This is a genomic window from Piscinibacter defluvii, from assembly GCF_004011805.1.
In the GTDB taxonomy this organism is placed as follows: Bacteria; Pseudomonadota; Gammaproteobacteria; order Burkholderiales; family Burkholderiaceae_C; genus Piscinibacter; species Piscinibacter defluvii.
In genome coordinates, this window is record NZ_RCHJ01000004.1 from 562,055 (window position 1) to 617,142 (window position 55,088).

Here is a 55,088-nt window from a genome sequence, read left to right on the forward strand (position 1 = left end):
AATCGCTGGCCTGCGAGCCGCCGCCGCCCCCGCCACCGCCCTTGGGCCGGGCGATGCGGTCGCCGCGCATGTAGTCCTGGTTGCCCGGGTGCACCATCTCGCGCTTGCCGCCCTGGCCATGGCCGAACACGGGCTCGGAGATGTCGCGCCTGGGGATGCGGATGTCCTCGCCCTTCTCGATGTCGCGGATGCCGCGCCCGTCGACCGCGCGCTTGACCGCCTCGCGGATCTGCTCCTTGTGCCGGCGCAGGAACCGCTCGCGGTTGCCGATGGACTTGTTCTTGCCCGCCAGCCGCCGGTCGATGATCGATTGGATGGTCATGACACCTCTGGGCCGCAACTACCGCGTCATGAAGACTTGCGCACACGCAGGTACCACTCGCACAGCAGGCGCACCTGCTTCTGCGTGTAGCCCTTGGCCACCATGCGGGTCACGAAGTCCTCGTGCTTCTTGGCCTCGTCGGCGCTCGCCTTGGCGTTGAAGCTGATGACCGGCAGCAGCTCCTCGGTGTTGGAGAACATCTTCTTCTCGATCACCGTGCGCAGCTTCTCGTAGCTGGTCCACAGCGGGTTCTTGCCCGCGTTGTTGGCCCGCGCGCGCAGCACGAAGTTGACGATCTCGTTGCGGAAGTCCTTCGGGTTGGCGATGCCGGCCGGCTTCTCGATCTTCTCCAGCTCGGAGTTCAGGCTGGCACGGTCGAACACCTCGCCGGTGTCGGTGTCGCGGTACTCGTGGTCCTGGATCCAGTAGTCGGCGTAGGTGACGTAGCGGTCGAAGATGTTCTGCCCGTACTCGCTGTAGCTCTCCAGGTAGGCGGTCTGGATTTCCTTGCCGATGAACTCGGCATAGCGCGTGGACAGGTGCTCCTTGATGAAGGCGAGGTACTTCTGCTCGGTCTCGGCCGGGAACTGCTCGCGCTCGATCTGCTGCTCGAGCACGTACATCAGGTGCACCGGGTTGGCGGCCACCTCGGTCGAGTCGAAGTTGAACACCTTGGAGATGATCTTGAACGCGAAGCGCGTCGAGATCCCGCTCATGCCCTCGTCGACGCCGGCATAGTCGCGGTACTCCTGGATGGACTTGGCGCGCGGGTCGGTGTCCTTCAGGTTCTCGCCGTCGTACACCAGCATCTTGCTGAAGATGCTCGAGTTCTCCGGCTCCTTCAGGCGCGTGAGCACCGAGAACTGGGCCATCATCTTAAGCGTACCCGGCGCGCAGATCGCCTGCGCCAGCGAGGAGCCCTTGATAAGCTTCTCGTAGATCTTGATCTCTTCCGTCACGCGCAGGCAGTACGGCACCTTGACGATGTAGATGCGGTCGAGGAAGGCCTCGTTGTTCTTGTTGTTGCGGAACGCCTTCCACTCGCTCTCGTTGGAGTGCGCGAGCACCACGCCGTCGAACGGGATCGCGCCGAAGCCCTCGGTGCCCTTGAAGTTGCCTTCCTGCGTCGCCGTCAGCAGCGGGTGCAGCACCTTGATCGGCGCCTTGAACATCTCGACGAACTCGAGCAGGCCCTGGTTGGCCAGGCACAGGCCGCCGGAGAAGCTGTAGGCGTCCGGGTCGTCCTGCGCGTAGGTCTCGAGCTTGCGGATGTCGACCTTGCCGACGAGGCTGGAGATGTCCTGGTTGTTCTCGTCGCCCGGCTCGGTCTTGGCCACCGCGACCTGCTTGAGCACCGACGGGTAGCGCTTGACGATCCTGAACTTGCGGATGTCTCCGCCGAACTCCTCGAGACGTTTGACGGCCCAAGGTGACATGATCCGGTTCAGGTAGCGACGCGGAATGCCATATTCCTTCTCGAGGATGGGACCATCCTCGGCCGGATCGAACAGCCCGAGCGGAGACTCGTTCACCGGTGAGCCCTTGATCGCGTAGAAGGGCACCTGTTCCATCAGCTGCTTCAGGCGCTCGGCGATCGAACTCTTGCCACCGCCCACCGGGCCGAGCAGGTAGAGGATCTGCTTCTTCTCCTCCAGCCCCTGCGCGGCATGCCGGAAGTAGGAGACGACCTGCTCGATCGAGTCCTCCATGCCGTAGAACTCCGCGAAGGCCGGGTAGATCTTGATGATCTTGTTCGCGAAGATGCGCGACAGACGCGGGTCGTTGCGTGTGTCGACCGTCTGCGGCTCGCCGATCGCCTGGAGCATGCGCTCGGCCGCGGTCGCGTACGCCACCGGGTTGCGCTTGCACTCGGCGAGGTACTCCTCGAGCGTGAGCTCTTCCTCGCGGGTGCGCTCGTAGCGCGCAGCGAAACTGCTGATCACATCCATGCCGATCTCCTACTCAGGACCGCGGCACCCGGTGTGTGGCCGGCTGCCGCGAGGGGGGAAGTTCTGATGAAGTCCCCTGGGCTTCATCAGAGCTTTCCAGATCGATCGGCGTTTCGTCTGCTCAAGCTTCCTGCATCTTGCTCCTGCCGTCGCCCGGAGAACAAGGGGCATCACCCCTCAGTTCGTTCCCGGATTGCACGGCAGGGCAGTCAGCAAGTAACGTGCCTCGTGTCCGAACGGTTGATCGGATCATCGCGCAGGCGAGCCGGCTTCGTGCGAAGCGGCACGAAACACCTGCTCGCGGCAGGCGCACTCTGGCTGCGTGTCAGCGCGAGCCGATGCCGAGCTTGTCCAGCAGTCCGTTGAGTTCGTCCAGCGAGCCGAAGCCGATCGCGACCTCGCCCTGCTCGCCGCGCTTGGTGCGCTTCTTGATGCGGATCTCCACCGGCGCGGTCAACACGTCGGCGAGTTCCTCCTCGAGCCGCGCCAGGTCGCGCGGCTTGTCCTTGGGCACACGCAGCAGCGGCTGCTGGCGTGCATGGCCGATCTTGGTGGCGAGGCGCTCGGTCTCGCGCACGCTGAGCTTGCGCGCCACCACTTCGCCGGCGGCGAGGATCTGCTGCGCGCCCTCCAGCGGCAGCAGCGCGCGGGCATGGCCCATGTCGAGGTCGCCGGCCATCAGCATCTGCTGCACCGGCTCGGCCAGCTGCAGCAGGCGCAGCAGGTTGCTGGCGGCACTGCGCGAGCGGCCCACCGCCTGCGCGGCCTGCTCGTGCGTCAGGCCGAACTCGTCGGTCAGCCGCTTCAGGCCCTGTGCCTCCTCGAGCGGATTGAGGTCCTCGCGCTGGATGTTCTCGATCAGCGCCATCGCCGCGGCGGCCTCGTCGGGCACCGCCTTGACGAGCACCGGCACCTCGTCGAGCCCGGCCAGCCGCGCGGCGCGCATGCGGCGCTCGCCGGCGATGATCTCGTAGCGACCGGCCGCCAACGGCCGCACCAGGATCGGCTGCATCACGCCCTGCGCCTTGATGCTCTCGGCCAGCTCGTACAGCGAGCCCTCGTCCATGCGGGTGCGCGGCTGGTACTTGCCGGGCTGCAGCAGGTCCAGGCGCAGCGTCGACGGCGCGCTGGCGGCCGTCGCCGGCGGAGCGTCGGAAACCTTGGGCCCGAGCAGTGCCTCGAGCCCCATCCCCAGGCCCTTGGGTTTCTTCGTCACCATGGGCGGCGATTGTGCGCGATCAGGCGTGAGCGTCGATCAAGGCCTGCAGCAGGGCGCGCCCGGCCGGCCAGTCGCCCAGGCCCGACTCGGCATTGACATGGCCGCGGGCGCCGATGTCGTGCGGTGTCGCGCCCCAGTCGGCCACCATGCCGGCAGCGCGAGCCGGGTCGCAGTACGGGTCGTCGCGGCTGGTCACCGCCACGGCGGGGAAGGGCAGGCGCTGCCGCACGATCGCTCGCCATCCGGCGAGCGGCGGCGGGAAGTCCTCGCGCTCGCTGTCGGGGGGCGCCACGAGCAGCGCCGCACGCACCCGCGCCACGTTCGCCGAGTGCGCCGCCCAGGCCGCCACCAGGTGGCAGCCCAGGCTGTGGGCCACCAGCACGGCCGGCGCCTCGGCCTCCAGCACCACCTCCTCCAGCCGCGCCATCCAGTCGCCGCGGCGCGGCCAGTCCCAGTCGGACTGCTCGACGCGCCGGTCGCCGTACAGCGCCTCCCAGCGGCTCTGCCAGTGGCCGGCGCCGGAGTTCTGCCAGCCCGGCAGCAGCAGGATCCGAGGGTTGCTCCGGAGGGTGCGGGACATCGTGGCTTATCCTAGCGCCCTCACCGACCGGACACCGCCATGAGCACCCGCGTTTTCGTCGACGGCCAGGAGGGCACCACCGGCCTGCGCATCCACGAGTACCTCGCCCAGCGCAGCGACATCGAGGTGCTGCGCATCGACCCCGAGCGCCGCAAGGACCCGGCCGAACGCGCCCGCCTGCTCAACGCCGCCGACGTGGCCTTCCTCTGCCTGCCCGACGCGGCTGCGAAGGAAGCGGCCGCGCTGGTGACGAACCCGGCCACCTGCCTGATCGACGCGAGCACCGCGCACCGCACGGCGCCCGGCTGGGTGTTCGGCCTGCCCGAACTCGCGCCGGGCCAGCGCGCCGCACTGCGCGCCGGCAAGCGCATCGCCAACCCTGGCTGCCATGCCACCGCCTTCATCCTGCTGGTGCGGCCACTGGTCGACGCCGGGCTGCTGCCGACCGACCTGCCGCTGGCGGCCACCTCGCTGACCGGCTACTCCGGCGGTGGCAAGAAGATGATCGAGCAGTACCAGGCCGGCGGCGACGCCCGGCTGGAGTCGCCGCGCCCCTACGCGCTGAAGCTCGCGCACAAGCACCTGCCGGAGATGCAGGCCCATGGCGGGCTCCGGGTGAAGCCGATCTTCCTGCCGATCGTTGCCAGCTTCTACAAGGGTTTGGCGGTGAGTGTGCCCTTGCATCTTTCACAGCTGCCGGCGGGCACCACGGCCGAGAAGCTGCACCAGGCCTACGCGCAGCGCTACGCGGGCGAGCGTTTCGTGCGCGTGATGCCGCTGTCGGACCCGGCCACGCTGGAGGACGGCTTCTTCGACGTGCAGGCCTGCAACGACACCAACCGCGTCGACGTGTTCGTCTTCGCGGGCGAGGGCCAGGTGATGCTGATGGCGCGCCTGGACAATCTCGGCAAGGGCGCCAGCGGTGCCGCGGTGCAGTGCATGAACGTGCACCTGGGCGTGGACGAGGGCCTCGGGCTCTGACACCCGGCCCGGCCGCTCAGGCCGCGTCCGGATCGCGCGTGCGGTAGTGGTAGGCGTAGCCGTCGGCGAAACCGAGGCGGTGGTAGACGGTGCGGGCGGGCCGATTGTCGCGGTCGACCTGCAAGTAGGCATGCCGTGCACCGAGTTCGCGCGCCCGCGCGAGCAGCCCGGCACACAGCATCGAGGCCAGCCCGCGGCCGCGCGCCGGCTCCGCCGTGAACACGTCGTACACGCCGACCAGGTCGTCCTCGAGTGCGAACTGGCCACAGGCCAGCACCTCGCCGTCGACCTTCAGCTCGAACGCGCTGAACGGCACCGGCGACTGGGCCAGCCGCTGGGCATGCGCCTGGCGCTGCGCCAGCGGCGAGCCGCGCAACGCCCCGATCCGCTGACAGAAGGCTTCGAGCCCGACCTGCTGCAGTTCCATGGTGTCCGGCAGGCTCGGCGGAACGATGTCGTCCAGCGCTTCCAGCACCATCACCCGGGTGTCGTCGAAGCGGCACAGCCCGAGCGATTCCAGCTGCGTGTCCAGCCCGGCCGGCTGCGCGAACGGCGTGATGCGCACGATCAGCGGCAGGCCGGCGGCGTCGAACACCGCCTGGCAGGCGGCAAGCTTGTCCGGCACCGGCCGGCGCCCGGTGGCCACCGGGTTGATGCAGCGGGCCCGCTTGGCCTTGCCGGGCGAGAAGCGGAGCAGCCAGCCGTCGACCCAGCGCTGCTGGGGCGGGGCGCTGGCGTTCAGGCCAGCGTCCTCGACCCGCGCGAGCAGCCCCGTGTCGAAGCTGCGGGTCGTCACCGGGTTCATCTTCATCGGGATCAGCGCATCGCGTCGATGCGCCGCACCATCTCGGACGCGAACTCGACGAAGGCCTGAGCCCCGCGCGACGCCGGATCGAACACCACCCCAGGCAGGCCGTAGCTCGGCGCCTCGGCAAGGCGGACGTTGCGCGGGATCACCGTGTCGAACACCTTGTCGCCGAAGTGCGACTTGAGCTGCTCGCTGACCTGCTGCTGCAGCGTGATGCGCGGGTCGAACATCACGCGCAGCAGGCCGATGATCTGCAGGTCCGGGTTCAGGTTGGCATGCACCTGCTTGATGGTGTTGACCAGGTCCGACAGGCCCTCGAGCGCGAAGTACTCGCACTGCATCGGCACCACCACGCCATGCGCCGCGCACAGGCCGTTGAGGGTGAGCAGGCTGAGCGACGGCGGGCAGTCGATCAGCACGAAGTCGTACTCGGTGTCGACGGCCGCCAGGGCGCCTTTCATGCGCTTGTCGCGCCGCTCGAGTTCGACCAGCTCCACCTCGGCGCCGGCCAGCTCGCGGTTGGCGCCGAGCACGTCGTAGCCGGTCTTCTCGTTGCGCTGCCGCGCCTCGGCCACCGAGGCCGACTCGAGCAGCACGTCGTAGACGGACAGCGCCAGCGCCCGCTTGTCCACGCCCGAGCCCATCGTGGCGTTGCCCTGCGGATCCAGGTCGACCACCAGCACCCGCTGGCCGATCCGGGCCAGGCCGGCGGCGAGATTCACCGTCGTCGTCGTCTTGCCGACGCCGCCTTTCTGATTGGCGATGCAGAAGATTCGAGCCATGGGCAGGGGTTCTCGGGGGCGCCCGGGCCCGTGGCGAATGCCCCGGTGATCGGGTCGGGATCAGTCAGGAATGTACCAGCGCGCCCGGCGTGGGCCGGAGCCAGACCAGGCAGCGCTCCGCATCCAGGCCGGGAACCTGCAAGGGTTCCACGTGAAACACCGCGACGCCGGCGGGCAGCCCGGCCATCTCGTCGTCCGGGCGCTTGCCCTTCATCGCCATCCAGACACCTCCGGGCGCCAGCAAGTGCTCGGTCAGATGAACAAAATCGGACAGGCTGGCGAAGGCGCGTGACACGACCAGGTCCACCGGCGGAACCCGCAGCGATTCGACCCGGGCGTGTTCGGCGTGCAGGTTCGGCAGCCGCAGCTCGGCCGCCACCTGGCGAACGAACGCCACCTTCTTGCCGACGGTGTCGACGCAGGTGACCTGCAGGTCCGGCAGCATCACCGCCAGCACGACCCCCGGCAGTCCACCGCCGCTGCCCACGTCGATCACCCGCCGGCCGGCGGTCTCGCCGAGCTGGCGGCGCAAGGGGCCGACCACGGCCAGGCAGTCTGCCAGGTGCTGGCTCAGCATCTGGGCCGGGTCGCGCACGGCGGTCAGGTTGTAGGTGGCGTTCCAGCGCCGGAGCAGAGCGAGGTAGTCTTGCAGACGGTCGATCTGCTCCGGCCCGGCCGCCAGCCCGAGCGCGGCCACGATGGCCTCGAGCGCGGCGCGCGCGGCCGGGTCAGGCTGCGACATCGCCGGATGGCAGCTCGTTCGCGGCGAAGCCCTTGAAGCGCCCCTTGCGCAGATGCACCAGCAGCAGCGAGATCGCCGCGGGCGTGATGCCCGAGATTCGCGAGGCCTGGCCCAGCGTCTCCGGCCGGTGCCGGCTCAGCTTCTGCCGCACTTCGAACGACAGCGCGGTCACCTGGCCGTAATCCAGGTCGTCCGGCAGGCGCAGACCCTCGTAGGCCGCAGCGCGCTGCACCTCGTCGTTCTGCTTGTCGATGTAGCCGGCGTACTTGATGCCGATCTGCACCTGCTCGATCACCGCGTCGGCGAGGCGTTCGCCCAGCTCGGCGCGCAGGGTTTCACGTGAAACAGCCGATCCCGGATGGGCGATGGCATCGGCCTGGGCCACGGCATCGAAGTCGACGTCCGGGCGGCGCAGGAGGTCGGCCAGCCGGTACTCGTGCTCGATCGCCTTGCCGAGCAGGCGTGCGGCATCGGCCTCCGGCAGCAGGGTTGGGTTGACCCAGGTCGAGCGCAGCCGCTGTGCCTCCCATTCGATCGCGTCGCGCTTGCGGCAGAACTGCGCCCACCGCGCGTCATCCACGAGCCCCATGCGGCGCCCGGCCTCGGTCAGGCGCAGGTCGGCGTTGTCCTCGCGCAGCTGGAGCCGGAACTCGGCCCGGCTGGTGAACATGCGGTAGGGCTCGGTCACGCCCTTGGTGATCAGGTCGTCGACCAGCACGCCGAGGTAGGCCTGGTCGCGGCGCGGCAGCCAGGCCGGCTCGCCGCGCACCTGCAGCGCCGCGTTGATGCCGGCGAACAGCCCCTGAGCCGCCGCCTCCTCGTAACCCGTGGTGCCGTTGATCTGCCCGGCGAAGAACAGCCCACCGATCGCGCGCGTCTCGAAGCTCGGCTTCAGCGCGCGCGGGTCGAAGTAGTCGTACTCGATCGCGTAGCCCGGCCGCAGGATGTGCGCCTGCTCCAACCCGACCATCGAGCGCACCGCAGCGATCTGGATGTCGAAGGGCAAAGAGGTCGAAATGCCGTTCGGGTAGAACTCGTGCGTCGTCAGCCCCTCGGGCTCGAGGAAGATCTGGTGCGCGTCCTTGTCGGCGAACCGGTTCACCTTGTCCTCGATGCTCGGGCAGTAGCGCGGCCCGACACCGCCGATGATCCCGGTGAACATCGGGCTGCGGTCGAAGCCGGAGCGGATGATCTCGTGCGTGCGCGCATTGGTGTGGGTGATCCAGCACGGCCGCTGCGCCGGGTGCATGGTGACGTCGCCCATGAAGCTGAACACCGGCATCGGCGCGTTCGAGCCCGGCATGCCGTCGCCGGGTTGCTCGGCGAGCCTGGAGAAGTCGATGCTGCGGCCGTCGATGCGCGGCGGCGTGCCGGTCTTCAGCCGGCCCTGCGGCAGCTTCAACTCCTTCAGCCGGGCCGACAGCGCCACCGATGGCGGGTCGCCAGCGCGGCCGCCGGCGTGGTTCTGCAGCCCGACGTGGATGCGTCCGTCCAGGAAGGTACCGGCCGTCAGCACCACCGCCCGCGCCTTGAAGCGAACACCAACTTGCGTCACCGCGCCGGCAATGCGGTCGCCCTCGAGGATCAGGTCGTCGCAGGCGCCCTGGAACAGCCACAGGTTCGGCTGGTTCTCGATCCGGCGCCGGATCGCCGCCTTGTAGAGCACCCGGTCGGCCTGGGCCCGCGTGGCACGCACCGCCGGCCCCTTGGAGCCGTTCAGGATGCGGAACTGGATGCCGGCCTCGTCGGTGGCCAGCGCCATCGCACCGCCCAGCGCGTCGACCTCCTTCACGAGGTGGCCCTTGCCGATGCCGCCGATCGACGGGTTGCAGCTCATCTGGCCGAGGGTCTCGATGTTGTGCGTCAGCAGCAGCGTGGCCGCGCCCATGCGCGCGGCCGCCAGCGCCGCCTCGGTGCCGGCATGACCGCCGCCGACGACGATCACGTCGAACTCTTTCGGGAACAACATCGGGTTGCCTATTTTTTGAGCAGTCCGACATTGTAGAGAGCCGCCTTCCGCGCGTCAGCCGCAGGGTGGCCATGGCCGGCATCGGCTATCGTCGCGCCACCATGGACTGCCGCCCCGCCTGCGCCGCCTGCTGCATCGCCCCGTCGATCAGCAGTCCGATCCCCGGCATGCCGGACGGCAAGCCGGCCGGGGTGCGCTGCGTGCAGCTCGACGCGCAGGACCGCTGCCGCCTGTTCGGCGACCCGCAGCGCCCAGCCGTGTGCGGCTCGCTGCAGCCCTCTGCCGCGATGTGCGGCGACGCGCGCCCCCATGCGCTGGCCTGGCTGGCACGCCTCGAAACCCTGACCCGGCCCGCGGCATGAGCACCGTTCCGAGCGACGCCGACGTGCAGGCGCTGACCCGGCTCTACCCGGTGCTCGACGACCTGCCGGCTGCCGAGCGCGACCGCGCGCTGCGCGAGCAGGCCGCCTGGGTCGAGGCCCCGCCGGGCACGCCACTGTTCCGCGAGCAGGAGCCCTGCCGCGGCTTTCCGCTCGTGCTGCGTGGCGAGGTGCGGGTGGCGCGCGGTTCGTCGCAGGGGCGCTCGCTCGAGCTGTACCGCGTCGCGCCGGGCGAGCTGTGCGTGGTGTCCACCTCCTGCCTGTTCGGCCACCAGGGACTGTCCGCGCACGGCGACACGGTCGGGCCGACGCGCCTGGTGGTGCTGCCGCCGCCGCTGTTCGACGCCTGGTGCGCCCACGAGCCGTTCCGCCGCTTCGTGTTCGGCGTGTTCGCCGACCGGCTCGCCGACCTGATGGCGCTGGCCGAGGCGGTGGCCTTCCAGCGCCTCGACCAGCGCCTGGCCGCCGCGCTGCTCGGCCACGGCGAGGTGCTGCAGACCACCCACCAGGCGCTGGCCGACGAACTCGGCACCGTGCGCGAGATCGTCACCCGGCTGTTGCGCCGCTTCGAACGCGCCGGCTGGCTGGTGCTCGGGCGCGAGCGCATCGAGCTGCGCGACGCGGCCGCGCTGCGCCGCCTGGCGGCCGGCGATACCGCCGGCGTGTGACCGCGGTCACAGACCGGGCGGCGGCCTGCCGCGAGACTGCGCACACACGGCCACACCGGCCGGAACCCAGCAGCCAAGTCAGGAGCCAAGCCATGAAGACCAACGAAGGAACCGTCGACCGCGCCGTCCGCATCATCGCCGGCGCAGCACTCGTCGCGCTCGCCGCCACCGGCACCGTGGGTGTGTGGGGCTGGATCGGCCTGGTGCCGATCGCCACCGGCCTGATGGGCTGGTGCCCGGCCTACACGCTGCTGGGCATCAACACCTGCGGCCTCAAGAACGCCAAGTGATTCAGCGCACCGCCGCCTGGCGCAGCCGGGCGGCGACGTAGGCGAGCGCCAGCGCGGCCAGCACGGCACATACGGCCGGTGGTATCAACCACTGCGCCGTGTCGAAGGCCTCGCCGCGCAGCACGCGCGTCATCAGCGTGTTCTGCGCCAGCGCCGGCACCCACAGCTGCCAGGCGGCCTGTTCGCCGAGGTTGAACACCCCGGCCAGCGGCAGCAGCGAGGCCACCAGCACCACCAGCCCGGCGCTGGCCTGCGCCTCCTTGACGCTGCGGCAGCGGATCGCCACCGCCATCAGCAGCGCCGAGATCGCCGCGGCGAAGGGCGCCAGCACGGCGACGAAGGCGAGCGCCTCGCGCACGCCGAACTGGAACAGCGCGGCCAGCGTGTCGCTGCGCAGCAGCCACTGCGCCGGCACGAAGCTGAAGCACGACAGCAGCGCGATCGCCAGCGCCACCGCCACCACCGCCAGCCACTTGCCCAGCACGATGGCCAGCGGCGGCGCGGGGCTGGCCAGCAGCGGCTCGAGCGAGCCGCGCTCGCGCTCGCCGGCGGTGCTGTCCAGCGCCGCGTGCAGCGCGCCATACAGCACCGCCATCAGCACGAAGAAGGGCAGCATGCCGGTGATCTGCGTGCCGCGGGCGCGCGGGTCGGCCAGGTCGCGCTCGTGGATGCGCACCGGCTCCGTCAACGCGGGGGCCACGCCGCGCAGCGCCAGGCTCAGCGTGGCGTGCTCGCGCGCAAAGCCGGCCAGCAGGCGCTGCAGCCGGGCGCTGCCGGCCTCGCTGCGCTTGTTGGCACTGTCGCTGACGATCGTGAGTGCCGGCGCCTCGCCGCGCCGCAAGGCCTGCTCGAAGCCGGCCGGGATCACCAGCACCGGGTCGCCCAGCGCGGCGCGGCGCAGCTGCGCCTCGTAGTCGGCCGGCGCCTCGCGCACGCTGAAGCCCTGGCGCTGCAGGTAGTTCACCAGCGTCGGCCCCTGCGCCAGGCCGGCGGCCACCAGTTCGCGCCGCTCGGCACGCTGCTCCAGGCTGCCCACCAGCGCCGACAGCGCCACCAGCACCAGCGGCCCCATCAGCACGCTGGACAGCAGCACCACGAGCAGCGTACGGCGGTCGCGCAGCGCGTCGATCACCTCCTTCACCGCGACGGTGCGCAGCACGACAAGGCTCATGACAGCCCCTCGTCCGACGGATACGTCGGCCGATCCCCCGAGGGGATGCCGGCCCGCCTGGGAGCGGCCCGGCGCTCGGCCGGCCTCATCTCTCCTCCCGCGCCGCGCCGAACGCCAGGTCGACGAACGCGTCCTCGAACAGCGTGCGCCCGGTACGCTCGAGCAGCGACGGCACGCTGCCCTCGGCCACGCTGCGGCCCTGCGCCACCACCACGACGTGGTCGCACAGGCGCTCGACCTCCTGCATCACATGGGTCGAGAACACGATGCACTTGGCGCCGCCGGCCGGCGAGGCGAGGTGGCGCAGCACCTCGCGCAGCGCGCGCGTGGCGGGCACGTCCAGGCCGTTGGTCGGCTCGTCGAGCACGATGTTCGGCGGGTCGTGCACCAGCGCGCGCGCCAGCGCGGTCTTGACCCGCTCGCCCTGGCTGAAGCCCTCGGTGCGGCGCTCCAGCAGCGGCTTCATGTCCAGCGCCTCGGCCAGTTGCTCGATGCGCGCCTGCACCGCGTCGCGCGGCAGGCCGTGCAGGGCGGCGTGGTAGGCGATGTTCTCGCGCGCGCTCAGGCGCGGGTACAGGCCGCGTGCATCCGCCAGCAGGCCGAGCCGGGCCAGCGCCGCGCGCGGGCGGGTGCGCACGTCGATGCCGTCCACCTCGAGCCGGCCGGCGTCCGGCTCGATCAGGCCGGCCAGCATGCGCAAGGTCGTGGTCTTGCCGGCGCCGTTCGGACCGAGCAGCCCGCAGATGCGGCCATCGTGCGCCAGCAGGTCGAGCTGCCGCACCGCCTGCACCGGCGCGCCGCCGCGCCGCGGCGCGGGAAAGCACTTGGCCAGGCCCTCGATGCGGATCACCGCAGCCCCTCCGGCACGAAGGCCGGCGGCCGGGGGATCGCGGCCAGGCAGGCCGCATCGAGCGCCAGCGCGGCCGCGTCCTCGGTGCTGTCGATGAAGCGGGTCAGCAGGTCCGGCGCGCAGCCGATGCCCAGCACGCCGTGGCCGGCATGGCCCACCACCAGTGATCGCGCCTGCGGCCCGAGCGCCGCGGCCACGCGCCGTGCGTGGCGCGGCGGCGTGGCCGGGTCGAGCCCGCCGGAGAGCATCAGCACCGGGCTCGCGGCCGTCGGCAGGCGGTAGAAGGCCTCGGGCACGGCAGCGCGCGGCCAGTCGGCGCAGGCGCGTTCGTACAGCGGCAGCAGGCCGCGGCCGAAGTCGCGTGCCGGCGGTTCGGCGCCCGCGGCGCGCGGCGGCAGGTCCTCCGCGCACACCACCGAGAAATGCATGCCGCCATAGACCTGCGTGGCGCCGCGCGGTGCCAGCACCCCGGCCAGGGCCGCCAGCGGCTCGAAGCGCCCGCCCGCCGCCGCACCGATCGCCGCCGGCAGCCCGGCCGCGAGCGCCGGCGCGTACAGCGGCCCACGCACCGCGCCGAGCAGCGCCTCGCGGGTGAGCGTCACGCGTCCCGGCCGGCCGCTGCGCGGGTCGGCCAGGCTCAGTTCGCGCGGCAATGCCGCCAGAAGGCGCTGCCAGTCGCCGCGCAGGTCGGGCCAGGCGGTGCGGCAGGGCAGCTCGGCCGCACAGGCGTCCAGCAGCGCGTCGAGCGCGGCCTGGGCGTCGGCCGAGGCGCTGGCCGGCAGGCCCATGTCCGGTGGCGCCACGCCATCCAGCACGCTGCGCCGCACCGCCTGCGGGAACTGGCGCTGGTAGTCGAGCGCGACACGCGTGCCGTAGGAGATGCCCACCAGGTTGATGCGCTCGGCGCCGAGCGCGCGGCGCACCGCGTCCAGGTCCTGGCTGGCGAGCACGGTGGTGAAGAACGCCAGGCCACCGTCGCGCCCGTGGGGCAGGGCCTGCAGCCGGGTGCGGCAGCCGGCGAGCCGGCGCAACGTGGCCTCGACGTCGGCCTGCTCGGACAGCGGCATGTCGTCGGCGTCGTCGCAGGCCAGCGGCGCCGAGTGCCCGGTGCCGCGCTGGTCGACGAACACGATGTCGCGCCGCTGGTTCAGCCGCGCGAACAGCCCCATCAGTGCCGGTGCGACGCCGATCGCGCTCTGGCCCGGGCCACCGGCCAGCAGGAACACGGGGTCGCCGAGCTTGCGCCGCGCCAGCGCCGGCACGACGGCGTAATGCACCTCGATGCGCGGGCCGTCCGGCCGGGCCGGGTCGAGCGCGCGCGGCAGGCTGCCGCACAGCGCCTCGTGCGCCAGGCCGGGCAGGCGGCAGGGCGCGGCCGGCCCCGCGTGCGCCTGCTGCGCCGACAGCGCGGCCAGCCCGATCAGCCACGCGGCGGCCCGGCGCCTCATGGCTCCTGCAGGAAGCGGTTGAACTCGCCGCTGTCGATCAGGCGCTGCAGGTCGCTCGCCCCGCCGATCAGCACGCCGCGCGCGAACACCATCGGGAAGGTCGGCCAGCCGGTCCACATCTTCAGCGCATTGCGGCGCCGCCACTGGCTCAGGTAGCTGCCGTACTCGAGGTACTGGAAGGCGTGGCCGGCGGCCTGCAGCGCCTGCCGGGCGCGCCGGCAATGCGGGTTGCCGGCCATGCCGACGACCAGGATGCGGTTCGAGGCCGCGGCCGCCTGCACGTTGTGCACGACATCGGCATGCAGGTTCGCGACCTTGTCGCGGATCGCCGGGTGCAGCCGGCTTTCCTCCAGGATGCTGCGGGGCATGGGTCCCTCGGGGCTCGAAAGCCCCGAGGTTAGCCCAGGCGCACGAAAGCCTTCAGGCCTTCCGCCGGGCCGCCCCAAGGAAGGCCTGCGCCCCCTCGGGGGGCAGCGAACGCAGTGAGCGTGGGGGCACCGTCAGGTCGCGAGCACGCCGCGCTGGTAGTCCGCCACCGCCTGGTGGATCTCCTGCACGGTGTTCATCACGAACGGGCCGTACTGGGCGATCGGCTGCCGCAGCGGTGCGCCGGCCACGAACAGCACCTGCGCCGGCCCCGCCGCGCCGGCCGCCAGCTCGAAGCGCACGCCGTCGGCCTGCGCGTCGTTGGCGAGGATGGCCATGTGCTCGCTGGGCACCTCGCGCCCGCCGATCGCCAGCGGCACGCCGCCGTACACGTAGGCGAAGGCGTTGTGCGCGGCCGGCAGCGGCAGCTCGAAGGCCGCGCCCGGCGGCACGCTGATGTCCAGCACCAGCGGCTCGGTGGTCGGCCGCGTCACCGCGCCAGTCACGCCGTGCGTGCGCCCGGCGATCACGCGCACCGCCACGCCCGCGGGCGTCTCGAAGCGCGGCACGTCCGGCGGCGGCACGTCGCGGTAGGCGGGCGGCTGCATCTTGTCGGCGGCGGCGAGGTTGACCCACAGCTGGAAGCCCGCCATGCGGCCCTCCTGCTGCTCGGGCATCTCGCTGTGGATGATGCCGCGCCCGGCGGTCATCCATTGCACGCTGCCGGGCTCGAGCAGGCCCTCGTTGCCGACGCTGTCGCGGTGGCGCATGCGGCCGGCCTTCATGATCGTCACGGTCTCGAAGCCGCGGTGCGGGTGGTCCGGGAAGCCGCCGATGTAGTCGGCGGCCGCGTCGCTGCCGAAGGCATCGAGCATCAGGAACGGGTCGAGCCGCTGCTGCAGCGGCTGCGTCAGCACCCGCGTCAGGCGCACGCCGTCGCCGTCGGAGGTGGGCTGGCCGCGCACCAGGCGTTCGACGCTGCGCGCGCGGGCGAGGGTGGGGGTGGAGGTGTTCATGGGACGAATGTAGGGTCGCACCGCCGGCAGCCCCAGCGTGCGGTCTTGCACACAGCGATGAAGGCGTTTGTACACACCGCCGTGAAGCCTGCGACAGGTTGCGCGCGGAGGCGGGAAAACCCTTGGTTCGGTCCTTGTCGGCCTCTGAATACTGCCCCCCGTTGATTCAGCGAGTGAAGGAAGCAGTTGTCCATGCAACGCAGGCAAGTCCTTGCGGCCGGGCTCGGCGCCGCGGTCTTCTCCACCAGCCGTGCCGCGGAGCCGGGTGTCGGGGATGCGGAGATCCTGTTCGGCCACACAGGCATCCTCAGCGGCCCGCTCGGCGGGCAGATCAAGATCATGCTGGCCGGTGCCGAACTGGCCTTCGCCGAGGCGCGTGCCGCGGGTGGCGTGCACGGCCGCACGCCGCGCATCATCTCGCTCGACGACGAACTCAAGCCCGATCGTGCGGTGGCCAACGTCGAGAAGCTGCTCGGCGAACAGAAGGTGTTCGGCTTCTTCGGCTGCGTCGGTTCGGCCACCACCGCGGCCACGGCCAAGGTGCTGCAGCAGTCCGGGGCCCCCGCCTTCGGCGGCTACGCGGTCGCCGACTCGGCGCGCGAGAAGGTCAAGGGCTCGGCCTACTTCCTGCGCGCCACCTCCGGCCGCGAGGCGCAGGTGCTGGTCCAGCACCTGACGACCATCGGCGTCACCCGCATCGCCGCCGCCGTGCTCGACAACCCCGGCGGCCAGGAGGCGCGCGCGCTGCTCGAGGCGGCCCTGCAGCAGCATCAGCTCAAGCCGCAGGCGGTGGCGGCGGTCAAGGGTGACGGCAGCAACGTCGCCGACGCGGCCAAGGCCCTGTCGGAGGGCGAACCGCAGGCCGTGATCATGTACCTCGGCGGTGCGCTGCCCGGCGAGCTGATGAAGGCCACCTGGGCGCTCGGGCGCCAGCCGATGTTCTACGGCATGTCGATCGTCGCGGGCGAGGTCACCGCCAAGGTGGCCGGCGAGCGGGCACGCGGCCTGGCGATCTCGCAGGTGGTGCCCTATCCCTGGGGCGAGGTCGACCCGGTGGTGCGCGACTACCGCCGCCTGGTCGAGAAGGCGAACGTGCCGCTGGGCTACTACAGCTTCGAGGGCTACCTGAACGCGCTGGTGCTGCTCGAAGGCCTGCGCCGTGCGGGCCGCGAGCTCACCCGCCCCAAGCTGCACGCGACGCTGCGCAGCCTGAAGATGCGCCTGGCCGGCATGGAGGTCGACTTCGGCAACGGCACGAACACCGGCTCGCGCTACGTCGAGCTGGTGCAGGTGACGCGCGAGGGCCGCTTCGTGCGCTGAGCACATGCGCTGCCGCTTCGCGGTGTAATGCGCGGGTCCCTGTCACGACCCACGCCACCATGAAGCTTTATTACAGCCCCGGCACCTGCTCGCTGGCCGTGCACATCGTGCTGCGCGAGGCCGGCCTACCCTTCGAGCCGGTGCTGGCCAGCACCAAGACCCACCAGCTGGCCGACGGCACCGACTACTACACGATCAACCCCAAGGGCTACGTGCCGCTGCTCGAGCTCGACGACGGCCAGCGCCTGACCGAAGGGCCGGTGATCAACCAGTACCTGGCCGACCGCGTGCCGGAGAAGAAGCTCGCGCCGCCGGCCGGCACGATGGCGCGCTACCGGCTGCAGGAGTGGCTGAACTTCATCACCAGCGAGGTCCACAAGCCCTACGCCTCGCTGTTCGGCCCGGCCATGCCGGAAGAGGGCAAGGCGCTGTTCCGCCAGAAGCTGCGCGGCCGCTACGAGTGGATCGAGGGCCAGCTGGGCGACAAGCCCTACCTGACCGGCGAGGACTTCTCGGTGGCCGACGCCTACCTGTTCACCTGCACGCGCTGGGCGCCGTTCTGCAAGGTCGAGCTGGCCGGGCTCGACCGCCTGGCCGCGTTCATGGCGCGGGTCGCCGCCCGGCCGGCGGTGCAGGACGCGCTGCGGGCCGAAGGCCTTCTGAAGGCCGCCTGACCATGCGCCGGCCCGCCGCGCTGCTGCTGGCCGCCGGCCTCGCGGCCACCGCGGCCACGGCGGCCGAGCCGCCGCGCGGCCGGCACGACGGGCGCTTCTGCGTCACGGTGGCCGAGGCCGCGCCAGACTGCGGGCCGGTGCAGGTCGACGTGCTGCGCCAGAGCCGGTTGCGCGTGCGGGTGGCCGACATCGTCTACCACCTCGAGCTGCACAGCAGCCAGCTCGACGTGGTGCTGATGCACGGCGCGATGCAGATCGACGGCTTCGTCGCACCCTACGAATGGATCGACCGGGCGCTGCGCTTCGACGACCTCGAAAAACGCACCCGCTACGAGCTGACGCTCACGCGCTAGGCGCCGCCTCCGCCTTGGCCGGCGCGCGTAGCACGCCCTCGCAGGCGCTGCGCGGCGGGCTGCCGGGGCGCAGGCCGCGGCAGACCGCGTCGAGCCGCTGCTGCAGGCGGCCCATCACCGCATCGTGCCGGCCGGCCTGCGCCCAGCGGCGCAGCGTGGCGCCGGCGCGCTGCAGCGAGCGGCCGCTGCGGCCCTCGAAGGCATCGGGCATGCGGGCCGCCTCGTCGAACAGGCGCCGCGCCAGCGACTCGATGCGCGCGCCGTCCTGCGGCGCCAGCTCGACCAGCAGATCCAGGTGCATGCCACCCCACTGCAGACGCGTGGCCGGACCGACGCTGCTGTCGTAGGCACGCGCCGACCAGTCGAGCGCGGCGGCCCGGTCGCCGCGCTTCTTCGCGTTCTCGGCCAGGTCGGTCATCAGGTAGTAGGGCGAGTGGCTGCGCGCGAGGTTGGCCTTCAGCAGCGCGTCGGACTCGTCCGCCAGGCCGGCCTCGGCCAGCACCCAGGCGGCGGTGGTGATCACCGCCTGGCGCTCGTAGCCGTCGCCGATCTCGCGGTCGAAGCGGGCGGCCAGGGTGCGCAGCTCGTTGCGCAGTGCCGGCGGCGGCGCGAGGGGCGTGTCGTCGGGCGCGTCCACGTCGACCAGCCGCACCCGGCCCCACAGCGCGCCGAGGCGGTCGGCGCGCGCGAGCGTGGGGTCGTCCTGCAGCCGCCGCAGCGCCTCGTCGAAGGCGCGCTGCAGCGTGGCGCGCTCCGGACTGCCGGGCACCGCGAGCGTGCGCACGAGGCGCGGCGCGCGGTAGGCCAGCAGGTCGGCAAAGCTGCGACTGCGCGCCGGGTCGGCGAGCAGCGCGAGCAGCGCCGCGCGGGTCGGCGCAGGATCGGCGGCCGGCAGCGGGGTGCCGCCCGGCGCCTTGCGCGCCTCGCGGTCCTGCTCCACCAGCGCGCGCAGCGCGAGGCGCAGCGCCAGGTCGGGCTGGTCGGCCGGACAGGCGGCCGCCAGCTGGCGCAAGGTGGCGGCCAGGCCGCCGGCGGGCGGCTCGGCGGCCGTATTCCAGGGGTAGAAGGCGAGCAGGCGCCAGTCGCTCGGGCTCAGGCCGGCGCCGCCGGACCCCGCCGCGCGGGCCTGCGCCACCAGCTCGGCCACCGGCCGGCGCGCCGCCAGGCCGAGCGTCAGCAGCTCGCCCACCTGCGCCGGATCCACCTCGCCGGGCAGGCGGGTCAGCTCGCGGCCCTGGGGATCGAACAGCACCATCGTCGGGTAGCCCCGCACCGCGAAGCGCGCCCCGAGCTTCTGGGCGCCCGGCGTGTCGCCGTCGACATAGACCGGCACCACGCCGCGGCTGCGTTCGATGAAGTCCTGCCGGTTGAACACCGTGGCCTGCAGCTGATTGCACGGCGGGCACCACCTGGCGCCCCAGTACAGCAGCAACGGCTTGGATTCGCCGCGGGCACGGGCGAAGGCGGCATCGATCTCGGCGTCGCTGGCGGCGCGCAGCCAGTCCACCCCGGCCGCCTGAGCGGCGGCGCCGAGCGGCAGCAGCGTGGCCAGCACGACGGCTCGGATCAGCGACCACCACCTCATCGGCGCACTCCGGATCAGGGTGCACCGAGTGTGCGCCATCACGGCCGCTTCTGCAGGCGCACGCCGTCGAGCTTTTCGCACAGTTCGCGCACGCCGTCGACGATGCGGTCGGACGAGCGGTGCAGCGTGTCGGCATCCACCGTCAGCAGCGGCAGGTGCCGGGTGGCGCGCAGGCGGCGCCAGAGCTCGAGACGGTCTTCGCCGTCGGGCCCGGCGCGGCCGGTGACGATCACGTCCGGCGCGGCCGCCAGCACCGCCTCGGCACTGACCGTCGGCGTCAGCGCCGCCAGCCCGGCGAACACGTTGCGCGCGCCGCACAGCTGCAGCGCCTGGCTGATCAGGTGCGTGCCGTTCACGGTCAGCAGCGGCTGGTGCCAGATCTGGTAGAAGACCTTGAGCTCGCGCCGTCCGGCGTAGCGCTGGCGCAGCGCGGCGAGTTCGCCCTCGTAGGCCCCGGCCCGTGCCTGGGCTGCCGCCGCGGTGCCGGCCAGCGTGCCGAGCCGGCGCAGCGTCGCGGCGATGTCGGCCAGGCTCTCGAGCCGGCTGGCGTAGACCGGCAGGCCGAGCGCCGCCAGGCGCTGCAGCTGCTGCGGCGCGTTGCCGTCCTGCCAGACGACGATCAGGTCCGGCTTGAGTGCGACCACCCGCTCCAGGTCCAGCAGCACCGCATCGCCCACGCGTGGCAGCGCCCGCGCCGCCGCGGGGTAGTCGCTGTACGCCCCGACGCCGACCAGCCGGTCGCCCGCGCCGGCGGCGAACAGCAGCTCGGTCAGGTGCGGCGCGAGGCTGACGATGCGCTGCGCCGGCCGCGCCAGCACGACGCGCGTGCCCATGTCGTCGGTGACGGCGACCTCGGCGCGCGCGCCGAGCGCGAACAGCGCCATCACGAGCAGCAGGATGAGGCGCATCTCAGTCGGCCACGAACACCAGGCGTTTGCCGATGCGTTCGCTCACCACCGCATGGCCGAAGGCGGAACTCAGCACGATGTCGTCCATCGTCGATTCCGCCGGGCCCTGGCGCAGCAGGCCATGGGCACCGATCACCAGCGCATGGGTGGCGAAGCGCGCCGCCAGGTTCAGGTCGTGGATCGACAGCAGCACCGCCTTGCGCCGCAGGTGCGCGAGCCGCACCAGGTGGCGCAGCACCGTCACCTGGTGATGCAGGTCGAGGTGGGCGACCGGCTCGTCGAGCAGCAGCAGCGGCGGGTCCTGCGTCAGCAGCGCGGCAATCGCGACGCGCTGGCGCTCGCCGCCCGACAGGGTGGTCACGTCGCGCGCCGCGAACTCGGCCAGGTCGACGGCGCGCAGCGCGGCGCGCGCCATGCGCTCGTCGCCCGCGTCCTCCCAGGCCCAGCGGCCCAGGTGCGGGTGGCGGCCGAGCAGCACCACGTCGAGCACCGCGGCGCCGAACGCGTCGTGCTGGGTCTGCGGCAGCAGGCCACGCAGCCGCGCCAGCTCGCCGACCGGCCAGCGCGCCAGCGGCCGGCCCTGCAGGCGGACCTCGCCCGAACGCGCCGGCCGCAACCCGGCCAGCGTGTGCAGCAGGCTGGTCTTGCCGCAACCGTTGGGGCCCATCACGCACCACACCTCGCCCGGGCGGATCTCGAGGTTCAGGCCGTCGATCAGCACGCGATCGCCGGCGGCGACCGTGAGCGCCTGCGCCTCCAGCAGCGGCCCCGCGCTCACCGCCGCGCCCCCGGCCGCAACAGCAGCAGCATGAAGCTCGGCGCGCCGAGCAGCGCGGTGATCACGCCCACCGGCAGCTGCTGCGGCGCGAGCAGGGTGCGCGCCAGCGTGTCGGCCAGCAGCAGCAGGCAGCCGCCGGCCAGCGCACTGGCGGGCAGCAGCACCCGCTGGTCGTTGCCCACCGCCAGGCGCAGCGCATGCGGCACCACCAGGCCGACGAAGCCGATCGCGCCGCCGGTGGTCACCGCCACCGCGCAGGCGAGCGAGGCCACCAGGTAGATCAGCCGCCGCAGCCGCTGCACCGGCACGCCCAGCGCCGCGGCCGCGGTCTGGCCGCGCAGCAGCACGTTCAGCTCGCGTGCGGCCGGCCACACGAGCAGAAGCGCCAGGCCGAGCGTGACCATCGGCACCAGGCCGCCGTCGGCACCGCCCAGGTCGCCGGCGAGCCAGAACAGCATGCCGCGCAGGCGCGCCTCGGGCGCCACCAGCAGCAGCAGCGTGATCAGCGCCGACCAGAGCGCCGCCAGCATCACGCCGGTCAGCAGCAGGCGCGGCGCGCTGTCCACGCGCGCCGCCGCGTCGACGCGCGCCAGGTCGCGCTGCGCCAGCACGAACACCAGCACGATGGCCAGCAGCGCGCCGGCGAAGGCACCGAGCTGCACCGCCACCGCACCGGCCGAGGCCAGCAGCGCGAGCAGCGCGCCGGCCGAGGCGCCGCCGGAGACGCCCAGCACGTACGGGTCGGCCAGCGGGTTGCGCAGCAGCACCTGCATCAGCGCACCGGCCAGTGCCAGCAGCCCGCCGACACCGAAGGCCGCCAGCGCACGCGGCAGTCGCAGCGTGTGCAGCACCTCGGAGGCGCTGCTCGCGTCCGGCGCCCAGAGCAGCCGCGCCACCTCGTCCGGCGCGATCGCGCTGCTGCCGCTGGCCAGTGCCAGCCACAGCACGGCCACCGAAGCGACCAGCAACAGCAGCCAGAGCCGGATCGCGCGGATCATGCGGGCCCTACAACGCCGAGTACGCCAGCGAGACGAACAGGTTGCGCCGCGGCGTGTTGTAGCCCTGCGCGATCTCGTAGCGCTTGTCGAAGGCGTTGTTCAGGCGCGCCGAGAGGGTCCACTCGGGCGTGAAGCTCCATCCCGCCGTCAGGTTCAGCAGCACGTAGCCGCCCATGCGCGAGGCCTCGGTGTTGGCCACGGTGCCGAAGCGTGCGCCGCTGGCCACCAGCTCGGCACCGGTGCGCCAGGCGCCGGCATCGTGGTCGAGCGCGGCGCTGCCGTGCTGGCGCGCGCGGCGCACCAGCAGGCGCTCGCTGGCCTCGTCCAGCGGCAGCTGCTGGGTCCACTCGCCGCGCAGCCGCCACGGCCCGCTGCGCCAGGCGCCGTCGAGCGTGAGGCCGCGAATGCGGGCGCGGTTCACGTTGATCACGGTGGTGAAGCTCGGGTCGACGGCGATCAGGTCGCGGATGCGGTTCTCGAAGAGCACGAGGCCGGCCCGGCCGGCCGCGCCATCGTAGCGCGCCGCGAGCTCGGCGCTGCGCGAGCGTTCCGGCTTCAGGTCCGGGTTGCCGGAGAAGCCGAAGCTCTCGGGGTAGTACAGGTCGTTGAAGCTCGGCGCCTTGAAGGCCGTGCCGGCCGCCGCCGAGACGCGCCACTGCGGCGTGAAGCGCCAGCCCCAGCCGAGCCGGCCGCTGCCGTGGCCGCCGAACTGCGAGTCATGGTCGTGGCGCAGCGAGGCCTCGATCAGCTGCGGCCCGAGCTGCCCGTTCCAGCCGCCGAACACGCCCCACTGGCGGCGCGAGCTGCGGGTGTAGGCGGTGCTGCTCTCGACCTTCTCGCGCCGGCCTTCCAGCCCGGCGCTCAGGGTGCCGCCGAACAGGTCGAGGTCGTTCTGCCAGGTGGCCTGGTCCTGGTCGGTGTCGAAGAAGCCGGGGAAGGCGCCGGTGGTGTCCAGGTGGTCGGTGCCACGTGCCAGGCGCAGCAGGCTGCGCCAGCCGGCGCTGATGCGGTTGCGGCTTTCCAGCGCCAGCTGGCCGACGCGCTGGCGGTTCACGTCGTCGCTGCCCGGACCGCTGTCGAAATCCGTGGTGCCGCGGGCAGTGGTCAGGCGCAGCGCCAGCGTGTGACCGGCTGCGACATCGTGCTCGGCGCCGAGGCCGAGGCTGGTGTTGCGGTAGGCGTCGTCGTCCGGGTTGAAGACGAAGGGCGAGGCCGCGTCGTTGGTGGCCGAGAAGCCGCTGCTGCGCTGCGCTGCCGCCTGCAGCGACAGGCGCGTGGCACCGATCGTGCGACCCAGCCCGAAGCTGCCCTCGCGCAGCCCCCAGCGGCCTGCCCCCAGGCTGGCCTGCGTGCGCGGGCCCTGCTTGGTGAAGACCTGGATCACGCCGCCGATCGCGTCGGCGCCGTACAGGCTGCTGCCCGGCCCGCGCAGGATCTCGATGCGCTCGATCTGCGCCAGCGGCAGGTGCTCGAAGGCGTTGGTGCCGGTGGTGGCCGAGTTGACCCTCACGCCGTCGACCAGCAGCAGCACGTGGTTGGTGTTGGCGCCGCGCAGGAACAGGCCGGACACCTGGCCCGGCCCCCCGGTGGTGCTGATCTCGACGCCGCCGTGCACCTGCAGCAGCTCGGCCAGGCTGAGGGCGCCGGCGCGTTCGATGGTCTCGGCGTCGATCACGCGCAGGTCGGCCAGCACCGCGGTCACGGGCTGCGGCGTGCGCGTGGCGGTGACGACCACCGGCGCCAGCGCGGTGGCATCGGCGGCGTGCGCGCCGGCGAGGGACAACAGAAGACCCAGCCCGCACCAGGCGGACGGGCGACGTCGGAAGGATGGCATCGCGAGGCTCCAAGCAGCCAGCGTCCCCGCAGGCTGCGTTGTTGGCAAAACCGGCGCCCTCGACGGGCCCCGGCGGCTGCGCTTGGCAGGCCGGTATCCGGGCTCGCGGGCCGGCGCGAGTTGCATCGCGCCGCGGCCATCGCCTTCCCACGGGTTCGCACCCGCAGTGGCATCGTGATGGCCGTGTGACCGCTTACCGGTGCGGGGGCAGCGCAGGTGTCGCACCTGCTTCCCGTTTAACCCCCGACCGCGGAACGGCCGGAGGCACCTGAAGCGCTGCGGATGATAGTCGTCAATCGAGCGGCGGCACCGAGTCGGCCGCCGCCGCGCGGCGCGACGGCGCCGCGAATTGCGCCAACGCAACCCCGGCCAGCGTGATCGCCGCGCCGAGCAGCTTGACCCAGGTGTAGCGCTCGCCGGTGGCGCCCCAGGCCACCAGCGCGGCCACCGGCGGCATCAGGTAGAGCAGCGGCGCGCTGCGCGCCACGCCGCGCACCGCGTTGACCCAGCCCCACACCAGCCAGCCGAGGAAGGCCGAGACCAGCACCGCGTACAGCGTGCCGAGCCAGATGGCCGGCGGCACCGCGGCCCAGTCGACCTGCAGCCCGGCCGGCAGGCTCACGGCCACCACCGGCGCACTGCCGAGCAGGGTGCCGTAGGCCAGCACGGTGACGCCGCCGTGGCGCTCGATCAGCGGCTTGGCGGCCACCGTGTACCAGGAGAAGAACGAGGCCGCGACGAGCAGCACCAGATCGCCGCCGCCGGCGCGCCAGTGCCCGCCGGTCAGCTTGTCGGACAGGAACACCAGCACGCCGACCACCGCGACGCTGACGCCGGCGACCTGTGCGCCGGTCATCGTCTCGCTGCCGTGCCAGCGCAGGATCAGCAGCGTGAACACCGGCCCGCAGGCGAGGATCAGCGAGCTCGAGAACGCAGTCGACCAGTGGATGCCATAGGTCACCAGGCCCACGTGCAGCAGGTGGCCGATCAGGCCCAGGCGCAGCAGCTCGAGCAGCTCGGGCCGCGTCAGCCGCGGCCAGGCCATGCCGTGGTGGGCCACGAGCAGCGCCGCCGCGGCCAGCGGCATGATCAGGTAGCGCACGAACAGGAAGCCGCCGGGCGAGAGCGCCTCGAACACCGCCTTCTGCACGCTGAAGTTGCTGCCCCAGGCGAGGATCAGCGCGAGCGCGGCCCACAAGGCCAGGCGCTCGCGCCGGTGGTGGTGGTCAATGCCCGCCATCACCCGCCTCCGGGTCGCCGAGCAGGCCCTGGGCCTCGTCCTCGCGCCAGCCGTCCATCGGCGTCGACCGCGCCAGCGCCATCCAGGTGGGAAACGGCAGCCGGCAGGCGCGCCGCGGCGCGGGCCGGGCCACTTCCAGGCCGGCCTCGTGCGCGAGCAGCACGCCGCACTCGGGCGGGATCTCCTCCGGCTGCGCGATGCCGGGGCGGATCACGTACCAGCACTGGCTGGCCAGCTGCAGGTAGGCGGCGCGCTTGCCTTCCCGCTTCAGATCGGCCAGCAGGTCGGCGCGCTGCACCTTGACCTCGTGGACGATGGGCTCGAGGTAGGCCTCCACCGTGGTGTGACGCACCGAGAACACGTCCGGCATCGCCACCACCCAGGCGCCCTCTTCCCCTTCGGGCACACGCGCGCGCAGCGCCAGGCCGCGCCAGGCGAGCCGGCCGGCACGTGTCATCTCGCGCGCCACGCGCTCGACCAGCGCCTCGTGCGCGTCGCGCCGCGCGCGGTGGCGCGCCAGCGTCGCGGCGAGCGCGGCGATGCCGGCGTCGGTGACCCGCAGCGTCTCGCGGCCCGCCGCGTCGCGCACCCGCTCGAGCAGCCCGGCGGCGAGCAGCTCCACTTCGATCAAGTCCTGGCAGGGCCAGCCGGCCGAGCGCCACACCTCGCGCAGGCGGCGCTGGTGCGGCACCGAGCGCAGCACGGCGGCGGCGCTGCGCTCGGGGTCGGGGCGGTCGGCGGGGGTCATGCGGGCGGCTTCGATTGTCTTCGCTTGATGCGCCGCAATCCCCCAAAGGAGAAAAACGCGCAGGCTTGCATACCCCCTCCCCCTATCGAGGACACCTCATGCGCACCCTCCCCTGGATGATCGCCGCCGCGGCGCTGGCCGCCGCCACTCACTCGTTCGCCCAGCCGGGCCCGCGCGGCCCCGGCATGGCCGCCAGTGCCGCATCGGCGCCCGGCCCGGGCCCCGGCCGCATGGGCGGTGGCATGGGCGGCGGCATGATGGGCCGCCGCTTCGGCCCGGACAACACACCCGGCTGGGCCATGATGACGCCGGCCGAGCGCACCGCCCACCGCGACAGGATGTGGTCGTTCAAGACCGAGGGCGAGTGCCGCGCCTACCTCGAGCAGCACCACCAGCAGATGGCCGAGCGCGCCAAGGAGCGCGGGCGCAGCGTGCCCGCCAATCCGCGCCGCGACCCCTGCGCCGGCCTGCCCAAGTGAGCGCGGGCGCAGCGGGCGCTTGACATACCCTGCACCGTATGTATACCATGCAGGGTATATGAGACCGCTGCTGCTGACCCCGCTCCTGCTGCTCGCGAGCCTGGCCGTGCCGGCCCAGGCCGCGCCCGCCGGCCCGGCCGTGCCCACCGTCGCCGTGGGCTCGGCCAGCGCCGGCAGCCTGCTCGACCTCGACGCCGTGCTCCAGCCGGTGCGCCAGGCCACGCTGACCGCCCAGGTCGGCGGCAGCGTCACCCGCCTGGGCGTGCAGGCCGGCGACAAGGTCAAGCGCGGCCAGGCGCTGCTCCAGCTCGACGACCGCGAGGCACGCGCCGGGCTGCTGCGCGGCGACGCCGGCGTCGCCCAGGCCGAGGCCGAGCTCGCCAACGCCCGCACCACGCTGGCGCGCCAGCGCGACCTGCTGAAGAACGGCTTCATCAGCCAGGCCGCGGTCGACACGGCCGAGACCCAGTGGCGTGCCGCCCAGGCCGGGCTGCAGCAGGCCCAGGCCGCGCGCACCCAGGCCGCGCTGTCGCAAGGCTTCGCGCAACCCGCCGCGCCGTTCGACGCGGTGGTGCTGGCCACCCACGTCGAGACCGGCGACCTGGCGCTGCCCGGCCGCGCGCTGGTGACGGTCTACGAACCCGGCCGGCTGCGGGCGGTGGTGCAGGTGCCGGCCTCGCGCGCTGCGCTGGCCGCCGGCGCCACCCAGGTGCAGGTGCTGCTGCCCGACGGCCGCAGCCTGGCGCCGGTCGACACCGAGCTGCTGCCCGCCGCCGACCCGGTGTCGCAGACGGTCGAGTGGCGCCTCGAACTGCCCGCCGGGGCCACCGGCGCGCGCCCGGGCCAGACGGTACGGGTGCAGGCGTGCGGCGCGGCGCTGGCGACACCCGGCACGCGTGCCACCCTGCCGGCCGCCGCGCTGCTGCGGCGCGGCGAGCTGACCGCCGTCTACGTGGCGCAGGCGCAGGGCTTCGTGCTGCGCGCCGTGCGGGTCGGCCCGGCGCTGGGCGGCCAGGTCGAGGTGCTGGCCGGCGTGGCCACGGGCGAGCGTGTCGCGCTCGATCCGGTGCGAGCCGGCCTGGCCGGCGCCGTGCCGGCGGCGCACTGAGCCCGGCACCATGGAACTGGGCATCTCCGGCCGCCTGGCGCGGACCTTCCAGACTCACGCGCTGACGCCGCTGCTGGCGCTGGTGGCGCTGCTGCTGGGCGCCTTCGCCGTGCTCGTCACGCCGCGCGAGGAAGAGCCGCAGATCAACGTGACGATGGCCAACGTGCTGATCCCCTTCCCCGGGGCCTCCAGCGCGGACGTGCAGAACCTCGTCGCGCGGCCGGCCGAGCAGGCACTCGGGCAGATCGCCGGCATCGAGCACACCTTCTCGGTGGCGCGCCCTGGCCTGGCGGTGCTGACGGTGCAGTTCCAGGTCGGCGTGCCGCGCACCGAGGCGCTGGTGCGCCTGTACGACGTGCTGAACGCGAACCAGGACTGGCTGCCTTCCAACCTCGGCACGCTGCCGCCGATCGTCAAGCCCAAGGGCATCGACGACGTGCCGGTGCTGGCGGTCACGCTGTGGAGCAAGGACCCGACGCCGGCGCTCGACCTCGAGGCGGTGGCGCACACGCTGGAGGCCGAGCTCAAGCGCGTGCCCGGCGCGCGCGAGGTGCAGACCATCGGCGGCCCGGGCCGCGCGGTGAACGTCTGGCTCGACCCGGCGGCGCTGCGCGCCCGCGGTGTCGACGTGGCACGCCTGCAGGCCACGCTCGCCGGCGCCAACCAGGCCATGCCGGCCGGTGCGGTGCTCGACGACAGCGCCGCCGCGCCGCGCGCGCTCACCGTCGAGACCGGCGAGTTCCTGCGCTCCGCCGCCGAGGTGGGCGAGCTGATCGTCGGCGTGGCCAACGGCAAGCCGGTGCGGCTCTCCGAGGTGGCGCGCATCGAGGACGGCGCGCGCCAGGCGCAGCGCTACGTGTGGTTCACGCCCGCTGCCGCCAGCGGCGCGGCCGCCGGCGCGGTGCACCCGGCGGTGACCCTGACCGTGACCAAGAAGCCCGGCGCGAACGCGGTCGACGTGGCACAGGCCGCACGCGCGCGTGTCGACGCGCTGCACGGCAGCGTGATCCCGCAGGGCATCGAGGCGACCGTCACGCGCGACTACGGCCTGACCGCCGCCGAGAAGGCCAACAAGCTGATCCAGAAGCTGGCCTTCGCCACGGCTTCGGTGATCCTGCTGGTCGGCCTGGCGCTCGGCCGGCGCGAGGCGGTGATCGTCGGCGCCGCGGTGATCCTGACGCTGACGGTGACGCTGTTCGCCTCCTGGGCCTGGGGCTTCACGCTCAACCGCGTGTCGCTGTTCGCGCTGATCTTCTCGATCGGCATCCTGGTCGACGACGCCATCGTGGTGGTGGAGAACATCCACCGCCACCAGCAGCTCGAGCCGGGCCGGCCGCTGGCGGACATCATCCCGGCGGCGGTCGACGAGGTCGGCGGGCCGACCATCCTGGCCACGCTGACCGTCATCGCCGCATTGCTGCCGATGGCCTTCGTCAGCGGGCTGATGGGGCCGTACATGAGCCCGATACCGATCAACTCCAGCCTCGGCATGGCGCTCTCGCTGGCGATCGCCTTCAGCGTCACGCCCTGGCTGGCGCTCAAGCTGATGAAGCCGCACGCAGCCGGTCATGCGCCGGCCGAAGGCGCCGCGCCGACCCGGCTGCAGCGCGTGTTCGAGGCGCTGCTGATGCCGTTGCTGGCGAGCGCGCGCAAGCGCTGGCTGCTGCTGGCCGGCATCGTCGGTGCGCTGGCGCTGTCGGTCGGCCTGGCGCTGGTGCAGTGGGTGGTGCTGAAGATGCTGCCGTTCGACAACAAGAGCGAGTTCCAGCTCGTGGTCGAGATGCCGGCCGGCACGCCGCTGGAGGAGACCGCCGCCACGCTGCAGGCGCTCGGCACTCACCTGGCGGCCCAGCCCGAGGTGCGCGACCTGCAGGGTTACGCCGGCACCGCCAGCCCGATCACCTTCAACGGCCTGGTGCGCCAGTACTACCTGCGCGCCGACGCCGAGCAGGGCGACCTGCAGGTCAACCTGGTCGACAAGTCGCAGCGCCACGAGCAGAGCCACGCCATCGCGCAGCGCCTGCGCCCGGCACTGGACGCGATCGCCGCGAAGCACGGCGCGCGCCTCAAGCTGGTCGAGGTGCCTCCCGGCCCGCCGGTGCTGGCGCCGCTGGTGGCCGAGGTCTACGGGCCGGACGAGGCCGGGCGCGAACGCCTCGCGCAGCGCCTCGTCGAGGCCTTCGGCGCCACCGCGCACATCGTCGGCATCGACAGCACGCTGGTGGCCGACGCGCCGCGCGCCTTCCTGCGCATCAACCGCCAGCGCGCCGAGACGCTCGGCATCCCGGCCGCGACCGTCGCGCAGACGGTGCAGGCCGCGCTGTCCGGCGCCGACGCCGCCTTCCTGCACGACGGCCAGAGCAAGTACCCGGTGCCGGTGCGCCTGCAGCTGCCGCCCGAGCGCCAGCTCGGCCTGGACGCGCTGCTCGCCTTGCCGCTGCGCGCGGCCAACGGCACGCTGGTGCCGCTGTCGGAGCTGGTGCGCGTGGAGCGCGGCGTGATCGACAAGCCGCGCTACACCAAGGACCTGCAGCCCGTGGCCTACGTGCTGGCCGACGTCGGCACACGAGCGGTGCCAGGCGACGAGCGCACGATGGTCGATTCGCCGCTCTACGGCCTGTTCGCGATCCGCGGCAAGCTCGGGCAAGCGGCGCTGCCCGACACCGGCGCGCTGGGCGAGTACTGGATCCGCCAGCCGGCCGACCCGTTCCGCGCCTACGCGATCAAGTGGGACGGCGAATGGCAGATCACCTACGAGACCTTCCGCGACATGGGCGCCGCCTACGCAGTGGGCCTGGTGCTGATCTACCTGCTGGTGGTGGCGCAGTTCCGCAGCTACCTGACGCCGCTGGTGATCATGGCGCCGATCCCGCTGACCGTGATCGGCGTGATGCCGGGCCACGCGCTGCTCGGCGCGCCGTTCACCGCCACCTCGATGATCGGCATGATCGCGCTGGCCGGCATCATCGTGCGCAACTCGATCCTGCTGGTCGACTTCATCGAGCTTCAGCTCGCGCGCGGCGTGGCCTTCCGCCGCGCGGTGGTCGATTCCGCCGCGGTGCGCGCGCAGCCGATCGCGCTGACCGGCCTGGCCGCGATGATCGGCGCCTTCTTCATCCTCGACGACCCGATCTTCAACGGCCTGGCGATCGCGCTGATCTTCGGCATCTTCGTCTCGACGCTGCTGACGCTGGTCGTCATCCCGGTGCTGTACTACGCCGTCTACCGGCGCCGGCACGAAGCTTCACCGACCTGAACCCAAGGAGTTCCCCATGACCATCGAACGTGCCATCCGCCTCATGGCCGGCTTCTTCGTGATGCTGTCGCTCGCGCTCGGCATCGAGGGCAGCCCGGTCTTCGTCAGCGAGTGGTTCCTCGCCTTCACCGCCTTCGTCGGCTTCAACCTGTTCCAGTCCGGCATCACCGGCTTCTGTCCGCCGAGCTTCCTGCTCAGGAAGATGGGCCTGAAGGAGGGCGGCGCGAGCTGCGCGCGCTGAACATCATGTCCGAGCAGACCGTCACCGTGCGGCTCGCGCAGCAGCGCGACTACCGCTTCGAGATCGACTTTGGCGCGCCGGTGCCGGCCCTGCTGGCCGACGAGCCGCCGCCGCTGGGACAGTCCACCGGGCCCTCGCCGGTGCAGTTGCTCGCCGCGGCGGTGGGCAACTGCCTGGCCGATTCGCTGCTGTTCGCGCTGCGCAAGTACAAGCAGGCGCCCGAGCCGATCGCGGCCGAGGTACACGCCGAGGTCGGCCGCAACGCCGAGGGCCGCGTGCGCGTGCTGGCGCTGCACGCCACGCTGACGCTGGGCGTGCCGGCCGACACGCTGGCCCACCTGGACCGCGTGCTGGCGCAGTTCGAGGCCTTCTGCACCGTCACGCAGAGCATCGCGCCCGCGATCCCCGTCACGGTGGCGGTGCGCGACGCGCAGGGCCGCACGCTCAAGTAGGCTCGCCGGCATGAACGCCCCGACCGATTCCCCGCTGAAGCACCTGATGCCCGGCTGGTTCGCCAGCGTGATGGGCTGGAGCGGCCTGGCGCTGGCCTGGCACCGTGCCACGCCGACGTTTGGCGAACTCGCCACCGGCGTCTCGCTGGTGGCCGCCGCGGTGGCGCTGCTGGCCTTCGTGGCGCTCGCCCTGGCCACGCTGTGGCGCTGGCAGCGCCACCCCGACGACCTGGCGGCGGACCTGCGGCACCCGGTGCGGCACGCGTTCTTCGCCGCCATCCCGATCTCGCTGATCCTGCTGGCCACGCTGTTCGTGGCCCATTTCGGCGCGACCGCGCCGGGCGCGGCGGCGCTGTGGTGGGTCGGCTGCCTGGCGCAGTTCGGCGTCACGTGGTGGGTGCTGGCGCGCTGGCTGCGCGGCACGCCGGCGGCCGGCGCGGGGGCGTGGAACTGGCAGGGCATCACGCCGGCGCTCTTCATCCCGATCGTCGGCAACGTGCTGGCGCCGCTGGCCGGCCTGCCGCTCGGCTTTCCGGCCTGGTCGGCGGCGCAGTTCGGCGTCGGTCTGCTGTTCTGGCCGCTGGTCAGCGTGCTGGTCATCGTGCGCATCGCGCAGGCCGGCATGCTGCCGGACCGGCTGCTGCCCACCATGTTCATCTTCGTCGCGCCGCCGGCGGTGATCGGCCTGGCCGCGCTGCAATGGGCCGCCCCGCCGGCGCTGGCCTGGATGCTGTGGGGCATGGCGCTGTTCCTGGCGCTGTGGGCCGCCTCGCTGGCGCGCCGCATCACCGCCCAGCCCTTCGGCCTGCCGCACTGGGGCCTGAGCTTCCCGCTCGCCGCGCTGGCGGCGCTGACGCTGCGCCTGACGCAGACGCCCGACGGCGCCTGGCTGGCGGTACCCGCGACCGCGCTGCTCGCGCTCGCCTCGCTGGTGATCCTCGCCCTCACGCTGGCGACGCTGCGCGGCCTGCGCGCCGGCACGCTGCTGGTGCCCGAGGCGCCGCCAGTGATCCCCCTGCAAGCGAAGATGTGACACCCACGGCTCGCGCACAATGACGGACTCCATCCCCACCCGCGGCAACGACCCCGACGTCGGGCCGCCCTGTGCCATGGCCGTCCTGAACGACGAGAAATCCCGCACCGACCTGCTGCACCGCCTGCGCCGCGCCGAGGGCCAGTTGCGCGGCATCCAGCGCATGATCGAGGACGGCGAGGACTGCCTGTCGATCGCCGGGCAGATGTCGGCCGTGCGCAAGGCACTGGACAGCGCCTACGTGCGCATGACGGTCTGCTTCATGGAGCAGGAACTCGGCGCCAAGCTGGGCGACAAGCGCGGCGCCAAGGCCGACCTGCTGCCGATGCTGGAGAACGTCGAGGCCCTGCTCGGCAAGATCCGGTAGGGGATTTTCGCGAGGGCCGTTTGCGTACACCGGGCAGCGCGTGCAAGATCGCGCCGCCCGCGACCGGGCCTCGGTCGCCACCCCAGGAGTACAGGCATGCAGAAGACCCTGATCGCCGCCGCGCTGGCGCTGGCCGCCGGCAGCGTGTTCGCCCACAACTGCCCGAACGAGATGAAGGCCATCGACGCCAAGCTGGCGACGAACCCCAAGCTCGCCGATGCCGACATGGCCAAGGTGAAGGCCCTGCGCGCCGACGGCGAGGCCCAGCACAAGGCCGGCAAGCACGACGACTCGATGAAGTCGCTCGGCGAGGCGAAGAAGATGCTGGGAATCTGAGTCGGCTCTCCAATCGCCGCTCCGACGCCCGGCCCTGCCGGGCGTCTTCGTTTCCGGCGGATACGATGCCCCGCATGACCGCCTACCCCCACCTGCTGGCCCCGCTGGACCTCGGCTTCACGACCCTGCCCAACCGCGTGCTGATGGGCAGCATGCACACCGGGCTGGAGGACGGACGCAAGCACTTCGCGGCGCTGGCCGCCTTCTTCGCCGAGCGCGCGCGCGGCGGCGTGGGCCTGATGGTCACCGGCGGCTTCGCGCCCAACATCGAGGGCTGGGCCAAGCCCTTTGCCGGCACCTTGGCCACCTCGGGCGCGGCGCGCCGCCACAAGGAGGTGACCGACGCGGTGCACGCCGAGGGCGGCCGGATCGCGCTGCAGATCCTGCACACCGGGCGCTACGGCTACCAGCCGCTGTGCGTGGCGCCCTCGCGCCTCCAGAGCCCGATCTCGCCGTTCGCGCCGCGCGAACTGTCGGCGCGCGGCATCGAGCGCCAGATCCGCGCCTTCGTGCGCTGCGCGAAGCTCGCGCGCGAGGCCGGCTACGACGGCGTGGAGGTGATGGGCAGCGAGGGCTACTTCATCAACCAGTTCCTCGTCACCCACACCAACAAGAGAACCGACGAGTGGGGCGGCGCCTACGAGAACCGCATGCGGCTGCCGGTGGAGATCGTGCAGCGCGTGCGCGAGGCGGTCGGGCCGGACTTCATCCTGATCTACCGGCTCTCGATGCTCGACCTGATCCCCGACGGCAGCAGCTGGGACGAGGTGGTGACGCTGGCGAAGGCCGTGGCGCGTGCCGGCGCCACCCTCATCAACACCGGCATCGGCTGGCACGAGGCGCGCATCCCGACCATCGCGACGAGCGTGCCGCGCGGCGCCTTCGCCTGGGTGACGAAGAAGATGCGCGACACGCTGAGCGCCGAGGGCCTGACCATCCCGCTGGTCACCACCAACCGCATCAACACGCCGGAGGTCGGCGAGCAGATCCTGGCCGACGGCTGTGCCGACATGGTGAGCCTGGCGCGCCCGCTGCTGGCCGACCCGGACTTCGTGCGCAAGGCCCGCGAGGGCCGCGCTGCGGACATCAACACCTGCATCGCCTGCAACCAGGCCTGCCTGGACCACACCTTCAAGAACCAGCTGGCGAGCTGCCTGGTCAATCCGCGCGCCGGGCACGAGACGACGCTGCTGCTGCGCCCGGCACCGGCGAGCAAACGTTATGCCGTGGTCGGCGCCGGCCCGGCCGGCCTGGCTGCCGCGACGGCGCTGGCCGAGCGCGGCCACGAGGTGCACCTGTACGAGGCGGCGGCGCAGATCGGCGGCCAGTTCAACATGGCGAAGAAGGTGCCGGGCAAGGAGGAGTTCAGCGAGACGCTGCGCTACTTCGGCCGCCGCCTCGAGGCCACCGGCGTGGTGCTGCACCTGGCCACGCGCGCCGATGCCCACACCCTCGCCGCGCAGCGTTTCGACGCGGTGCTGCTCGCCACCGGCGTGACCGCGCGCGACCCGAAGATCCCCGGCCAGGACGGCCCGAACGTGCTGAGCTACATCGACGTGCTGCTGCACGGCAAGCCGGTCGGCGAGCGGGTGGCGATCGTCGGCGCCGGCGGCATCGGCTTCGACGTGGCCGAGTTCCTGGTCACGCCGCCGGGCCGCTCGCCGACGCTGGACCTGCACGAGTGGATGGCCGAATGGGGCGTGGCCGACCCCGGCGCGGTGCGTGGCGGCGTGGTGCGCGCGCAGCCCGCGGCGCCGGCGCGCCGGGTCACGCTGCTGCAGCGCAAGGCCGGCAAGCTGGGCAAGGGCCTGGGCAAGACCACCGGATGGATCCACCGCGCGGCGCTGCAGATGAAGCAGGTGGAGATGATCGGCGGCGTGAACTACGAGCGCATCACGCCTCAGGGCCTGTTCGTCACCTACGGCGAGCAGCGCAAGGACGGCCAGCTGATCGAGTGCGACACCGTGGTGCTGTGCGCCGGCCAGGAGCCGCTGCGCGAGCTGGAGGCACCGCTGCGCGCCGCCGGCATCGCGGTGCACCTGATCGGCGGCGCACACGAGGCGGCCGAGCTGGACGCGAAGCGGGCAATCGATCAGGGTACGCGGCTGGCGGCCTCGCTCTGAGACGCCATGAGCGGCAGCGCCATGATCCAGAAGTCGCCGCCCTTGTGCAGGTGCTTCACGGCGCCCAGCCGCTCGTAGAAGCCCGGCCCGTCGGTGCCGAACCACAGGCGCTCGAAGCCGCGCGCGCGGGCCGTGTCCATCAGCGCGCGCACCAGCGCCGAACCGATGCCCTGGCCACGCCGGCCGGGCACCACCACCAGCGCAGCCAGCCAGGGATGCAGCTCGGGCAGCGACGCATCGTCGTTGTCGATCAGGTGGATGCAGCCCAGTGGCGTGTCGCCGTCCAGGGCGAGCAGGCTGGCCAGCACGCGGCCCGGGATGCGCCCCGCGAAGGCATCGGCCAGGTAGTCCGCGCTGAGGCCGTCGGGCACACCGGCCCAGAACTCGCGGTACACGAGCGTGGCGACGAACTCGACATGCTGCGGGTGCTCGTGCAGCGGCGCGATGACGACAGCCATGTGCAAGGCCAAATGCGGCTCAGGCGGCTCAGGCGGCTCAGGCGGCTCAGGCGGCTCAGGCGGCACCGGCCAGGCGCCGCGCGCGCGCCAGCGCCGGATGCACGGACGAGACCGTGGCCTGCAGGTGGGTCAGCGCGTCGCGGGCCAGGTCACGCGCGGCGGCGGGCGAGCCGGCCGCCAGTTCACATTCGGCCAGGGCCAGGAGGTCGTCGCCGATGTCGGCGCTGGCCCCCGGATCCAGTGCGCGTGCCCGGGAGACGGCGAGGGCGGCCTGCAGCTCGCGCCGCGCCGCGCCGGCATCGCCTGCCAGCAGCCTGGCGCGCAGCCGGTGCAGCGCATGCCAGGCCGGGTCGCCCGGGCCGGCGTGGCGGCGCAGCAGCGCCTCGGCGCCGTCGGCCGCGTGCCGCGCCTGGCCCGGTGCGCCATCACGCAGCGCCTGGCTGCCGGACAGGATCAGCAGCTCGAGCTGCGCGTAGGGCACGGCACGCACCAGCGCGGCATGGGCGTCGTGCGCCCGGGACAGCCAGGCGCGAGCCTCGGCCGGGCGATCCAGCGCCTGCAACGCCCGCACCACGCCCAGCAGACTGCGCTGGATGCGCTCGTCGTCGCCGACCTCCGTGGCCTCGCGGTGCTGCGCCAGCAGGCCGGCCAGCGCCTCCTCGGCGCGGCCGGCGCGCAGCAGGTGCAGCGGGCGCGGCGGCGCCGCCGCCTGCAGCGCGCGCAAGGGCTGCCCGCCGGCATCGCGAATGCTCGCCAGCACGCGCCGCACCCCGTCACCGGTGGGCGTCTCGCGCCGCTGCCCGGCTTCCAGCAGCGCCTGCGCCTGCTCGGCCAGCGCCATCGCCTGCAGCGTCCGGCCAGCCCGCACGAGCAGCTGCGCGCGCCGCATCAGGGTGTCGGCCTGCATCTCGATCAGGTCCAGACCCGACGCGCTCTCGTCCGACTGCACTCGCTCGACCACCGCCAGCGCACCGGCCACGTCCCCCGCCAGGGCACGCGTATCGGCCTGGTCCAGCAGGCAGGAGCGGCGCGCCTGCGCCGGCCCGCTCGGATCCGCCGGATCGGGCGACAAGGCATCGAGGGCCCGGAGTTCGGCCGCAAACTGCGGCCCGGCGTCGGCGACCTGGCCCGACAGCACGCCATCCAGCGCGAGCCAGCAGGCCACATGGGCGGCGAGCGCGACGTCGCCTGCCGCGCGCGCGTCGGCCAGCGCGTCGCGCGCCGTCGTGCGGAAGCGCTGCAGCGCGCCGAGCTGGCGCTGCCGGTTGGCCACCACGGCCAGCAGCGTGGCACGCACCTGCGCATCGCCGGCGTACTGCACGCGCATCGCCGCGGCGGCGCGGTCGAGACGGCGCGCCAGCTCGCCGGACGACAGGCTGGCCGACATGTCCACCAGCAGGTACTCCGCCAGCACATGGGTGCCTTCGGCGGCGCGTGCCGCCTTGCGCGCGGCCTGCGCCTCGGCGGCGGCCTGGTCGCGTGCGCGCAGGGCGGCCTGGGCCTGCCACCACGCCAGCCCGGTCCCGGCCAGCAGCGCCAGGGTCACTGCCGCACCGGCGCCGACCATCACGCGATGGCGCCGCACGAAGCGCGCGAACCGGTACCCGAGTGCGTCCGGCTGGGCCAGCACGGGCCGGTGCTCGAGGTGCCGCGCGATGTCCTCGGCAAACGCCGCGGCCGTGGCGTAGCGCCGCGCGGCGTCGCGCTGCAGCGCCTTCAGCACGATGGTGTCCAGGTCGCCGCGCAGCGCACGCCGGCGCGGCGCCGGCGCTCGCACGCTCGGTGCCGCCACCTCGGCCCGCGCGACCGCCTCCCCCAGCGCGGCGCGCTCGCCGCGCCGCAGCGTGTAGGGCCGCTGCCCGACGAGCAGCTCGTAGAGCACCACGCCGAGCGCATAGACGTCCGCGGCCGTGCCCACCGGCGCGCCGGCGAGCTGCTCGGGCGCGGCGTACTCGGGCGTCAGCACCGGGCCGGCCTGGCGCGTGAGTTCGGTCTCGACCGTCAGGCCCTGGTCCAGCAGCTTGGCAATGCCGAAGTCCAGCAGCTTCACCTCGCCGGCCCGGCTGACGAGGATGTTGGCCGGCTTCAGGTCGCGGTGCACCACCAGCTGCGCATGGGCGTGCGCCACCGCCCGCGCCGCCTGCAGGAAGAGGCGCAGGCGCGCCGGCACGTCGAGCGCGTGGCGCTCGCAGTAGACGTCGATGCGCTCGCCCTCCACCAGCTCGAGGGCCAGCCAGGGCTGGCCGTCCGCCGCGACGCCGGCGTCGTGCAGGCGGGCGATGTTCGGGTGAGACAGCGAGGCCAGGATCTCGCGCTCGCGCGCCAGCCGCTCGGCCAGGCCGGCACGCCTCCACGCGCCGTGCGGCAGCTTCAGGGCCACCGGTCGGCGCTGCAGCATGTCCTCGCGCTCGGCCAGCCAGACGCTGGCCATGCCGCCGCTGCCCAGCTCGCGCACCAGCCGGTACGGCCCGACACGTTCGGGCAGGGGTGGCGGCGCCGCGAACTGGCCGGTCTCGACCTTGGGCAAGGTGGCCAGCAAGGCGGCGACGCCGGCGCCGGACCGCGCATGGTCGAGCAGCCCGGCCAGCCGCGGAGCGAAGGCACGGTCTTCGGGCGGCAATCCGTCGAGCCAGCGCGAGCGCGCGTCGGCCGGCTGCGCGAGGGCCTCGTCGAGCAGCTCGCGCAGCCGCGCCCAGTGCGCCGGGGTGAGGTCGAAGGCTTCTGCCATGGTGCGTCGCCGCGGCCTCAGTCCGCCCGCGGCCTCGGCCGCTGATCCAGCGCCGGCGGTACCGGACGCAGCCGGTCGAACACCCAGTAGAACAGGTAACCGTAGGCCGCGTACACGGCCGACAGCCCGAGGTCGGCGGCGAGCGCACCCCACCAGCCCAGGTCGGTCAGGGCCCAGATCAGCGGCCAGGTCACCAGCACCGACGAGACCTCGAGCCCGATCGCGTGCACGCTGCGCAGGCCGTGCGGCCGGTCGCTCGCCACGCGCCCAGTGCGCCGGCGCTCGATGCGATCGAACACGGTGTTGTAGAGCGCGGCCCACAGCATCACCGCGATCGACAGCGCGACCACGACCGTGAACGATTCGCCCATGGCCGCGCCGCTCACCCAGGCATAGAGCGGCGCGACCAGCAGCAGACCGATGCCCTCGAACCAGAGCGTCTGGATCAGGCGTTCGCGCGGCGTGCGCAGGCCGGCGTCCATCGTGCTCACCACGGCTCGCTGGCGTACACCGCGATCACCAGCGCGCACACCGGCTCGCCCTCGCAGCGCGCGCTGGCGATCTCGGTGTGCACCGGGCCGAGCGCGACGCCGCGGCCCGCGGTCATCGCGCCGAGCGTGGCGTGCAGGTCCTGCTCGAGCCGCTCGCGTTCGCTGTCGTGCAGTTCGACGAACAGGCCGCGCCCGTCCGCGCCGTCCTGCACCCAGCCGATGCCGGCGTGCACCGCGTGGCCCGGGCGCTCCTCGCGCGCCTGCGACAGCACGCAGTACAGGCGCCGCCCCCAGTGCTGCGCCGGGCTGCGCCAGCGTGCGCGCTCGATGCGCCGGCCGGGCGGGATCACCGAGGAGAGCGTCAGCAGGTTGTAGTTCGCCACACCCGCGTCGCGCAGCGCGGCGTCGAAGGCGGCCAGGGCGGTCGGCCCGCGGCCCAGGCCGCGCGCCAGCACGATGGTGTCGAACGGGTCGTTCATGTTCGTTCTCCCTGTTCACGGCACGATGCGCACCAGCAGCGGCTGCACCGCGAGGCCGTTGCCCGCCGAGCCCGACATCAGCAGCTTGCCGTCGGGCTGCACCAGCAGGTCGTATCCGCCGTCGCGGCCCTGTGCGGTGTCGAAGCGGTGGAACCCGCCGCTGCCGAAGCCGGTGTCCGGCGTGCCGTCGGGCAGGAAGCGCGCGACGATGGCGTCGTACGAGGTCGCGCTGTCCAGCGCGCTGCCGGCCACGACGATGCGCCCGTCGGCCTGCAGCACCAGCGCGGCCGGCGTGTCGGCGCCCGGGCCGATCTGCCGGAAGGCGAAGCCGTTGCTGCCGAAGCCGCTGTCGCGGCTGCCGTCGGCGTTCAGCCGCAGCACGCCGAAGGCGAAGTTGCCGAGTTCGCTGTAGGCCACCGCGAGCAGGATGCGGCCGTCGGGCTGCAGCGCGAGCGCGCTCGCCTCGTCCCCGTTCGGGCTGAGGTCGACGATCACGCGGCCGCCGTTGCCGAAGCCGGCGTCCAGCGTGCCGTCGGGGTTGAAGCGCGCGATGCCGACGTCGCTCTCGTCGCCGCGGTCCTGGCTCACGCGCCCGGCCACCAGCAGCTTGCCGTCGCTCTGCAGCGCGGCGGCGTAGCCGAAGTCGAGCTGGGCGAACTCGGCCACTGCCCGGCCGCCGTTGCCGAAGCCCGCATCGAGGCTGCCGTCGGCGTTCAGCCGCACCAGCCCCATCGCCGAGTCGTCGGTGGTGGACGTGTACAGCGTGGTCGCGATGCCGGCCAGCACGATCTTGCCGTCGGGCTGCAGCAGCACGCGGTGGGCGTGGTCCGGCGCGCCGATCCAGTCCACCTGCAGCGGCTGGCCGCCGTTGAAGCCCGGGTCGCGCGCGCCGTCGGGCTCGAAGCGCGCGGCTGCGAAGTCGTAGGCGAGCGGCGACTGCGAGCTGCCGCGCGCCCGGCCGGCGGCAACGATGCGGCCGTCGGGCTGCACCGCCAGGTCGAGGATCTCGGCGCCAGCATTGCTGCTGCCCAGCACCTCGGTGACACGGCCCTGCGTGCCGAAGCTCGCATCGGGCGTGCCGTCGGGCAGGTAACGCGCCAGCGTGTTGCCGATCGCCGCGACGATGCGCCCGTCGGCCTGCAGCGCGATCGCCTTGGCCGCGCCGGCCGGGCCGGCCGTGACGCGCCCGCCGCTGCCGAAGGTCGGGTCGAGCCCGCTCGCGGGCGGCGGCGCGCTGCAGGTGACGGCGATGTCGTCCACGTCCGCCGCCACCGTGCCGCGGCCGCGCGTGACGCTGCAGACCTGCGTCGGGCTGGACGGCTGCGTGCCCACCCGCACGTCGTAGGCCGCGCCGCTCGCGTAGCGCCCCGGGAACACGAAGCGACCGTCGGCCGCCACCGGCAGCGCGACGGCCCGCGCCTGGTCGCGCAGCACCAGCCCGGTTCCGGCGAGGCCGCTGACCGTGCCGCCGACCGTGAAGGTCGGCGCGGGCGTCGGGGCCGGGCGGTCGTCGTCGCGGATCGTCAGCGTGGCGGTGCGCTGCGTGCCCAGCTCGGCGCAGCCGCGCGGGTCGGCGATCCTCAGGCCGAGGGTCTCGTTCGGCTCGGCCACGCCATCCAGCAGCAGCGGCAGGTGCAGCACGCGGCGTGTCTGCCCGTCACGGAACCAGACGCGCTGCGTGGTGGCCACGTAGTCGCTGCCGGCATGGGCGCTGCCGTCGCTGGTGCGCAGCTCGACGCTGGCGTCGCCGCTGTTGCCGCCCTCGCGCACGAGCACGATGCGCGCGCCCAGCGGCAGCTCGGCGCTGAAGAAGTCGGCCGACTCGAAGGCGATCGCGCCGGCGGCCGGATCGGCCGGTCCCGGGCAGGCCGGCGAGGGGTCCGGCCGCGGGTCGGCCGGCGGCACGTCCACCAGCGGCACCGGCTCGAGCCCGCTGACGATGAAGCCCACCCCGCCGGTGCGCGCCGGGTCGCGGAACCACGCGCCGGCGTAGGACTCGCGGCGGCGGTTGTTCATCGCCTCCACGGTGAGCTCGGTGTCGACCAGGATCTCCGCGCCGATCGGCAGCTTGCCCAGCGGCACCTCCAGCACCAGCGGCTTGATCAGCTTGACGTGGGCGTGGCGCTTGCTGCCGTTGCCGTCGTGGTCGTAGGTGATGAGGAAGTCCTTGGGCTCCCAGGCACCCCACCAGTCCTCGCCGACCTCGTGCTCCCAGTTCCCGACCCAGCCGTTGAGCTGCGCGATGCCGTCGCGGCCCATCAGCGTCTCGAAGCCGTCCCTGGGGTTGGACGGGTCGCGGTCGGCCCGCACGCTGAAGCCGAACAGCACCCGTGCGTACATCGTGTCGCGGCAGTCGCTGACCGTGAAGCCGTCGCCCCAGGGGCATTCGGCGAAGGTCAGCGACTGCAGGTTGCCGTCGATCAGGTCGAGCCGAAGCTCGGTGATCACGTACTTCAGCGTGGCGTCGACGGCATTCTTGCGCCAGCGCTGGTGCTGCGAGTAGCTCACCCGGCCGCCGACCGCGCGGCCGTCGCCCAGCGCGCCGCTGGGGGCCTGCGCGCCGGCCCAGTAGGTCATGCCGTCCGCATTGGAGAACAGCTCCAGCCGCGCGATGGCGTCTCCGCCGTCCGGCGCGTTGAAGGCCAGGCCGCCAAGCTCGTACTCGTCGCCCACGAGGCCGGGCTCGTCGATGCGCGACTCGGGGTGGCTGATCAGCTCCGACAGCGCACGCGAGCTGCCGAGGTAGCGGTCGACCTTCCACGAGCGGCTGATGCTCGAAAGCTCCAGCGGCGGCTCCTCGGGCGGCGGGGGATCGCCGCCGCCGCCGCAGGCGGTCACCAGGGCGGCCAGCACGGCGGCGAGCGGGGCGGCGAGCAGGGCGCGCAGGGGCCCACGCCCCGGGGATCGGGTGTTCATGGCAGTCTCCTTCGTGCCGCTGCGAGCAGCACGGCGTCGTAGCCCAGCGCGCGCTGCCGCGGCGTGGGAGCCACCCGCAGGCGGCCGGGTTGCAGGTTCAGTTCGGGTGCGGCGAGCCAGCCGGACAGCTGCTGCTCGTCGATGCGCGCCGAAGCGAAGCGGCGCGCGCCGACGCGGTAGGTCGTGCAGCGCCGCAGGCAGGCCAGCAGCAGCAGGCCGCCGGGCGCGAGCAGGCTGGCGATGTTGGCCAGGTAGCGCCGGCAGGTCTGCGTGTCGTCGGTCGCGCTGTCGGCGCAGTAGCAGGACAGCACGATGCCGTAGCGCCCGCGTGCGGCCGCGCCGAGCGGGTCGGCCTCGCCGGCGTCGGCGCGCAGCAGCCGGTCGAGGCGCTCGCGCAACAACCGCTCGCGCTCGCGCACGGCCGCCGCGCCGTCGCCGCTGCCCTCGCAGGCGAGCACCACGCGCGTGAAGGCGTTCCAGTCGTGCGCGCCGGGCGCGCCGCGCTGCCAGCGGCGGATCTCCTCGAGGTTGCGCTCGAGCAGGTCGGCCGCGTCGATGCGCTGCGCATGGCGCGCCAGCGGCAGTGCGTGGTGCAGCGTCGGGCCGGCGCCGAAGTCGATCGCACGCGCCACCGGCGGCTGCCCGGCCAGCTCCTCGACGATGAAGGGCAACGTGGCGCGCTCGTCGTCGGCTACCTCGACGCAGTAGTGCCGCAGGTAGTCCGCCGGGCGCCAGTCGGCGAACGGGCTCACTGGAGCACCCTTTGCACCGCGTGCTGCGGGGTGCGCGCCGGGGAGCGGCCCGGCGCGCTCATTCGGCCGTCCTCAGCAGCAGCCAGGCGATGCCGGCCAGCACCAGCACCGCCACGCCCTGATCCAGCAGCGGCCAGTGCAGCACGCGCCCGCTGAGCGCCGCGACGCCGATGATGGTGGCGCCGAACCAGACCAGCGTCTGCGCCTCCGGGCTCACCACGCCCCACTGCGCCAGCTCGCGCAGCGCGAGCCAGTACATCAGCACGCCGAACTGGAAGCTCAGCGCCGAACGCAGCGCCTCGGCCCAGCGGAAGGCACCGTCCTGCCAGACCCGCGCGGCGTACACGAAGCCGAGCGCATCGCCCAGCCCGCACAGCAGGGTCAGAACCACGACCCACAGCAGCGTCACCATGGCCACCTCCTGTCCGCGTTATAGTAGTTACTGCTACCACTATTTCCAGGCGACAAAATGGGGGGTAAGCTCCCGACTCGCATACGCCATGGCCCGCCCCCCCACCGACGTCCCCGCCCGCATCCTCGCGGCGGCCGAGCCGCTGTTCGCCGAGCTCGGCTTCTCGGGCTGCTCGCTGCTGCGCATCGCCAAGGCGGCCGGCACCAGCGAGTCCGGCGTGCTGCGCTTCTACGCCTCCAAGGAGGACGTGTTCTTCGCGGTGATCGAGGCCGCCCTGGCCGAGCTGCACGATCGCATCGATGCGGCGCTGGCGGCACCGGATGCGCCGCCGCCCGAGGCGGTGGTCGAGCGTCTGGTGCTGCTGCTGCGGGTGGTGTTCGACATGTACGCCGCGCACCCGGACAAGGCGGCGCTGGTCTTCTCCGAGGGCGGCCTGTCGGTCTACATGCTGCGGGGATCGGCCGGGCGCACGCTGATGACGCTGCCGGGCATGCTGCGCCTGGTCGAACGCGTCGATGCGCTGTTCGCACAGGGATGCCGGCGCGGGCCCTTCGTCGGCATCGACCCGGTGGCCGGGCGCGAAGCCTGGTTCGGCATCGTCGAGGGGGCGATCCTCGGCTGGTTGCTGGCCAGCGCCCCGGAGGGCCACTACTCCTCGGCCTCGGCGCGCAAGATCCTCAACGTGGCGCGCAAGATGCTCCTGGGGCTGACGCTGCCCTGAGACGCGGTGCACGGTTCGCTCCTTCCGGCACCCGCAGGGGCGCCCCTGCCAGGAAGAACGAAACCGGGTGGTCCGATCCGGACACGGCCCGCGGCGACGTCAGCGCAAGGCCTCGGCGAGGAACAGCCGCGCCTGCTCCCAGTCGCGCCGCACGGTGCGGTCGGTGACGCCCAGCGCCTGGGCGATCTCCAGGTCGTTCAGGCCGCCGAAGTAGCGCAGCTCGACCACCTTCGTCATGCGCGGGTCGACCCGCTCCATCTCCTGCAGCGCCTCGTGCACGCGCAGGATGTGCTCCTCGGCGCTGGGCAGGCCGGCCTGGTCGGCCACGTCGCCGGTCAGGGTCAGCAGCTGCACGTCGCCGCCGTGGCGCTCGGCCTGCCGCTGGCGCACCAGGTCGACGATGATCGAGCGCATCACCCGGCCGGCATAGGCGAGGAAGCGCGGGCGGTCGGGGAAATCCGGCGGCGGCGTGCGGCTGAGCTTCAGGTAGGACTCGTGCACCAGCGCCGTGGTGTCCAGCATCACGTCGCGCCCGCCGCCGCGCAGCCGCGCGCGCGCGAGCTGGCGCAGCTCGCGATAGGTGGCGGCGAACAGCGTGTCGACGGCGCCGTCGCCAGGCGGAGGATCGAGCGGCATGTTTCGGGCGTGGCAGTGGCGAGTCCGGACTATGCCGACTCGGCGCCGGCGCCGTCCACACCCCGAGCGCGTCAGCGTCTGGGGATGGACGGCGCCCCCCGGCCCGGCGCACCGTGGCGGCCCATGCCATGAAACGCTCGTTCGACCTCTCCCCGGATGCCTGGCGGCGCCTGCGCGGCCTGCTCGACCAGGCGCTCGCGCTGCCCGCCGGGGCCCGCCAAGCCTGGCTGGCCACGCTGCAGGGCGAGCAGGCCGCACTCGCCCCGCGCCTGCGCGCGCTGCTGGCGCTGACCGGCGCCGCGCCGCACACCCTGCCCCGGCTGGACGATGCCGACGAGCGCGCCGGCAGCCGCGTCGGCCCGTACCGCCTGCTGCACGAACTCGGCCGCGGCGGCATGGCCAGCGTCTGGCTGGCCGAGCGCGAGGACATGCTGCAGGGCCGCCGCGTGGCGCTCAAGCTGCCGCACGGCGCCTGGCGGCGCCCCGGCCTGGCCGCGCGGCTGGCACGCGAACGCGAGATCCTCGCCACGCTCGAGCACCCGCACATCGCGCGGCTCTACGACGCCGGCGTGGCCGACGACGGCCAGCCCTGGATCGCGCTCGAGCATGTCGAGGGCGAGCCGGTCGACGACTGGTGCACCCGCCGTGCCGCGCCGGTGGCGCAACGCGTGCAGCTCATGCTGCAGGTGTGCGACGCGGTCGCGCATGCGCATGCGCGCCTGGTGGTGCACCGCGACCTGAAGCCCGCCAACATCCTCGTCGACGCCGCCGGGCAGGCCAAGCTGCTGGATTTCGGCATCGCGCGGCTGCTCGAGGACGACCCCACGCAGCCGCCGCTGACACGCGACTCCGGCCTGCTGCTGACCCCCGAGTACGCCGCGCCCGAGCAGATCCTCGGCCGGCCGCCGGGCACCGCGGCCGACGTCTATTCGCTCGGCGTGGTGCTCTACGAGCTGCTGGCCGAGCGCCGCCCCTACCACCTGCCGCGCACCACCCCGACCGCACTGGAGGAGGCGGTGCTGCACGGCGTGCCGCCGCGCCCGAGCGACGTGGCCGGCCCGGCGCGCCGGGCGGCGCTGCGCGGCGACCTCGACGCGATCGTGCTCAAGGCCCTGGCCAAGGACCCGGCGCAGCGCTACCCCGGCGTCGCGGCACTGGCCGAAGACCTGCGCCGCCACCTCGCGCACGAGCCGGTGCAGGCGCGCCCGGCCGGCACGCTCTACCGGCTCGGGCGCTTCGCGCGCCGGCACCGCGCCGCGCTCGCCGGCTCGCTGGTGCTGGCCGTCGCGCTGCTCGGCGGCGCCGGGCTGGCCGCCTGGCAGGCCGGCGTCGCGCTGGCGGAAAAGCGCCGCGCCGACGAGGTGCGCGACTTCATCACCGCGGTGATCCGCGATGCCGACCCCGCCGCCGGCCGCGGCCAGGCGCTGCCGGCCGTCGAGCTGCTGCGCCGCGCGCTGGCGCGCATCGCGGCGATCGACACGCAGCGCAGCGAGCTGCGCGTCGAGCTGCTCAACGTCACCGGCGAGGCCCTGCTGAACCTGGGCGACGCGCGCACCGCGCAGGACACGCTGCGCCAGGCGGCCGACGAGGCCGCGGCCCGGCTGCCGGCCGACCACCCGCTGGGCCTGCAGGCCCGCGTGCTGCTCGTCGTCGCGCTCGGCCAGCACGAACACGCCCCCGAGCTGCGCGCCCAGCTCGACACGCTGCTGCCGCTGCTGCGGCGCCGGCTCGACACGCACCCGGCGCTGCTGGTGCGCGCGCTCGAGCAGCAGGCCCGGCTCGAGCTGGCCGCCAGCCGCGGCCCGGCGGCGATCGCGGCGGCACGCGAGGCCTTCGCGCTCGCCCTGGCGCGGCTGGGCGAACGCGACGGCGTGACGGTCGGCGCCTCCAACACCCTGGCCGAGGCCGAGGAGCTGCACGCCGCCACGCCGGCCGAGAGCATCGCGGCCGCCGAGCGCGGCTTGCGCTTCGCCGAGCGGGCCCACGCCGGCGCGGCGGCCCATCCGCAGGTGGTGCGGGTGCGCGAGATCCACGCGATGGCGCTGGCCGACGCCGGCGAGGACGCCCGCGCCGTGGCGCAGTGGGAGGCGGCGCGCCGAGAGGCGGTGCTGGCCCATGGCCCGGACAGCCTGGTCGAGGGCCTGATCCTCGGCAACATGGTGGCGGCGCTGCGCCGCCTCGGGCGCGTCGAGCAGGCGCTGCAGGCCGCGGCACGCTCGGAGGCGCTGCTCGGGGAACGGCTGGCGGGCGACTCGCGCACCCGCGCGCTGCACCTCACCTACCGCGGCACCGCCTGGCTGGCCGCGCGGCGCGGCGGGCGCGCCGCCGAGGATCTGGCGGCCGCGCACGCCATCCTCGCGCGCCTGCAAGGCGCCGCCAGCCTGGAGGCGCTCGATGCCCGCATGCTGCAGGCAGTGGCGCTGGCCTACGCCGGACGGCACACCGAGGCGCAGCGGGAGCTGGCCGAGGTGCTGCCGGCGACGCAGGCATCGTTCCCGGACAGCCTGCACCATGTGCACCACGCGCGCGGCATCGTGCTGCGCCTGGCGGGACGTCCCGCCGAGGCGCTGGCGGCGCAGCAGCAGGCGCTGCAGGCCCTGCCGCCGCGGCTGCGCGGCACGCCGCTGGGCACCTATCTGGTCGAACGCATCCGCCCCGAGATCGGCTTCGCGCAACTGGCGCTCGGGCAGCAGCGCGCCGCGCTCGAGACGCTGCAGCAGTCGCTGGCCGAGATGGAGCGCCGCCAGCAGGCCGTGCCACCGCTGCGTGCCGAGGTCTGGGCCGCGCTGGCGCTGGCCCGGCGCGGGCTCGGCCAGCCCGAGCCGGCGCAGTCGCTGCAGGCGCAGGCCGATGCCTTCTGGCGCGGCTTCGATCCGGACGGTGCGGCGCGGCTCAGTCGCTGACCTTGACGCCCTTCCAGAACGCCACGCGGCCCTTGATCTCCTTGGCCGCCTCGCTCGGCTCGGGGTAGTACCAGACGGCGTCCGGGTTCAGCTCGCCGTTGACCAGCAGGCTGTGGTACCTGGCCTGGCCCTTCCAGGGGCAGCTCGTGCGGTGGTTGCTGAAGGCGAGGAACTCGCGCCGGACGCTGCTCTCGGGGAAGTAGTGGTTGCCCTCGACGACCACGGTGTCGTCGCTCTCGGCGATCACGACGCCGTTCCAGGTGGCTTTCATGCTCGGCTCCTTCGAAACGCTCAAGCGTAGCGTGCTGCGGCGCGGGCCAGGCGCTCGCGGATCAGGGCGACCAGCGGCTTGTCACCCAGCACGGTGACGCTGTCGCCGTGGCGCAGGATGTCCATCGCCAGCTCGGTGGGCTCGCTGTAGGGCACCTGCAGTTCGTAGCGGCCGTCCTCCAGCCGGCGACCCTGCTGGCGCGGATGCCACTCCTCGCTGGCCACCCACTGCGCCGCATCGGCATCGAACAGCAGCGTGGCCCAGCGCACCTTGGCGTCGCCGCCGCCGAACACGCCGTAGCCGGCGTCCAGCGCCGCTTCCAGCTCGCGCAACGCGATCGGCTTCGCACGCGTGTCGAGCGCCCGCGCGTCGCGCACCGCGTCGAGCGCGAAGCGGCGCAGGCCGTCGCTGGCGTGGCACCAGGCGTCGAGGTACCAGGTGCCGCGGTAGTGCACCAGGCGCTGCGGCGACACCTCGCGTTCGCTCTCGCGTCGGTCGCGCCGCGTGAAGTAGCGCAGCCACAGGCGCTGGCGGCGCAGCAGCGTGCTGCCCACCAGCTCGAACCAGCGGCTCGGCACGCGGCGCCGCGCGGTGCCGATCAGCTTGACGCGCTTCACCAGCTCGCGCGAGCCGGCCGCGTCGGGCCCGAGCATGCCCTGCAGGCGCTCGAGCATGGGCTGCAGGTGGCGCGAGAGCACACCGTCGTCGTCCAGACCCGCGAGCAGCTGGTGCATCGACAGCAGCGCGTGGATCTCGTGCTCGCTGAACCACAGGCCCGGCAGCTCGTGGCGCTCGCCACGCGCGGCCGTGCCGTCGAAGCGGTAGCCGTTGTCGTGCGCGTCGTAGACGATCGGCGCGTTCAGGCGCTCGCGCAGGTAGGCCAGGTCGCGCTTGAGCGTGGCGCGCGACACGTCGAGCACCTCGGTGAGCTCGGCGAAACTGACGCAGCCGCGCGCGCGCAGCAGCATCTCGATCTTGTAGAAGCGTTCGGTGCGGTCCATACCATGCAGGTGGCTCACCAGATGAGCCACCGATCGCGAGCATACCCCTAGCGCAACATCATGGGGTGGCTCACGTGGTGAGCCACCTGAGCGCGAGACTGTCTCCACCGCCGCAGCCCGCGGCACCTTGCGGAGATCGCCATGTCGACCACCACCCCCCTGCTCCAGGACGCGCCCGCCGGCGCCTCGCTGACCGCGCACGAGCACATCGGCTTCGAGCTCGGCTGGGACTACGCGCACCACGCGCTGCTGCCGCCCGCGCCCTACGACCAGCAGCCCTCGGCGCTGCGCCACGGCCTGCTGGCCGGGCAGGCGGCCTTCGGCACGCGCACGCTGCAGCCCACGCGCCACGTGCGCAAGTGGCTGCAGCTGCGCCTGCACGCCTGGCTGCGCGGGCGCAGCGTGGAGCTGGTGCAGGTGACGCCGCACTACCTGCAGCAGCTCGAGGCGAGCCACTGCCCGATCACCCGCGTCGCGCTCTCCACCGCCACGCTGGAAGGCAGCGACGCCTCGGTCGACCGGGTGCGCAACGACGCCGGCTACGCGGCCGGCAACCTGGCCGTGATGAGCGCCAAGGCCAACCATGCCAAGGGCGCGCTCGGCTTCCGCGAGACGGTGCGGCTGACGCGCGACCTGGAGATCGGCCACATCCGCGCCGCCGGCGGGCTGACGGTGCCGCAATGGGCGCGCGTCGCGGTGCTGTGCAGCTTCGTCACGCCGCTGTCGCACGAGGAGGCGAGCGCGCTCCCGATGCTGGTGTTCCCGCCCAACCGGCTGCGCCTGTTCAACCCGGTGCAGGCGCTGCAGGCCTTCGTCGGCCGGCAGCTGCTGAGCCCGGGCTGGGCGCAGCGCCTGGCGCGCTTCGAGGCGCTGCTGCCGGGCAAGCCGGCGCAGCGCGCCTTCCGCCAGTTCTTCTACGCGCTGCTGCCGCGGGTGCTGGAGGCCGGCCGCACCGAGGACCCGCAACGCGCCCGCTGGGCCGTCGAGGACGCCTGGCGCAACCCGCTCGTGCTGCAGCGCTGGACCTTCTTCGCACGCCTGCTGACGCCACAGAAATGTGAGTCCCTGCTTTCCAAGGCATCGGCGAAGAAGCTGGCACCCCAGCACATCGAGCAGATCGCGCCGGAACGGGCCACCGAAGGCTGGCAGCTCGAGTCGCGCGGCTATGTGCCGCATGCCGTGCTGATGAAGCGCAGCGCCGGGCCGCGCAGCGCCGCGGCGCGGGCCCAGCAGGCCAGCCTGCCGCTCTGACTGCTCGGGCCGGTCGGGCCGCCGATCCTAATGACCCCGCGGTCATTAGGCCCAAGTAAATCAAACGATTGATTTACTTGCTAGGATCGCGGCCCCATGACCGACGTCGCCCGCAGCCCCCGCCCCCGCCCGCAGCGCAGCGACGGCGAGCAGACGCGCGAGCGCCTGATGCACGCCGCGCTGCGCCTGTTCGCGCAGCACGGCTTCGAGAAGACCTCGACACGCGAGATCGCCGAGGCCGCCGGCACCAACCTGGCCGCGATCAAGTACTACTTCGGCGACAAGGCCGGGCTGTACCGCACGGTGTTCTTCGAGATGCAGGGCAAGCCGGAGGACGAGATCGAGCGTTACGCCGACCCCTCGCTCAGCCTGGCCGAGGCGTTGCTCGGTTTCTACACCGGCTTCGTCGAGCCGCTGCGCGAGGGCGACGTGGCGCAGCAGTGCATCAAGCTGCATGCGCGCGAGATCCTCGAGCCCACCGGGCTGTGGCAGCAGGAGATCAGCGAGGGCATCCAGCCCATGCACGAGGCGCTGCTGGCGGTGCTGGCGCGCCACCTCGGCGTGGCCACGCCCGACGACGAACTGCGCCGCCTGGCGATGTGCCTGGCCGGGCTGGGCGTGCACCTGCACATCTGCACCGACGTGATCGACGTGGTCGCGCCCGCGTTGAAGCAGGGCGCACAGGCCTGGGACCGCTGGCTCGACCGCCTCGTCATGTACGGCCTGGCGATGGTCGAGGCCGAACGCCAGCGCCGTGCCACCCCCGAGCCGTCAGGAGAGACCCCGCGATGACCCCCCGCCTGTGGCTGGCCCTGCCGGCCGCCCTGCTCACCGCCTGTGCCCAGCTGGGGCCGACGCCGCCGACCGCCACGCCGCCCGACGCGCCGCCGCAGTGGCAGGCCCCGTTGCCGCACGCCGGCTCGCCCGGCGAGCTGGCCCGCTGGTGGCAGCAGTTCGACGATCCGCTGCTGCCGGCGCTGATCGAGGCCGCCCAGGCGGCCAGCCCGACACTCGCCGCGGCGCGCTCGCGCATCGAGCAGGCGCGCGCCGCGCGGGTGGCCGCTGGCGCCGCGCTCGGGCCGACGCTGGACGCTACGGCGAGCGCCTCGTACGGCCGCTTCGACCTGCAATCGCCGCGCGCCGGCAGCGCCTCGGTCGGCCTGCAGGCCGGCTGGGAACTCGACCTGTTCGGCGCCGGCCGCGCCGGGCGCGACGCCGCCCAGGCGCGCTTCGAGGGCGCGCAGGCGGCCTGGCACGAGGCCCGGGTGTCGGTCGCGGCCGAGACGGCCTCGGGCTACCTCGCGCTGCGCGCCTGCGAGGCCCAGCTGCTGCCCACCGAGCAGGACGCCACCTCGCGCGCCGAGACCGCGCGGCTCACTGAGCTGGCCGCCCAAGCCGGTTTCCAGCCGCCGGCCAGCGCCGAGCTGGCACGTGCCAGCGCGGCCCAGGGCAATGCCGCGCTGAGCCAGCTGCGCGCCCAGTGCGCGCTGCAGCTCAAGGCGCTGGTGGCGCTGACCGGCCAGGCCGAGCCCGCGCTGCGCGAGCAGCTGGCCGCCGGCCGTGCCCGGCTGCCGCAGCCCGCGGCGCTCGGCGTGGCCGCGGTGCCCGGCGCGGTGCTGGCGCAGCGCCCGGACCTCTACGACGCCGAACGCGAGCTGGCCGCCGCCGCGGCCGACGCCGAGCAGGCGCGTGCGCAGCGCTGGCCGCGTGTCACGCTGGCCGGCAGCATCGCGCCGACCCGTCTGTGGCCGCAGGACGGCCCGAGCCTGCAGGGCACGGTCTGGAGCGTCGGCCCGCTGGCCGTGACGCTGCCGATCTTCGACGGCGGCCGCCGCGCGGCCGACGCCGAGGCGGCGCGCGCCCGCTACGACGCCGCCGCGGCAGCCTACGCCGCGCGCCTGCGCACGGCGGTGCGCGAGGTCGAGGAGGCGCTGGTCGCCCTCGACAGCACCGCCGCGCGCGGCGAGGATGCCCGCGTCGCGGCGCTGGGCTACGAGCGTTCGTTCCGCGCCGTCGAGTCGCGCTACCGTGGCGGCCTCGCCAGCCTGTTCGAGCTGGAAGACGCACGCCGCAGCGCGCTGGCCGCGCAGAGCGCGCTGATCGACCTGCAGCGCGAGCGCGTCGCCGCCTGGATCGCGCTGTACCGTTCCCTGGGCGGCGGCTGGACCGCCACCGACCTGCGCGCCACCGCGCGCGAGTGACCCTTCATCGCCACGAGCGAAGCCCACAAATGAACACCAAGAACCGCCTGCTCCTCGTCGCCGCGCCGCTGGCCCTCGCCGCCGCCGCGGTGCTCGTCACGCTGGCCGCCCGGGCGGCCGACGACAAGCCCGCCGCGGCCGCCCCTGCGCGGCCCGCGCTGACCGTCACGGTCACGCAGCCGCAGCCCGCCACCATGGCCCTGAAGGTCGCCGCCAACGGCAGCATCGCCGCCTGGCAGGAGGCCAGCGTCGGCACCGAGGCGAACGGGCTGCGCCTGGCCGAGGTGAAAGTCAACGTCGGCGACGTCGTCAAGCGCGGCCAGGTGCTGGCCAGCTTCGCGCCGGACACCATCGCCGCCGAACTCGCCCAGGCGCGCGCCGCGGTCGCCGAGGCCGAGGCCACGCTGGCCGAGGCCGGCGCCAACGCGCAGCGGGCGCGCGAGCTGCAGGCCACCGGCGCGCTCTCGGCCCAGGCGATCAACCAGTACCTCACCGCCGAGCGCACCGCGCAGGCGCGGCTCGAGGCGCAGCGCGCGGTCGTCAAGACCATGCAGCTGCGGCTGGCGCAGACCCAGGTGCTGGCCCCGGACCACGGGGTGATCTCGGCACGCAGCGCCACCGTCGGCGCGGTGCTGCCGGCCGGGCAGGAGCTGTTCCGCCTGATCCGCGGCGGCCGGCTCGAATGGCGTGCCGAGGTGTCGGCGCCCGACCTGGCCCAGCTCAAGCCCGGCCAGAGCGTCACCGTCACCCCGGCCGGCGGCGCGCCGGTGCCGGGCAAGGTGCGCATGCTGGCGCCCACCGTCGACCCGGCCACGCGCAACGGCATCGTCTACGTCGACCTGCCCGAGCCGGGCGCGGCGCGCGCCGGCATGTTCGCGCGCGGCGAGTTCGAGACCGGCACGGCGCAGGGCCTGTCGCTGCCGCAGAGCGCGGTGCTGCTGCGCGACGGCTTCAGCTACGTGCTGCGCGTCGGTCCCGATTCGAAGGTGGTGCAGACCAAGGTGAGCACCGGCCGGCGCTGGGGCGACCGCGTGGAGATCACCCACGGCATCGACAAGAGCGCGCGCGTCGTCGCCTCCGGCGGCGGCTTCCTGGCCGACGGCGACCTCGTGCGCGTGGTCGATGCGGCCCCGCCCGCACCGCAGAAGACCGCGTCTTCCAAGTAAGCGGAGCCCTCCATGGCGATCAACGTCTCCTCCTGGTCGATCCGCAACCCGACGCCGTCGATCCTGCTGTTCGTGATGCTCACGCTCGCCGGCCTGTTCGGCTTCCGGGCGATGAAGATCCAGAACTTCCCCGACATCGACCTGCCGATGGTCACCGTCACGGCCTCGCTGCCCGGCGCCTCGCCCGGGCAGCTCGAGACCGAGGTGGTGCGCAAGATCGAGAACTCGATCGCGACCATCCAGGACCTGAAGCACATCTACGCCACCATCCAGGACGGCACCGCGACGCTGACCGCCGAGTTCCGCCTCGAGAAGCCCACCCAGGAGGCGGTGGACGACGTGCGCGACGCCGTCTCGCGCGTGCGCTCCGACCTGCCGGCCGACCTGCGCGACCCGGTGATCCAGAAGGTCAACCTGGCCGGCACGCCGATCCTCACCTACACGGTGGCCTCCAAGCAGATGGACGACGAGGCGCTCTCGTGGTTCGTCGACAACGACGTGACCAAGGCGATGCTCGCGGTGCGCGGCGTCGGCGCGGTGTCGCGCGTGGGCGGCGTGTCGCGCGAGGTGCGCGTCGAGCTCGACCCGGCCCGCCTGCTGGCGCTCAACGCGACGGCGGCCGACATCTCGCGCCAGCTGCGCCAGGTGCAGCAGGAGGCCTCCGGCGGCCGCGCCGACCTCGGCGGCGCCGAGCAGTCGGTGCGCACCATCGCCACGGTGCAGTCGGCCGACGAGCTGGCGCGTCTGGAAGTCGCGCTGTCGGACGGCCGGCGCGTGCGGCTCGACCAGGTGGCGCGGGTCTACGACACCATCGCCGAGCCGCGCTCGGCCGCGCTGCTGAACGGCGCCCCGGTGGTCGGCTTCGAGATCGTGCGCTCGCGCGGCGCCGGCGAGATCGACGTGACCGAGGGCGTGCGCGCCACGCTGGGCAAACTGAAGGCCGCGCACCCCGACATCGAGATCACCGAGGCCTTCAACTTCGTCGACCCGGTGCAGGAGAACTACGACGGCTCGATGAAGCTGCTCTACGAGGGCGCGGCGCTGGCGGTGCTGGTGGTGTGGCTGTTCCTGCGCGACTGGCGCGCCACCTTCGTCTCCGCGGTGGCGCTGCCGCTGTCGGCCATCCCGACCTTCTTCGTGATGCACCTGATGGGCTTCACGGTCAACGTGGTGACGCTGCTGTCGCTCTCGCTGGTGGTCGGCATCCTGGTGGACGACGCGATCGTCGAGATCGAGAACATCATGCGCCACCTGCGCATGGGCAAGACCCCGTTCCAGGCGGCGATGGAGGCGGCCGACGAGATCGGCCTGGCGGTGATCGCCACCAC

Annotated in this window: 53 protein-coding genes and 1 riboswitch (2 of these 54 running past the window's edge); of the genes, 23 read left to right on the forward strand and 30 right to left on the reverse strand. The window is 73.3% G+C overall.

The features are described from left to right. The 4 genes from D9C15_RS15270 to D9C15_RS15285 form a co-directional block, all read right to left on the reverse strand. Positions 1–322, reverse strand: the 5' portion of a protein-coding gene (locus D9C15_RS15270; RefSeq protein WP_205854807.1) for a YeaH/YhbH family protein. It extends 959 nt beyond the left edge of the window; only the first 322 of its 1,281 coding nucleotides appear in the window; it begins with the start codon at positions 320–322; its stop codon lies off the left edge, out of view. A gap of 26 nt (positions 323–348) precedes the next feature. Further along, a complete protein-coding gene (locus D9C15_RS15275) occupies positions 349–2,271 on the reverse strand; it encodes a PrkA family serine protein kinase (protein ID WP_127998670.1) in 1,923 nt (640 codons plus the stop codon). A gap of 325 nt (positions 2,272–2,596) precedes the next feature. Then, positions 2,597–3,490, reverse strand: a complete 894-nt coding sequence (locus D9C15_RS15280) for a ParB/RepB/Spo0J family partition protein (protein ID WP_127998672.1) — start codon at positions 3,488–3,490, stop codon at positions 2,597–2,599. Between the two features lie 19 nt (positions 3,491–3,509). Then, positions 3,510–4,070 carry an RBBP9/YdeN family alpha/beta hydrolase gene (locus D9C15_RS15285; protein WP_127998674.1) on the reverse strand — a complete coding sequence of 187 codons (561 nt, stop codon included), beginning with the start codon at positions 4,068–4,070 and terminating at the stop codon, positions 3,510–3,512. A 39-nt stretch (positions 4,071–4,109) separates the two neighbouring features. Here D9C15_RS15285 and argC point away from each other — a divergent pair, with 39 nt between their 5' ends. After that, positions 4,110–5,051, forward strand: coding sequence for an N-acetyl-gamma-glutamyl-phosphate reductase (gene argC / locus D9C15_RS15290; protein ID WP_127998676.1), 942 nt, complete (start codon positions 4,110–4,112; stop codon positions 5,049–5,051). Positions 5,052–5,067: 16 nt separating this feature from the next. Here the strand turns inward: argC and D9C15_RS15295 are convergent, their stop codons facing one another. The 4 genes from D9C15_RS15295 to mnmG form a co-directional block, all read right to left on the reverse strand. Next, positions 5,068–5,862: a GNAT family N-acetyltransferase gene (locus D9C15_RS15295; protein ID WP_127998678.1), complete on the reverse strand. Its 795-nt coding sequence runs from the start codon at positions 5,860–5,862 to the stop codon at positions 5,068–5,070. Positions 5,863–5,867: 5 nt separating this feature from the next. After that, the gene (locus D9C15_RS15300; protein WP_127998680.1) at positions 5,868–6,641 is read right to left on the reverse strand and encodes a ParA family protein; all 774 of its coding nucleotides are present in this window, start codon (positions 6,639–6,641) and stop codon (positions 5,868–5,870) included. Positions 6,642–6,705: 64 nt separating this feature from the next. Further along, the gene (gene rsmG, locus D9C15_RS15305) at positions 6,706–7,383 is read right to left on the reverse strand and encodes a 16S rRNA (guanine(527)-N(7))-methyltransferase RsmG (RefSeq protein WP_127998682.1); all 678 of its coding nucleotides are present in this window, start codon (positions 7,381–7,383) and stop codon (positions 6,706–6,708) included. After that, positions 7,370–9,352, reverse strand: coding sequence for a tRNA uridine-5-carboxymethylaminomethyl(34) synthesis enzyme MnmG (mnmG, locus tag D9C15_RS15310; RefSeq protein ID WP_127998684.1), 1,983 nt, complete (start codon positions 9,350–9,352; stop codon positions 7,370–7,372). The genes rsmG and mnmG overlap by 14 nt, the downstream gene beginning before the upstream one ends. 101 nt (positions 9,353–9,453) lie before the next feature. Here mnmG and D9C15_RS15315 point away from each other — a divergent pair, with 101 nt between their 5' ends. The 3 genes from D9C15_RS15315 to D9C15_RS15325 all read left to right on the forward strand — a co-directional run bounded on the left by D9C15_RS15315 (position 9,454) and on the right by D9C15_RS15325 (position 10,690). After that, on the forward strand, positions 9,454–9,714 hold the full coding sequence (locus tag D9C15_RS15315) for a YkgJ family cysteine cluster protein (RefSeq protein ID WP_127998854.1): 261 nt from the start codon (positions 9,454–9,456) through the stop codon (positions 9,712–9,714). Beyond that, the gene (locus D9C15_RS15320; RefSeq protein ID WP_127998686.1) at positions 9,711–10,400 is read left to right on the forward strand and encodes a Crp/Fnr family transcriptional regulator; all 690 of its coding nucleotides are present in this window, start codon (positions 9,711–9,713) and stop codon (positions 10,398–10,400) included. The genes D9C15_RS15315 and D9C15_RS15320 overlap by 4 nt, the downstream gene beginning before the upstream one ends. A gap of 92 nt (positions 10,401–10,492) precedes the next feature. Next, positions 10,493–10,690, forward strand: a complete 198-nt coding sequence (locus tag D9C15_RS15325; RefSeq protein WP_127998687.1) for a YgaP family membrane protein — start codon at positions 10,493–10,495, stop codon at positions 10,688–10,690. A 1-nt stretch (position 10,691) separates the two neighbouring features. Here D9C15_RS15325 and D9C15_RS15330 read toward each other — a convergent pair whose 3' ends face one another. The 5 genes from D9C15_RS15330 to D9C15_RS15350 all read right to left on the reverse strand — a co-directional run bounded on the left by D9C15_RS15330 (position 10,692) and on the right by D9C15_RS15350 (position 15,541). Continuing rightward, positions 10,692–11,861, reverse strand: a complete 1,170-nt coding sequence (locus D9C15_RS15330) for an ABC transporter permease (RefSeq protein ID WP_127998689.1) — start codon at positions 11,859–11,861, stop codon at positions 10,692–10,694. Between the two features lie 85 nt (positions 11,862–11,946). Beyond that, positions 11,947–12,711 carry an ABC transporter ATP-binding protein gene (locus D9C15_RS15335; protein WP_127998691.1) on the reverse strand — a complete coding sequence of 255 codons (765 nt, stop codon included), beginning with the start codon at positions 12,709–12,711 and terminating at the stop codon, positions 11,947–11,949. Further along, complete coding sequence (locus D9C15_RS15340; RefSeq protein ID WP_127998693.1) at positions 12,708–14,159, reverse strand: alpha/beta fold hydrolase; 1,452 nt, start codon at positions 14,157–14,159, stop codon at positions 12,708–12,710. Before D9C15_RS15340 ends, D9C15_RS15335 begins: the two co-directional genes overlap by 4 nt. Further along, positions 14,156–14,527 carry a glutaredoxin gene (locus D9C15_RS15345; protein WP_127998695.1) on the reverse strand — a complete coding sequence of 124 codons (372 nt, stop codon included), beginning with the start codon at positions 14,525–14,527 and terminating at the stop codon, positions 14,156–14,158. The genes D9C15_RS15340 and D9C15_RS15345 overlap by 4 nt, the downstream gene beginning before the upstream one ends. Before the next feature lie 132 nt (positions 14,528–14,659). Continuing rightward, entirely contained in the window at positions 14,660–15,541 is an 882-nt protein-coding gene (locus D9C15_RS15350; protein ID WP_127998697.1) for a pirin family protein, read from the reverse strand. 192 nt (positions 15,542–15,733) lie between these two features. On the opposite strand from D9C15_RS15350, the gene D9C15_RS15355 reads away from it, so the two are divergent. From D9C15_RS15355 to D9C15_RS15365, 3 genes are read left to right on the forward strand one after another with little or no spacing between them, the layout of a single operon-like run. After that, entirely contained in the window at positions 15,734–16,861 is a 1,128-nt protein-coding gene (locus D9C15_RS15355) for an ABC transporter substrate-binding protein (protein ID WP_127998699.1), read from the forward strand. A 59-nt stretch (positions 16,862–16,920) separates the two neighbouring features. Then, positions 16,921–17,535: a glutathione transferase GstA gene (gstA, locus tag D9C15_RS15360; protein ID WP_127998700.1), complete on the forward strand. Its 615-nt coding sequence runs from the start codon at positions 16,921–16,923 to the stop codon at positions 17,533–17,535. 2 nt (positions 17,536–17,537) lie between these two features. Then, positions 17,538–17,888 (forward strand): hypothetical protein, encoded by a 351-nt coding sequence (locus tag D9C15_RS15365; protein WP_127998702.1) that lies wholly within the window; start codon positions 17,538–17,540, stop codon positions 17,886–17,888. Here the strand turns inward: D9C15_RS15365 and D9C15_RS15370 are convergent. The 7 genes from D9C15_RS15370 to D9C15_RS15400 all read right to left on the reverse strand — a co-directional run bounded on the left by D9C15_RS15370 (position 17,878) and on the right by D9C15_RS15400 (position 25,979). Next, complete coding sequence (locus tag D9C15_RS15370) at positions 17,878–19,473, reverse strand: thioredoxin family protein (protein WP_127998704.1); 1,596 nt, start codon at positions 19,471–19,473, stop codon at positions 17,878–17,880. The two genes, D9C15_RS15365 and D9C15_RS15370, sit on opposite strands and share 11 nt — an antisense overlap. A gap of 38 nt (positions 19,474–19,511) precedes the next feature. Next, positions 19,512–20,381 carry a cobalamin-binding protein gene (locus D9C15_RS15375; protein WP_127998706.1) on the reverse strand — a complete coding sequence of 290 codons (870 nt, stop codon included), beginning with the start codon at positions 20,379–20,381 and terminating at the stop codon, positions 19,512–19,514. Between the two features lies 1 nt (position 20,382). Then, positions 20,383–21,159: an ABC transporter ATP-binding protein gene (locus tag D9C15_RS15380; RefSeq protein WP_127998708.1), complete on the reverse strand. Its 777-nt coding sequence runs from the start codon at positions 21,157–21,159 to the stop codon at positions 20,383–20,385. Next, positions 21,156–22,157: a FecCD family ABC transporter permease gene (locus D9C15_RS15385; RefSeq protein ID WP_127998710.1), complete on the reverse strand. Its 1,002-nt coding sequence runs from the start codon at positions 22,155–22,157 to the stop codon at positions 21,156–21,158. The genes D9C15_RS15380 and D9C15_RS15385 overlap by 4 nt, the downstream gene beginning before the upstream one ends. 7 nt (positions 22,158–22,164) lie before the next feature. Continuing rightward, positions 22,165–23,940 carry a TonB-dependent receptor domain-containing protein gene (locus tag D9C15_RS15390; protein WP_205854808.1) on the reverse strand — a complete coding sequence of 592 codons (1,776 nt, stop codon included), beginning with the start codon at positions 23,938–23,940 and terminating at the stop codon, positions 22,165–22,167. Positions 23,941–24,062: 122 nt separating this feature from the next. Then, positions 24,063–24,278, reverse strand: a riboswitch (cobalamin riboswitch). 5 nt (positions 24,279–24,283) lie between these two features. Beyond that, complete coding sequence (locus tag D9C15_RS15395; protein ID WP_127998714.1) at positions 24,284–25,231, reverse strand: DMT family transporter; 948 nt, start codon at positions 25,229–25,231, stop codon at positions 24,284–24,286. Further along, a complete protein-coding gene (locus tag D9C15_RS15400) occupies positions 25,218–25,979 on the reverse strand; it encodes a hypothetical protein (RefSeq protein WP_127998716.1) in 762 nt (253 codons plus the stop codon). The genes D9C15_RS15395 and D9C15_RS15400 overlap by 14 nt, the downstream gene beginning before the upstream one ends. 98 nt (positions 25,980–26,077) lie before the next feature. On the opposite strand from D9C15_RS15400, the gene D9C15_RS15405 reads away from it, so the two are divergent. From D9C15_RS15405 to D9C15_RS15445, 9 genes are all read left to right on the forward strand, one after another. Further along, positions 26,078–26,458 (forward strand): hypothetical protein, encoded by a 381-nt coding sequence (locus D9C15_RS15405; protein WP_127998718.1) that lies wholly within the window; start codon positions 26,078–26,080, stop codon positions 26,456–26,458. Positions 26,459–26,516: 58 nt separating this feature from the next. Next, positions 26,517–27,566 carry an efflux RND transporter periplasmic adaptor subunit gene (locus D9C15_RS15410; protein WP_127998720.1) on the forward strand — a complete coding sequence of 350 codons (1,050 nt, stop codon included), beginning with the start codon at positions 26,517–26,519 and terminating at the stop codon, positions 27,564–27,566. A 10-nt stretch (positions 27,567–27,576) separates the two neighbouring features. Then, a complete protein-coding gene (locus tag D9C15_RS15415) occupies positions 27,577–30,822 on the forward strand; it encodes an efflux RND transporter permease subunit (protein WP_127998722.1) in 3,246 nt (1,081 codons plus the stop codon). Positions 30,823–30,838: 16 nt separating this feature from the next. Then, positions 30,839–31,063, forward strand: coding sequence for a YgaP family membrane protein (locus D9C15_RS15420; protein ID WP_127998724.1), 225 nt, complete (start codon positions 30,839–30,841; stop codon positions 31,061–31,063). Between the two features lie 5 nt (positions 31,064–31,068). Continuing rightward, a complete protein-coding gene (locus tag D9C15_RS15425; protein WP_127998726.1) occupies positions 31,069–31,515 on the forward strand; it encodes an OsmC family protein in 447 nt (148 codons plus the stop codon). A 10-nt stretch (positions 31,516–31,525) separates the two neighbouring features. Further along, a complete protein-coding gene (locus tag D9C15_RS15430; protein WP_127998728.1) occupies positions 31,526–32,548 on the forward strand; it encodes an SLAC1 family transporter in 1,023 nt (340 codons plus the stop codon). A gap of 19 nt (positions 32,549–32,567) precedes the next feature. Further along, a complete protein-coding gene (locus tag D9C15_RS15435) occupies positions 32,568–32,915 on the forward strand; it encodes a metal-sensing transcriptional repressor (RefSeq protein ID WP_310734479.1) in 348 nt (115 codons plus the stop codon). Between the two features lie 96 nt (positions 32,916–33,011). Further along, positions 33,012–33,251: a PA2433 domain-containing protein gene (locus D9C15_RS15440; protein WP_127998730.1), complete on the forward strand. Its 240-nt coding sequence runs from the start codon at positions 33,012–33,014 to the stop codon at positions 33,249–33,251. Positions 33,252–33,325: 74 nt separating this feature from the next. Continuing rightward, entirely contained in the window at positions 33,326–35,374 is a 2,049-nt protein-coding gene (locus tag D9C15_RS15445) for an NADPH-dependent 2,4-dienoyl-CoA reductase (protein WP_127998732.1), read from the forward strand. Here the strand turns inward: D9C15_RS15445 and D9C15_RS15450 are convergent. From D9C15_RS15450 to D9C15_RS33415, 7 genes are read right to left on the reverse strand one after another with little or no spacing between them, the layout of a single operon-like run. Next, entirely contained in the window at positions 35,344–35,832 is a 489-nt protein-coding gene (locus tag D9C15_RS15450; protein ID WP_127998734.1) for a GNAT family N-acetyltransferase, read from the reverse strand. The genes D9C15_RS15445 and D9C15_RS15450 overlap by 31 nt on opposite strands. Positions 35,833–35,887: 55 nt before the next feature. Further along, positions 35,888–38,560, reverse strand: coding sequence for a serine/threonine-protein kinase (locus D9C15_RS15455; protein ID WP_127998736.1), 2,673 nt, complete (start codon positions 38,558–38,560; stop codon positions 35,888–35,890). A gap of 17 nt (positions 38,561–38,577) precedes the next feature. Beyond that, positions 38,578–39,042, reverse strand: coding sequence for a PACE efflux transporter (locus D9C15_RS15460; RefSeq protein ID WP_240668427.1), 465 nt, complete (start codon positions 39,040–39,042; stop codon positions 38,578–38,580). Positions 39,043–39,047: 5 nt separating this feature from the next. Next, positions 39,048–39,530 carry a pyruvoyl-dependent arginine decarboxylase gene (locus tag D9C15_RS15465; RefSeq protein WP_127998740.1) on the reverse strand — a complete coding sequence of 161 codons (483 nt, stop codon included), beginning with the start codon at positions 39,528–39,530 and terminating at the stop codon, positions 39,048–39,050. A gap of 15 nt (positions 39,531–39,545) precedes the next feature. After that, positions 39,546–42,446 (reverse strand): Calx-beta domain-containing protein, encoded by a 2,901-nt coding sequence (locus D9C15_RS15470; protein ID WP_127998742.1) that lies wholly within the window; start codon positions 42,444–42,446, stop codon positions 39,546–39,548. Further along, positions 42,443–43,198, reverse strand: coding sequence for a guanitoxin biosynthesis pre-guanitoxin forming N-methyltransferase GntF (gene gntF / locus D9C15_RS15475; RefSeq protein WP_127998744.1), 756 nt, complete (start codon positions 43,196–43,198; stop codon positions 42,443–42,445). Before gntF ends, D9C15_RS15470 begins: the two co-directional genes overlap by 4 nt. A 58-nt stretch (positions 43,199–43,256) precedes the next feature. Then, positions 43,257–43,610: a hypothetical protein gene (locus tag D9C15_RS33415; protein WP_164886733.1), complete on the reverse strand. Its 354-nt coding sequence runs from the start codon at positions 43,608–43,610 to the stop codon at positions 43,257–43,259. An 88-nt stretch (positions 43,611–43,698) separates the two neighbouring features. Here D9C15_RS33415 and D9C15_RS15480 point away from each other — a divergent pair, with 88 nt between their 5' ends. Then, positions 43,699–44,331, forward strand: a complete 633-nt coding sequence (locus D9C15_RS15480; RefSeq protein ID WP_164886734.1) for a TetR/AcrR family transcriptional regulator — start codon at positions 43,699–43,701, stop codon at positions 44,329–44,331. 99 nt (positions 44,332–44,430) lie between these two features. Here the strand turns inward: D9C15_RS15480 and D9C15_RS15485 are convergent, their stop codons facing one another. Next, positions 44,431–44,967, reverse strand: coding sequence for an ECF-type sigma factor (locus D9C15_RS15485; RefSeq protein WP_127998748.1), 537 nt, complete (start codon positions 44,965–44,967; stop codon positions 44,431–44,433). 128 nt (positions 44,968–45,095) lie between these two features. Between D9C15_RS15485 and D9C15_RS15490 the strand changes: the two genes are divergently transcribed. After that, positions 45,096–47,870, forward strand: coding sequence for a serine/threonine-protein kinase (locus tag D9C15_RS15490; RefSeq protein WP_127998750.1), 2,775 nt, complete (start codon positions 45,096–45,098; stop codon positions 47,868–47,870). Here the strand turns inward: D9C15_RS15490 and D9C15_RS15495 are convergent. Together D9C15_RS15495 and D9C15_RS15500 are read right to left on the reverse strand one after the other, a co-directional pair. Then, entirely contained in the window at positions 47,860–48,141 is a 282-nt protein-coding gene (locus tag D9C15_RS15495; protein ID WP_127998752.1) for a DUF427 domain-containing protein, read from the reverse strand. The genes D9C15_RS15490 and D9C15_RS15495 overlap by 11 nt on opposite strands. Before the next feature lie 20 nt (positions 48,142–48,161). After that, positions 48,162–49,160, reverse strand: a complete 999-nt coding sequence (locus D9C15_RS15500) for a helix-turn-helix transcriptional regulator (protein ID WP_240668418.1) — start codon at positions 49,158–49,160, stop codon at positions 48,162–48,164. 123 nt (positions 49,161–49,283) lie between these two features. Between D9C15_RS15500 and D9C15_RS15505 the strand changes: the two genes are divergently transcribed. From D9C15_RS15505 to D9C15_RS15525, 5 genes are all read left to right on the forward strand, one after another. After that, a complete protein-coding gene (locus tag D9C15_RS15505; protein WP_127998754.1) occupies positions 49,284–50,393 on the forward strand; it encodes a hypothetical protein in 1,110 nt (369 codons plus the stop codon). A gap of 96 nt (positions 50,394–50,489) precedes the next feature. Beyond that, positions 50,490–51,185, forward strand: coding sequence for a CerR family C-terminal domain-containing protein (locus tag D9C15_RS15510; protein WP_127998756.1), 696 nt, complete (start codon positions 50,490–50,492; stop codon positions 51,183–51,185). Next, positions 51,182–52,594 (forward strand): efflux transporter outer membrane subunit, encoded by a 1,413-nt coding sequence (locus D9C15_RS15515; RefSeq protein ID WP_127998758.1) that lies wholly within the window; start codon positions 51,182–51,184, stop codon positions 52,592–52,594. Before D9C15_RS15510 ends, D9C15_RS15515 begins: the two co-directional genes overlap by 4 nt. A 29-nt stretch (positions 52,595–52,623) precedes the next feature. Further along, complete coding sequence (locus D9C15_RS15520) at positions 52,624–53,760, forward strand: efflux RND transporter periplasmic adaptor subunit (RefSeq protein ID WP_127998760.1); 1,137 nt, start codon at positions 52,624–52,626, stop codon at positions 53,758–53,760. 12 nt (positions 53,761–53,772) lie between these two features. Next, on the forward strand, positions 53,773–55,088 hold the 5' end (the start) of the coding sequence (locus D9C15_RS15525; RefSeq protein WP_127998762.1) for an efflux RND transporter permease subunit. The gene runs 1,798 nt beyond the window's last position; 1,316 of the gene's 3,114 nt are visible here — the first part of the coding sequence; its start codon is at positions 53,773–53,775; the stop codon falls past the right edge of the window.

Bases quoted from the DNA above. Each gene is read 5' to 3' on its own strand.
- D9C15_RS15275 (WP_127998670.1), bottom strand. From the start codon at position 2,271: ATGGATGTGATCAGCAGTTTCGCTGCGCGCTACGAGCGCACCCGCGAG.
- D9C15_RS15280 (WP_127998672.1), bottom strand. From the start codon at position 3,490: ATGGTGACGAAGAAACCCAAGGGCCTGGGGATGGGGCTCGAGGCACTG.
- D9C15_RS15285 (WP_127998674.1), bottom strand. From the start codon at position 4,070: ATGTCCCGCACCCTCCGGAGCAACCCTCGGATCCTGCTGCTGCCGGGC.
- argC (WP_127998676.1), top strand. From the start codon at position 4,110: ATGAGCACCCGCGTTTTCGTCGACGGCCAGGAGGGCACCACCGGCCTG.
- D9C15_RS15295 (WP_127998678.1), bottom strand. From the start codon at position 5,862: ATGAAGATGAACCCGGTGACGACCCGCAGCTTCGACACGGGGCTGCTC.
- D9C15_RS15300 (WP_127998680.1), bottom strand. From the start codon at position 6,641: ATGGCTCGAATCTTCTGCATCGCCAATCAGAAAGGCGGCGTCGGCAAG.
- rsmG (WP_127998682.1), bottom strand. From the start codon at position 7,383: ATGTCGCAGCCTGACCCGGCCGCGCGCGCCGCGCTCGAGGCCATCGTG.
- mnmG (WP_127998684.1), bottom strand. From the start codon at position 9,352: ATGTTGTTCCCGAAAGAGTTCGACGTGATCGTCGTCGGCGGCGGTCAT.
- D9C15_RS15315 (WP_127998854.1), top strand. From the start codon at position 9,454: ATGGACTGCCGCCCCGCCTGCGCCGCCTGCTGCATCGCCCCGTCGATC.
- D9C15_RS15320 (WP_127998686.1), top strand. From the start codon at position 9,711: ATGAGCACCGTTCCGAGCGACGCCGACGTGCAGGCGCTGACCCGGCTC.
- D9C15_RS15325 (WP_127998687.1), top strand. From the start codon at position 10,493: ATGAAGACCAACGAAGGAACCGTCGACCGCGCCGTCCGCATCATCGCC.
- D9C15_RS15330 (WP_127998689.1), bottom strand. From the start codon at position 11,861: ATGAGCCTTGTCGTGCTGCGCACCGTCGCGGTGAAGGAGGTGATCGAC.
- D9C15_RS15340 (WP_127998693.1), bottom strand. From the start codon at position 14,159: ATGAGGCGCCGGGCCGCCGCGTGGCTGATCGGGCTGGCCGCGCTGTCG.
- D9C15_RS15345 (WP_127998695.1), bottom strand. From the start codon at position 14,527: ATGCCCCGCAGCATCCTGGAGGAAAGCCGGCTGCACCCGGCGATCCGC.
- D9C15_RS15350 (WP_127998697.1), bottom strand. From the start codon at position 15,541: ATGAACACCTCCACCCCCACCCTCGCCCGCGCGCGCAGCGTCGAACGC.
- D9C15_RS15355 (WP_127998699.1), top strand. From the start codon at position 15,734: ATGCAACGCAGGCAAGTCCTTGCGGCCGGGCTCGGCGCCGCGGTCTTC.
- gstA (WP_127998700.1), top strand. From the start codon at position 16,921: ATGAAGCTTTATTACAGCCCCGGCACCTGCTCGCTGGCCGTGCACATC.
- D9C15_RS15365 (WP_127998702.1), top strand. From the start codon at position 17,538: ATGCGCCGGCCCGCCGCGCTGCTGCTGGCCGCCGGCCTCGCGGCCACC.
- D9C15_RS15370 (WP_127998704.1), bottom strand. From the start codon at position 19,473: ATGAGGTGGTGGTCGCTGATCCGAGCCGTCGTGCTGGCCACGCTGCTG.
- D9C15_RS15375 (WP_127998706.1), bottom strand. From the start codon at position 20,381: ATGCGCCTCATCCTGCTGCTCGTGATGGCGCTGTTCGCGCTCGGCGCG.
- D9C15_RS15385 (WP_127998710.1), bottom strand. From the start codon at position 22,157: ATGATCCGCGCGATCCGGCTCTGGCTGCTGTTGCTGGTCGCTTCGGTG.
- D9C15_RS15395 (WP_127998714.1), bottom strand. From the start codon at position 25,231: ATGGCGGGCATTGACCACCACCACCGGCGCGAGCGCCTGGCCTTGTGG.
- D9C15_RS15400 (WP_127998716.1), bottom strand. From the start codon at position 25,979: ATGACCCCCGCCGACCGCCCCGACCCCGAGCGCAGCGCCGCCGCCGTG.
- D9C15_RS15405 (WP_127998718.1), top strand. From the start codon at position 26,078: ATGCGCACCCTCCCCTGGATGATCGCCGCCGCGGCGCTGGCCGCCGCC.
- D9C15_RS15410 (WP_127998720.1), top strand. From the start codon at position 26,517: ATGAGACCGCTGCTGCTGACCCCGCTCCTGCTGCTCGCGAGCCTGGCC.
- D9C15_RS15415 (WP_127998722.1), top strand. From the start codon at position 27,577: ATGGAACTGGGCATCTCCGGCCGCCTGGCGCGGACCTTCCAGACTCAC.
- D9C15_RS15420 (WP_127998724.1), top strand. From the start codon at position 30,839: ATGACCATCGAACGTGCCATCCGCCTCATGGCCGGCTTCTTCGTGATG.
- D9C15_RS15425 (WP_127998726.1), top strand. From the start codon at position 31,069: ATGTCCGAGCAGACCGTCACCGTGCGGCTCGCGCAGCAGCGCGACTAC.
- D9C15_RS15430 (WP_127998728.1), top strand. From the start codon at position 31,526: ATGAACGCCCCGACCGATTCCCCGCTGAAGCACCTGATGCCCGGCTGG.
- D9C15_RS15435 (WP_310734479.1), top strand. From the start codon at position 32,568: ATGACGGACTCCATCCCCACCCGCGGCAACGACCCCGACGTCGGGCCG.
- D9C15_RS15440 (WP_127998730.1), top strand. From the start codon at position 33,012: ATGCAGAAGACCCTGATCGCCGCCGCGCTGGCGCTGGCCGCCGGCAGC.
- D9C15_RS15445 (WP_127998732.1), top strand. From the start codon at position 33,326: ATGACCGCCTACCCCCACCTGCTGGCCCCGCTGGACCTCGGCTTCACG.
- D9C15_RS15450 (WP_127998734.1), bottom strand. From the start codon at position 35,832: ATGGCTGTCGTCATCGCGCCGCTGCACGAGCACCCGCAGCATGTCGAG.
- D9C15_RS15455 (WP_127998736.1), bottom strand. From the start codon at position 38,560: ATGGCAGAAGCCTTCGACCTCACCCCGGCGCACTGGGCGCGGCTGCGC.
- D9C15_RS15460 (WP_240668427.1), bottom strand. From the start codon at position 39,042: ATGGACGCCGGCCTGCGCACGCCGCGCGAACGCCTGATCCAGACGCTC.
- D9C15_RS15465 (WP_127998740.1), bottom strand. From the start codon at position 39,530: ATGAACGACCCGTTCGACACCATCGTGCTGGCGCGCGGCCTGGGCCGC.
- D9C15_RS15470 (WP_127998742.1), bottom strand. From the start codon at position 42,446: ATGAACACCCGATCCCCGGGGCGTGGGCCCCTGCGCGCCCTGCTCGCC.
- D9C15_RS33415 (WP_164886733.1), bottom strand. From the start codon at position 43,610: ATGGTGACGCTGCTGTGGGTCGTGGTTCTGACCCTGCTGTGCGGGCTG.
- D9C15_RS15480 (WP_164886734.1), top strand. From the start codon at position 43,699: ATGGCCCGCCCCCCCACCGACGTCCCCGCCCGCATCCTCGCGGCGGCC.
- D9C15_RS15485 (WP_127998748.1), bottom strand. From the start codon at position 44,967: ATGCCGCTCGATCCTCCGCCTGGCGACGGCGCCGTCGACACGCTGTTC.
- D9C15_RS15490 (WP_127998750.1), top strand. From the start codon at position 45,096: ATGAAACGCTCGTTCGACCTCTCCCCGGATGCCTGGCGGCGCCTGCGC.
- D9C15_RS15495 (WP_127998752.1), bottom strand. From the start codon at position 48,141: ATGAAAGCCACCTGGAACGGCGTCGTGATCGCCGAGAGCGACGACACC.
- D9C15_RS15505 (WP_127998754.1), top strand. From the start codon at position 49,284: ATGTCGACCACCACCCCCCTGCTCCAGGACGCGCCCGCCGGCGCCTCG.
- D9C15_RS15510 (WP_127998756.1), top strand. From the start codon at position 50,490: ATGACCGACGTCGCCCGCAGCCCCCGCCCCCGCCCGCAGCGCAGCGAC.
- D9C15_RS15515 (WP_127998758.1), top strand. From the start codon at position 51,182: ATGACCCCCCGCCTGTGGCTGGCCCTGCCGGCCGCCCTGCTCACCGCC.
- D9C15_RS15520 (WP_127998760.1), top strand. From the start codon at position 52,624: ATGAACACCAAGAACCGCCTGCTCCTCGTCGCCGCGCCGCTGGCCCTC.